A 56,479-nucleotide genomic window follows, 5' to 3' on the forward strand; every position below is an offset into this window, starting at 1 on the left:
GCGACCGGTTCCGCTTATTTGAAGTCCAAAGCCGATACGGGTCTCATACAAGAATGCTTGCGGACTATTCCCGGATTTGCGCGGCAAATAGGTGATCTTGGAAAATCGCAGATCCCACTGCTCATGCAATTCAGCGGTCTGGGTATAAGCCCACAGCTTCTCCAAGTCCGCGTGAATGTTCAGCTCTACATAGATTGGTTTTCGTTTCAGGTTTCGTTTCATGCACATCCCGCTCCCTTCCCCTACATTCTAGGACGGGACGCGGGAACCCGACAGTTCTAACTTTTGTAGAACCCGGCCTTTATCCGTGCACGCAAAAAGAGCGCTGCCCATAGGCAGCGCTCTTGAGCTGTAGAAGTTATTTAGGAGGAAGCAGGCCTCTGCGCCGGACCTTTTCCACCGCTTCCTTACGGCTTGTAACGCCAAGCTTTTTCAGCATTTTGTTCACTTGGTTCTTCAAGGTGCTTTCCGTCTTGTACAGCTTCTTCTCCATCTGCGGCTGTGTGTAGCCTTGTTCGATTAATTCGAACACTTCCCGCTCTGCAGCGGTGAGTTGCTTCAGCTGCTCTTCCCGCTTCAGTCTGGCATAATCCTTCAAAAGTGCGTCCATAGCCCGGGGATGCTGATAAGCATTCCTTATCGCATGAGGAAGCTCCTTGTAATTCGTCTTTTCCACATAATTCACGGCCCCCGCCGTAAAAGCCTGCATAATGATTGATTCATCCTTCATCGACGTCAGCATAATAATCCTCGCCGGATGAATATCGTTCAGCTCAATGGCCGTATAAATGCCTTCCTCATTGTAATCCGTCAGCTGAATATCCAGCAATACAACATCAAAATCCAGCTGCCTGGCTTTCTCAATGGCTTCACGGGAGGAAGTCGCTGAGCCTGCTACCTCAAGATCCGGTTCGCTGTTCAGATAAGTGGTCATCGCCCGGATCCAGTCGGGATCATCTTCGACGAGAAAGATTTTGATTGTTGTCATTCTGTGATCCTCCTGTTATCCGTGACGGACTTTTTTTGCTGCAAAATGAAAAATAACGGCAGTCCCTTCATTCACCCGGCTTATCACATCAACCGAGCCTCCGCTTTTCCTCATCACATTGTATACATAAGAAAGCCCCAGTCCAAAGTTGCTCGAGCGGTTCTTCGTGCTGAAGAACGGTTCAAATACCCTCTCCAGCTGATCATCAGGAATCCCTTTGCCGTTATCCTTCACGCATAGCTGTACCGATTTCTTCACCCGTTCCAGCCGGATGGACAACACTCCGCCTACTTCCATCGCTTCTACCGCATTTGTCAGCACATTGCCGATTGCTTCTGATAAGTGAACCGAATCCCCATAGATGACTGGCTCGCAGAAATAGTCCGTTTGTACCCGTATTTGTTTCTGTTCGAGCAAGCCTTGATGAAGGTGCAGACAGCCTTGTACCAGCTGATCCAGTCGTACTGGCTTCTCTACCAGAACAATATCCCGCATCTGGCTGTGAATCCGGTTCACCATGTCAAGCATATGCCCGGAGGCTGATGTTATGATGTCCAGATGGGATAGGGAGTCCGGGGACATGGCGGACAGCTCGCGCTTCAAATTATCCGAGCTGATGGCAATTTTGCCGATCTCATTCTTGATCGAATGGTTAAGCTGCACTGCTCCTGAGCTGACCGCCTTCATTGTCCCTTCGAGCGGATCCTTCTCAAAGCGCAGCTTCACGCCTAATACACCATATATAAACGTGCAAATAAGGGCAACTGATAAGGAATAAATAATAAACAGAGATACATAACGGAAGGCATCCATATCCGGAGCGACTATTGCAGCTACATTAATAAACAGCAGCGCAGCCAGAATGGTCGGAACAATAATGATCGTCGCGATGAGCCGGTTCCGGCGTTTGCGCCGATTCGTCTCCTTCCATACAGATGCAATTAGAAGGAGACAAGCCGCAAGATAGTAGGGAGCAGCCCAGCCTAACAAAAACCTGAAGTTGACCTGTATCTCGGGTTGCAGTGGCGTTGTCATCATCATCCAGACCGGAAACAGCAGCAGAGCCAGCTTCAGATAAAGCCTGGCCCGACTGCTTGGTACAAGCTCCGAGTAGACGAGACTGAACACCAGAATGCCGTAAGGCGTCAACGTATGATTCAGCAGCTGGTCCATGTTCGCCCATTCGTCATACCCGAATCGGATCAGTACATCCGTTAAGCCGCCAATCGCGGCTGCGATTAAGAAGAAGGCTGCCCAGCGGTTCATCTCACTGCGGGGATTGTTCGCCAGCAAGATTACCGCAGCCGTCAGCAGCGCGAAGAAGTAATAGATCATCCGTCAGGAAACGGATAAACCCAGATAGGCAAGCAGCAAGGCTGCCGTATTTACAAGCGCATCGGCATGAGTGCGTTCCATCGCATGCGAGGCATGAACGCCCGGTCCAATTAATGCTGCGCGAACATTGCTCCCACCCCGAAGCGCAGCGGATGCATCAGAACCATACTGAGGATAGATATCTACCGCATAAGGCAGCTGATGCTGCTTAGCCAGCTCAACCAGTCTCGACGTCATTTCATAATCGTAAGGACCGGATGAATCCTTCGCACAGATGGATACATCCCGCTCCGTCGTAGACAGATCATCCCCGATTGCTCCCATATCAACCGCAATAAGCTCCGTAATATCAGACGGCATGTAAGAATTGCCGTGACCAACCTCTTCATAGGTCGAGAAAATGAGCTTAAGCGTCCGCTCAGGCTTTTTGCCGGTCCGCTTCATCCATTCCAGAAGACCAAATAAAGCCGCGACACTGGCCTTATCATCCAGATGACGGGACTTCACCCATCCGTTCAGCAAAATCCGCACTCGCGGATCCCAGGAAACGATATCGCCAACCGCAATACCCAGCTTCTCGGTCTCTTCTTTACTGGAAGTGGCTTCATCAATCCGGATCTCCATGTTCGCTTCTTCCCGCTTCCATTCCCTTGCGTCCGGATAGACATGAACGGAGGTTTTCGTGGACAGTACCGTTCCTTCATATTGCCGGCCATCCCTCGTATGGATCAGGCAATACTCTCCTTCTACCGTGTGCATGTTATATCCGCCGATTGGTGTAATACGCAGCATACCATTTGGTTTAATCGAACGCACCATTGCTCCAAGCGTATCAACATGGGCGGTGTAAGCAAGTGTACCCTGTGATGGAGCGCTTCCTTCAATCGTAATAATGCCATTTCCTTTAGGCGTACGCTCCATCGTATACCCGAACTTCTCCGCCTCTTCTTCGAGCCGTTTCATGATGGTCATGCAATAGCCGCTGGGGCTTGGGATCTGTAGAAGCTCCTCCAGGAAATTCAATATATATTTCCGGTTTAATGTTTTATTCAAGGGGTTATCCATTTGAGTATCCTCCTTATTTCTTCGAATATGCCTTTTCATGAAAGGCTGTTATGTAACGGAACAGCTTCTTCCCGCTACGGTCTCCCAACCAGTCTGTCTCCTGATTCAGCTGTTTGTACATCGCGCGGTATGGCTCCGGCACCCAAATGTAAGGATGCTCATAATCGGTTATGGTGAACCCGTTGCGTTCCCAGAACCGGATGCGCTGTTCATTAGCCGGTGTATGCTCCGACTCCACTTCAATAAGAAGTCCGTCAAGCCTCTTCTCATTTTGCGCCCATTCCGTAATCCTCTGAATCAGCTGAGAACCAATTCCCTCATCTCTTCGGTCTTCCGATACGGCGATATAGTCAATAAGCAGAATACTTCCGCCGCCGGTAAGCCCGGATAAAGCCATCGCTTCTACAGCACCTTCATTAGAGAGAGTATGGAGAAAACAGGACATTTTCCGGAACATCCCGGCAATAATACCATCAGGCTTTCGGCCTTCCTTCGGAAAGGAATGCTCATACAGCTGTTTGGCAAGAGGCCATAGCCGGTCGTCCAGCTTATCTAAGGTTGTGAATAACATCTGTTAGAGACTCCTTTATCCGCTAATACTCTTATCTCCTAGTGTACCACTTCTGCTCGTTATTGACGTTATTTTCAAAATGTACGATAGTAAAGAAATACTTTATTCTCGGCTCTCGTGAGGAGATTCATTTGAAATGGCAAACGTTATGAAAACCTCGTTAATCCGGCTTGCCCTTGCAGCCATAGCCGGAATCTGTACAGGCACGGCTTCCGCCTTGTTCCTGACCAGTCTGGAATGGGCCACTAAAGCTTCCATAACTCACGCCTGGTTATTATGGCTGCTGCCTTTCGGCGGTGCACTTGTAAGCTGGATGTATATGCGGTACGGAAAAGATGCGGCAAAAGGCAATAATCTGCTGCTTGACCGAATCTACGGCAGCGATGCTGCCGTCCCGCTGCGAATGGCACCGCTTGTTCTGTTTGGTACAATCATCACTCATTTGTTCAGCGGCTCCGCCGGTCGGGAAGGTACAGCCGTTCAGATGGGCGGGAGTCTCGCCGAGCATCTAAGCTTGCGCTTTAAGCTTAGCGGTGCTGAACGCAAGATCCTCCTGCTATGCGGGATCAGCAGCGGATTTGGATCTGTCTTCGGGACACCTGCTGCGGGCGCCATCTTTGCCCTTGAGATCGCGGCGCTTGGCGCGGTCTCCCTTGAATCGATACTTCCGGTTTTCCTTGCAAGCTACGTTGGTCATTATACGACGTTAGCCTGGGGTGTGCATCATCTTCATTATTCAATGGGATCGGTTCCCCCGCCTAGCGGCATGCTGCTGCTCAAGATCGCTGGAGCAGCCCTATTGTTCGGACTGGCCGCGCTCTTGTTTGTTACTTTGACCCACCGGTTGAAGATATGGTTTACGCGGTTACTGCCGAATCCGATGGTCAAAAGCTTCGTCGGCGGCCTGATTATCATCGCTCTCGTCTATATCGCTGGCTCCCGGGATTACCTGGGTCTTGGACTGCCTCTGTTGCAGCATTCATTCTCAGAAGCCGTATCTCCATTAGCCTTTCTGTGGAAAACCATCTTTACCTCGTTCACGCTGGGTACTGGTTTCCAAGGCGGTGAAGTAACACCTCTATTCGTAATCGGCTCTACCCTTGGCAGTGCTTTGGCGCAGCTGTTAGCCGTATCCGTTCCTCTGTTTGCCGGAATTGGCCTAATCTCGATCTTTAGCGGGGCAACAAATACACCAGTGGCAAGCTTTATCCTTGGTATGGAGCTATTTGGCCTTCATGGCTACGCCTGGCTGTATATGCTGATTGGATGTTCGATTGCCTATCTGTGTTCTGGAGCATCAGGCATCTATTCCGCGCAGCGCTCCCGCCGTTATTTCAAAGAATTATGGGACTAATCACCCATAGGCATTTACCTTCATAGGATGGAGAAGCAGATGAAAGAAAGGGTGCATACGGTTCATACTAAGAGCAACCCTTCCATGCTGCAAAGGTTTATCCAGCAGCGCCCGCAATCGCTTCAGCAAGGCATGCAGCTTGCCCAATTCGGCTCAACAGGGACTCGGGATCCGCATGGAAGAACCAAAACAGCCGTAAACGTATAACGTTCACGGCTGACCGTATGTTCTTACTATTTGCCGAAGCGCTGGCGATAACCGCATTTGCGGCAAAGCTCCTCGACCGCTTCCCGTCTCGAGAAGCCTTCTACGAGATTAGTCGCGCGTTCTCCCTCGATGATGTCCGAGAAATGCCGATCATTAATATTGCCTAGATCAATGACCCCTTCTCCATCGAGACAGCATGGCACCACGGTACCATCAATAAGGATACCTGCCTGATTCCGAAGACCGTAGCAGAAGCCCTTGCCGTCGTCCTCTTTCGCCTTCAGATCCGGCCATTCGAATTCATAATCCTGATTCAAGTAGACACGATCGGCGATCTTGACCCCGCTGCCCGGCACAACCTTCTCTTCGATGAGATAATCGAGCCCGAATTCGTTCTCGATCATCGACAGAATCTCGCGGTTCCGCTGTCTTTCGGCATTTGTCATATTATCTTGCGTTAAATTCCACAAACGGAACGAGGCAATCATATTGGTCTGCTCCATTGCTTCGCGGACAAAGGATAAGACATTTCCGATATAGCCTTCTTTATCCGTGGAGCCTGCATGACCGTCAAAGCTGTGCAGCGAGAAATTCATCTGCCGGATTGCCGGCTTCGACAGCAGCTTATGCTTATTTTTTTGGAGCAGCGTTCCGTTCGTCGTAATATTGACCTTAAAGCCCTTCTCATGACTAATATCAAGAAGCTCGTCTATCTTCGGATGGAGCAGCGGTTCACCCTTCAGATGAAAATAAATATAGTCCGTAAAAGGCTTGATCTGCTCTAACCGTTCCGTAAAATCCTCTATGCTTATGAAACCTTTCGCGCGTTCCGTCGGTGGACAGAAGGAGCACGACAGGTTACAGATACTCGTAATTTCGATATAAAATTTCTTGAATTTCTTCATGCCTCAAAGCTCCATTCTCTCACGTTGCTAATCGTCTACCCCCCCATTATACCATTAAAGTCAATCAGGAGGTTGATTGGATTATGTTTATGCAAGGCCAAATGTCCATCCAACAGAAAGCGATGATGTTTATCGGGCGTCCGGTCGGCATCTCTCTTCGCAACGGTCAAGGCGTATCCGGTGTGATCTGTACCGTGCAAGGCGGCGAGGTTTACATTATGCAATATATGTACGCCTCGCAATTCGCTACCTTCCATTACAGCTTTAACGATATCAATGATATTTTGCCGTATCCGGCTTGCTGAACGGACAAGAATTGCTCCAAATAGAGACTAATTTGCCTTAAAACGAAAAAAGCTGTCAAGTGGTGACCACGAGGCCTTTTCCCAACAAAAAAACCGCGGTCTACGCGGTTTTTTCGTTGTCTGTTATCGTACGATAACTGCAGTAATTTTGTTAAGCGCAACGTAGATCGTAGCTTTAAATAATTTAAGCACTACGACGCCTTTTTTCACTTTAACAACCTTGCCTATGATCTCTTCACCTGAAACCGTCTTAATGACGACAACTTTGCCTTTCGCTTTAACTTCTTCAAGTACAGCTGGAAGTTCAATTGGAAATGGAATAAAAGCCGCCATGATGATCCCCCCTTTCCTATCTGCTACTCTATTAGTATGAGAATGATAGAATAGGGTGCGGGCTTATCCAAAAAAAACAGCGGCAGAGTCGACAATCGTCCCACGCTACCGCTGTTTATCTTGATTATTGTTGTTTAATAACGGATTTATTTATAGCTCCAATCATATCCGGTGAATATTGGCGGAACAGGCCGAGCCGCCATAGGGCTGCGCCTTTTAACTGATAACGCTTGGCAAGCCCAAGCTTGTCATCAATGGATTGAGGAGTTTCCGCTCTAAGGTCAATACCAAGCAGCAGCTTGGTCTTTGGAACGCCGGCTTTCAAAGCCTGCTGAATCGCTTCATTCACCCTGGCATTTGGTTCAGGCACTTGAGGTCCTGTACCTGATGGATTATATTTGTAAGCCATCAGAACAAGGTCGTCCGCTATTGACGCAAGCGTCTTGAAATCATAGCCTTTATACGCGCTGTTAGGAGCATGAACAACAAGGGATAAAGCTGTACCTTGCGGCAACGCGTCCTTAAGCTGCTTCGCATAAGTATTCAGCAGCTTCTGCTGCTCGACCTTATCCAATTGAAAACCTAGACCTTCGAAGTCCAGTACTACTCCGCCGAAGCCGTAATCCGCAATGGCCTTGGTAATGCCGCTAATCGAATTGGCGCGAAGAGTTTCGCTGCTCATCATTTTCGTCAGCTCATTTTGTCCGTCCAAGGAATAGACCATAAGGTATGGCTTTATCGACTTCGCAGCGGTATCGCTTACGAGCGATTGAGGCGTAACATCTCCGTTTGGCTCAGGCACACGGTATTCGGAGCCTTCCAGCGTGAAGTTGCCATCCCTGTCGATCCGGCTCCAGCCGAAAGCCACGGAGTTCGCGCTATCCACAAGATCCCGTTCAGCAAAGGATGATAAAGCATAAAACGTACGCAGATGAATTGCTTTTTGCGGTGATTTAATGGTCACCGTATTGGTTGCCTGACTCCAGCCGACCTGCGCGCCAAATTGCGTACTGAAGAAGCTTAATGGAATGAGTACGCGGTTGCTCCGCATCATTGGCGCTGCCGGCAATTTCACATTAACGCCATTCACAACGGCCGTCCCGCTGCCAATCCTCATCGACAACTTAACGGGCTTGCCTTGTTTGGTCCCCTCTGCCTTGACCGTTTGCGTCTTATCATCCCAGACTACCTTCTGCAGCCCAAGCGCTTCTCCTATTGTACGGAACGGTACGAAGGTAACGCCCTTCACAATGATAGGCGGGCTATCAAATGGCAGCTCAACATCATCTAATAGAATCGTTGTTTTGACAGGAACAGATGCCGTCGCACTGGCCGATACCGAAGCTGCCGCATCTGCCTGACCTTCGGAAACGCCGCTCGTTAACAGAGCTAATGCCAATACTGCGGCTGCTGATTTTATTCCCCATTGATTAATCACTTGCAAGCCTCCCATACTCTACCCTTATTCTACCAACAAGTGGAAGTAGCAAAGCACTGCCCTAGTATAACAATTTCTGCTAGAGAGCACAAATGATAGAATAGTCATGAAAGAATGATAGGATCGCAAAAAAAGCCGGACGGATTCCTCATAGAATCAGTCCGGCCTTTTGGATTATACCGTTAAATTCCGGTGCATGCCGTAATAGATACCTTCCCTCTCCATTAACTCATCATGGGAGCCTTGCTCCGCAATGATGCCCTTGTCTATGACGAGAATAGTGTCGGCATTCTGAATCGTAGAGAGCCGGTGTGCAATGATGAAGCTGGTGCGTCCCTCCATCATTTGAAGCATGGCCTCTTGAATCCGAAGCTCCGTCCGGGTATCTATGCTGCTGGTCGCTTCATCCAGAATAAGAATGGACGGCTCTGCCAGAATGGCTCTTGCAATCGCAAGCAGCTGGCGCTGACCTTGGCTAAGGTTGCCTCCATTTTCCGTCAGCGGCTGGTCATACTGCTGAGGCAGCCTCCTGATAAAGCCATCCGCTCCCGCCATGCGTGCCGCGTTCCGTATTTCCTCATCCGAGGCATCCGGCTTGCCGTACTTCAAATTGTCCTTTACCGTCCCGGAAAATAAATACGTATCCTGCAGCACGATCCCAAATGCCCGGCGGAGACTGTCTCGTGTATAATCACGAATATCAATTCCGTCGATCAATATTCGTCCGCCCGTTACATCATAAAACCGGCTGAGCATATTGATAACGGTCGTTTTCCCGGCCCCTGTAGGTCCAACCAAGGCCGTGCTGCTGCCGGCTTCCGCCTTGAAGCTGATTCCTTTCAGAATCTGAACATCGCTCCGGTAGCCAAACTTCACGTTCTCGAAGACAACCTCGCCTTTGGGATTGCTTAGCTTAATGGCAGCAGGCTTGTCTTCCGTCTCTTCTTGTTCGTCCAATACTTCGAATACCCGCTCGGCCCCTGCGATACCTGACTGGAGAATGTTGTAGGTGTTCGCCAGATCCATCATTGGGCGGACAAATTGACGGGAATAGCTCAGGAAGCTGGCAATGACGCCAACGGTAATCATCCCTTTTACCGCCAGAATGCCTCCCGTAATCGCAACCGCCGCAAAGCCGACGTTATTGATGACGCTAAGGAGAGGCATCATAAAGCCGGACCAGATTTGCGCATTGGTGCTTACCTTGCGCAGCTCATCATTATCCTTGCGGAAATCCGCGATCGTGGTCTCCTCATAGTTAAATGCTTTGACAACCTGGAAGCCGGTAATCGTCTCCTCAATCTGACCGTTTAATCGGCCAAGCTGAGCTTGTTGATTTTTAAATAACGCACTTGTACGCTTGGTAATCGTCTTCGCCAGCAGGTACACAAGAGGCACCGTAATAAGGCTGGCAAGTGTCAGCAATGGACTAAGCACAATCATCATAATCAGGGAGCCTAGCAGGGCAATGGAGCCGCTCATCAGCTGTGCGGCGGTCTGGGAGACGGAAGTACTCACATTATCGATATCATTGGACAGCCGGCTCATCAGCTCCCCGTGCCTCCGCGTGTCGAAATAAACCAGCGGCAGACGCTGCAGCTTCTCGAATAACGTGCGCCGCAGCCGGCTCACGATCCGCTGGGAGATGCCTGCCATCATCCATCCCTGCAGGAAAGATAGTGATGCGTCCGCCATATAGGCCGCTACCAGTGCAATCAGCACCATGTGCAGCAGATTGAAATCAACTGCGTCCTGGCCGCCAACCATTGCATTAACGGCTACGCCGATTAAATAAGGTCCTGACAGCATGATAGCGGAATCGATAAGGATGAAACCAAACACCATCGCGAGCTGCTTGCGTTCTCCGCTCAGGTAGCCCCACAGCCGGAATAAGGTCGCCCGGAAATTTTTCGGCTTCTGCTTCTGTCCTCCGCGGCCTCCAAAGCCGGGACCGCCTGGACCGCCTGGACGTCCGGCCATCGGAACATTTACTTCCTGACGGGCTTCGCTGCTATTATTCGTACCCGATCCGTTAGGCTGAGGCATGATTGTCAACCTCCTTGCCGATCTGCGAGCGGTAAATTTCCTGATAAACCCGGCAATCCTTCAGCAGACTGTCATGGCTTCCCATGCCTACAATTTCTCCGTCATCCATCACAATAATCGTGTTTGCATCCTTCACAGACGAGATCCGCTGGGCAATTAACAGACAGGTCACATCCTTTGCGTAGTCATTAATAGCACGTTTGATGGAAGCCTCGGTCGCACTGTCTAGCGCACTGGTGCAATCATCGAGAATTAGAATATCAGGCTTTCGAATGAGTGCTCTCGCAATCGAGATCCTCTGCTTCTGGCCGCCCGAGAAGTTGACCCCGCCTTGGCCAATCAACGTGTTATACCGCTCCGGCAGTTCAGAAATAAACGCATGAGCCGAAGCCATTCTGGCGGCTTTAACGACCTCGTCCATCTCCGCATCCTGTTTGCCGATTCGGATATTGTCGATCACCGGACCGGTGAACAGAACCGATTTTTGCGGAACAATTGCAATCCTTTCTCTTAACTGATGGGCATCCAAATCACGGATGTTCATGCCATTGATTCTTATGGCGCCGCCGGTTACATCATAGAAACGCGGGATCAGGTTAACCAGGGTGCTTTTCCCTGAACCGGTAGAACCGATAATAGCCAGCGTCTCGCCGGGCTTGCAGCTGAAGCTGATCGACTTGAGGACGGGCTCGCCATCGGGACCCTCGTAAGAGAAGGTAACGTCGTCAAACTCGATTGTGCCTTTCCCCTCCAGCTCTTTAACCGGGGCTTGCGATGCGTGTTCCGTCATCGGATTCGTCTCCGCAAGGACCTGAATGATCCGACCCGTTGAAGCCTTCGCCCGAACAAACATGTTGAAGATCATCGTCATCGTAGTTAGAGAGAACAGGATTTGGGTCATATAGTTTACGAAGGCAATGATATGACCCACCTGCGTATGGCCGTTGTTCACCCGGATCCCTCCGAGCCAAATAACCGCCACGATCCCGATATTCATCGTAAGCGTAACGCCTGGGCTGAACACCGCCATCAACCGCTGGGCTGAGATCGAACGGGCCTCGTACTGCTTGTTAATCCCGTTGAATTTATCAACCTCCAGATCGAACCGGTTAAATGCCTTGACAACTCTGACCCCCGACAAGTATTCGCGCATTACGCCGTTTAACCGGTCAAGCGCATTTTGCACCTTCAAGAACAAGGGCAGACCAACCTTCATATTCAGGACAATCATTAACCCAACAATCGGAATGACAATCATAAGGACGATAGATAAGTAAGGATTTAGGCGGAAGGCCATAACAAAGCCCCCGACACAAAGCATAGGCGCTTTGACGAAAATCCTCATCATGCCGTTGACGAAGTTTTGCACTTGAGTGACATCATTCGTCAAACGGGTAACGAGCGACGCGCGGTCATAGCGGTCAACGCTTTCAAAGCTTAATCCTTGAATTTTCTCGAACAAATCCTGACGAAGTTCCGCGCCAAACCGTTGGGACACCATGCTGGAGACGATATTGCGGCCCGATGCCGCAAGAGCGCCTCCGAGTGTAATCAGCAGCATCCAGCCTCCGAAATGGAGCACCTTGTCCATCTGTTTGGCCGCAACCCCTTCGTCCACAATATGCGACATCATGGTCGGCTGCAGCAAATCAGCCAAGGCTTCAATACTGACCAGCAGAACGGAAAAGGTGAACAACAGGCCATATTTTCTGACGTATTTCATCATGTGCTGCACGTGTAGATCCCCCTTCATTGAACGAACACTCGCTTATTTCAATTGGCTTTGCCACAAAACAAGCGACTTCTGATCGCTCTCCGCACCTAATTCCTTCAGAAGAGCCCCTTCTTTCGTTAAAGCTACCGTCTCCCCATTCCAGCGTTCCACAACAATCTTGGAGAGATGCTGGCGGCGCAGCAATGTCATAAAGATCCATTTCAGCTCATCTGTTGAAGGGAGCTTTCTTGAATCCGGCTGCGCCATGGAGTGGATCCGTTTCCCGTTGTTCTCGATCCAGTACAGCCATTGATCCCCCCGGATCACGAGAAAATGCCCCGGCTTTCTGGCAAAGGCACAATCTTGACCTTCCGGCCAATCCATCAGAAGGCCAAAGGGATTCGCCGGGTCAACGGCAGATAACAGCGTTAGTGTTTCACTCGCACCTGACCCTGCTTGGAGAGGTTTGCGGATCATATCTGCCATGTCCGGTGTCGTAAACTGCATCGTAATCGCACCTTCAATGAACAGCCCGCGCGTCAAGGTGCCCCATTCCTCCAGCTTGCGGAGAACCGGCAGCAGGCGATCCCAGCTGTATGGCGTAACCGAAGCGGCAAGCTCCTTGGTGATAATCCCGTACGTATCCAGCAGATGACGGATCCAATGCATTTCGGGAGGATCTGCAATCGGTTGAGCTTGTTCCGGCAGATCCTCTGCCAAGCTTCCGGTCCAATACCATCTGCCAAGTCCCGAGCCCGTCTTCGCCCAATCCTTGCCCTTCTTAAGCGTTAATAACCGAAGAGGTGCGAACTGGTCGTTGGATGCATGTCCTTCCCACGCAAGATCAAGCAATGCCGATAAAACTTCCGTTGGAAGCTTCCCGGTCTCTCTTGCCAGCCGGGTTAAGAAGCTTGCCCCGCTTCGTTTAAGCAGTTCAAGCAACTCGGGATGGGAAGCGGCTTGCTCTTTACTCCCAGCCAGATAAGGCTCATAGATGGAACGGCTGCCGGTGAGGAAGAAAGCCACTTTTCCTTCCTTTTCCCCCTGCAGTTTCTTACCGATCCATAAAACTTCGCCAGTGGCACACAGCAGATCAAGCTCTTCTTTCCGGTAGTCCGCCATTCGTGAAGGGAATACAACCGATTCCCAATGGGATAACGGGAGAAAAATCCCTTGAAGCCGCTCAATGACCAGCTTCAAGCCTTCACTGCCGCGAAGCTGCGCGCCTTGCAGCGCATGCTGCCGGAGGGCGATCTGTGCGCACCACCGGATCGGTGATGCCGGCTGCACCTGCCTCCTGGCTTCACCAATCGACAGCCGGATCATACGCTCCGCCGCGCGCCGGCTTGACCAGATCCGTTCGTCAGGCGAAGCCGCAAATGGCGCCTGATCCAGGCTGCCTTCCTCCCTGAGCTTGTCAACGAGCCTTTTTGCCTCGATCAAAGACAGCTTCGGGTATCTTTCGCATAACTCAAGCTCCGTGAAGGCGATACGGTTATCGGCAAAACGGCGGATTATAAAGGCAGCCGCTTCATTCGAAGTCGGGAAGGCTTCATAAATGTCGAGCTCGTCCCGGCAAATCCACCGGAATTCCTCCTCCGGTGTATCTTCCGATGGCTGATATTCGGCCAGCTCACCGGTCCGAACCAGCTGTTCCACCCATTGCAAGACTTGTGTGCCGGCCAGTTGAATCAGTTCATCTGCTGCCAGATCACCTCGGCGTTTCAACAGCCGAACAACATCTCCGGCTTCACGCAGCTCAGACTCCGGCTCCGACAGTCTTTGCCGTTCGGCCTCCAGAACTTGCTCGGGTATAGCACTGCGAATAGCCTGCTCGCCGAACAAGCGGCCAGCCAATTCCTTGCTGACGTTCATCAGCTGCATCTGAATGGCAGGATCAAGTCCATCGCCTTCATAGATCCGCATATTAACGTAGTCGGCCAGAAACTGGGTTGCCATTGGGGACGGGTACTCCGTCTCCTTGACCATCACCTCAATTTTGCCTTCCTGAATAGCGGTCAACATGGTGCGAAGATCGTCCAGAGACAAATATTCATGAAGACAGGCCTTCATCGCTTCCGTCAAATAAGGAAAATGCTCGGCGTATGGCAATGCTGAGCGGAGCAGCTCCTCGCTTCTAAGCCGTTTCTGCCACAGCGGCGTACGGCCGAAGCTGCGGGACAGCAGAAGCGAGGTCTCGGCAATATGCCGGAAGGCAATCGCAAGCAGCGGCGAGCCTGTAATGGCTTCGGTCAGCAGCGATTCTACGTTGGCAGGCGTGACCTGCCAGATCGTCTGCAGCCAGGACGAATCCCACTCCGGCAGCACGAATTCAATGCCATTGTCCTTGGCGTTGCCGTACAGCCGATAAGGCAGGAGCAGCTCAAACTGCCGTTCAATCGCCAGCAGCCAAGTCCGGTTAAGACGTCTGCCAAACGGATTATGCACGATGACATGCGTCTGATTCATCAGATCGCGGTAAGCTTCGATGACGATGCGCTTATCTGTCGGCAGCGCGCAAAACGATTGCTGAGAATGGATCAGCGATAACAGCTGCTGGGCCGTGTAATCATCCATCTGGTAATGCGCAGTCAGCCAGCTGATCAGCTGTACCTCATCCTCGCTTTGCAGCCGCTCTTCGACTTCCGCTATAAAAGCTCCGACCTTTATGCCAAGCGAATAGGTTCTTCCGAGTCCTTCAGCACGCCAAAACGGTATCTCGCTAAAGCGATTGCCCGCCTCGGACACATAGACCCGGTCTTTATCAATCCGGCGGATCATCCAGCCGTTCATGCCAAGCTGGAATACATCGCCTACCCGGCTCTCTTGAACAAATTCCTCATCAAGCTCACCAAGGTGAATACGGCTGTCGACATGATGCACCGGGTAGGCCGAGCTTGAAGGAATGGTTCCCGCGCCGGTCAGCGCGCCAATCATCGTATTCCTGCGCTTCACGAGCTGATCCGTGTCGCGGTTCCAGTCCAGCAGCGGCCGCATAAACGGGTAAAAGCCGGCCAGTACCTGCAGCATGCCGCGAAGCTTGCCTATCGGGAAGCTTCGGTAGCTGTCACTTCGGGCGATCAGCCGGTGCAGATCGCCCACCGCCATGTCCTCCGCAGCAACGATGGAGATCGTCTGCTGCGACAGGACGTCAAGCCGATCCCGCGGGATCCGGATCGGCTCAATATCCCGCTCGGCGATCAACCTGCCGAGCACCGCCATCTCCGGCAGCACGCCCCGCTGCCGGGCAACCATCGCGCCGCGGCTGGCGCTGCCGACGGCGTGTCCAGCACGGCCGATCCGTTGAATGCCGGATGCGGCCTCAATTGGTGAATCGAGCTGAATAACCAGCTCGATATGTCCCACGTCGATGCCAAGCTCGAGCGATGAAGTGGCCACAATGCAGCGCAGCTCGCCGGCTTTCAGCATCCGCTCTACCTCGAGCCTTCGCTCCTTGGCGATACTGCCGTGATGGGCTCTTGCCATTTCGTAGCCGGCATGATCATTCAGCCGCAGACATAAACGCTCGCATAACCGACGGCTGTTCACAAAAATGATCACCGAACGGCAATCCGACATCAACGCAAATAGCCTGTCCAGAATCGGGAGCCATACCGCGTCACGGGTCTGCATCGGCTGCGATTGATCAGGCATCGTTAACGATACTTTAAGCTGTTTGCTCATATGGCTTTCCACAATCGTTACCGGACGAGGCAAATAGCCCAGCGGATGACGGAACGCTTCACTCTCCGTTTCTTGACGATGCGCAACCGTCTCGTCGGAAAGAGCTTCCTGCCAGCCGCCAAGAAACCGGGCAACCCGCTGCAATGGCTTTTGAGTAGCAGACACGCCTATCCGTTGAATCCGCCTGCCGCACCACTCTTCTAACCTTTCCAGCGATAAAGAAAGATGGGAGCCCCGCTTATCGGCAGCCAAATCATGAATCTCGTCAATGATGGCATAAGAAACTGTCCTTAGCATCTCTCTGCCCTTCTCGGAGGTCAACAGGATATACAGAGATTCCGGTGTTGTCACCAAAATATCCGGAGGTTTACGATACATGGCGGATCGAACCGAGCTGGTCGTATCCCCTGTCCGGACTCCGCTCCGGAGACCCGGCCAGCTGTTATCCGATGAAGCCGCAAGCTTATCGATCTGCTCGATAAAAGCAACCAGATGATCATGGATATCATTATTGAGCGCCTTCAGCGGCGTAATATAAATCAGCCTGACACCAGCCTGTCGCTGCTGCTGTTTCATGCGTGCAATACCGTCAAGGCAAGGAAGCACCGCCGCCAATGTTTTACCCGACCCAGTCGGAGCGGCAATCAGCGTATTATCGCCTGCTGTAATCGCTTTCCATGCTTGACGCTGCACGTCGGTCGGCTCCCCGAAAGAAGCCTCGAACCATTCCGCCAGGGATGGATGAAAAGAGGATAATGTCGAGCTTTGCAAGGCTCTCAGCTCCATCTGTTTAAAGTTCAATCCATTTCTTTTACCACTATATTATATCAGCACAACCATGCAAGCGCCAAAACGAAAAAACAGCGCACAGAAAACCCCTCACCGGGATTTGCTTATGCGCTAACTTGCTTTAGCTAGATACAAAATGTATCATTTCATTATACCATACTTTCCTACGACGGGATGTGCTGGAATGTCTGTCCTTTTACGATTGCCGCTGCGGGGCATGCTGCTATGGCTGTTATTTTTCAGCCTGACCGACGCGGTCTTTACCGATATCGGGATTAGATTAGAACTAATAACCGAGCTGAATCCATTTGTTTCATGGCTATATAACTGGCATTCCATTGCTTATTACGGCGTAAAGCTGATGTTTCCTATTCTTTTTCTTCTGATCTATCCGCAGCTGAGAACCCGCTTATGGATCCACTATTCGGCCGCTATTCTGTTCCTGATCTACCTAGTCGTCAATTTGTATCACTTACTGTGGGTGGCTCTAGCCCTCATGTAACCGATCAAGGATGAAACGAACGCCAGAAGTCGCCCTTCTCATCAATGATATTCATAATCTGCGAGAAAGGGATCTTGAAATCAGGAAAACCGGCTGCATAAGGCGCGATCTCGTATGGTTCAAAATAGACGTGCAGCGCATCCTGTGTCACGTAAAATGGCTGGTCCGGCTTAATCCCCTTGTACGTATCCGGGAATACATAATCATATTGCGGATCCGTCTTAATCTGCTCTCCTACAATATCACTAATTACTTTCACATAATTACTGCCTGGTTTAAACAGATCGTTCAACGTATACATGTCGCCATTCGTAACATTGATATGCGCATAAACCTGGGTCGGCATGCCATGTGCAGCCCCGGCCGGATAATTATAACCATCCATCTCGATTTGCAGAAGGTTCTTCTTGAACATAGTTACATTAAAATCTCCGCTATACGTATAGCCTAACTGCTCATCGCCAGAGACCGGCTTCACTTGTGACATCACTTTTAACGTTTCGTTCAACCGTTCCTGCGCAGAATGGTCTGCGATTCCTTCAACAGCAGGATAATAAACAACATAGTCCTTGTTCGGCTTATACTTATGCTCCCTCACCAAATAAGGCAAGCGGAGCGGAATAACATTATTTGGCTCCCAAACTATACGGCCGTTTCGATTCGCGTATTTGATCCGCTGATCAATATTAACCTGAATCAAATCATCTTCCAGCTTTAAAGTTCCGCTTCCTTCGAACCGCGGGTAACCTGGAGCCGGATTCCCGCTTGTATTAATGAAGAAAGTTGTCTTACCGTTGCTTGCGGAAGCAAGACCTTTCCTGTATTGCTGCACGTCGGTGTAAATAAATTCCGTCAAGCGTTTGCCATCCGAATCAAAAATGGCATACATCGAACCAAGAAAAGTCTGATCCGGATCAATCGCCTTGCCGACTGCATAACGCTGCTGGCCAATAGCCGTTATATCATTATAGATCGTCTGGATGACCAGATTACCTTTCGTGTCAATCAGGCCGTATTCCGAGCCAAAGTCCTCCGCATTATTCACAATTGCCCGACCATTCTGGAATGGAAAAGCCATCGAATAGGTCGGTTGGATTTTCACCGTGCCCTTCTCGTTAATATAGCCGTATTTCCCATTAACCGTTTGTTGGAAAGGTAATAATCCATCCCCAAGCACCCCGACAAAAGGATAATGAAATTCGGCCTCCTTCGAGCCGTCATGACGAATTAACGCATACTCATTCTCTTTGACCTTCACAATGGCATGTCGGTTCGAGAAATCGCTGGCATCTTCATAACGCAGCGGAATGACTTCTTTGCCGGAGCGGTCCACATAACCATACAACGTTTTTCCGTCGGCCGTCTGATTATTCACCATAGCTCTGCCGTCATGCATATCCGCCATGTAGGAGTACCCTTGGCTCATGACAATATCACCCGAATCATTAAGCAGCCGGTATTTGCCTTTCTCGTCAATAACGACGGCTCTTCCTTCCGAGAAAGGAGCAATGTAGCTGTATTTCGGTCTGACGAAATAAGCTCCGGTCGTGTTGATTAATCCATTCCCGTTATCCTCGCTTACAATGGCAAGCCCGTTGGTCTGGAAATCGTTTGCATAATCAAAACGGGCTGGGATCACCATTGTGCCTATACCGTTAATGTATCCCCACCTGGTCCCGTTCGTTGTCTTCTCGGATCCTGGATACAAAGAAATCGCCCGCGTTTCGAGAGTCCGATCATCAGGGACAATGTTACGGAATCCCTTTGGGCTCCATTCATAGACGGAACGTCTCGTCTGTTCCTCGCCAGTCCGCCAATTAATAATTAGATTATTAACCATGCGGGTTGTGACAGGAGCAGCTGTCAGTTCTGCTACACCATAACCTTCGCCTTTTGCCGCTGCAGCGATCATCCAGCCAATATGCCGGTATTGCAAAATATGGACATAAAGCTCATCTTCCCAGCGATACACGACCGTCAGCTCCGGAACGCCGTCCCCGCTTAAATCCTGCGGATAAATCGCATATTCATTGGGAGGATTCTCCATCATGACCAGCTCCGCACCCGGAGGCAGCGAAGATTGCGCCAATCGAATAATCTGATCGTTGATCCAGTCCATTCGCCAAAGTCCCCTTTCCCAGCACGTTACATCAACTCACTATTCGTATGCGGGAAATAACGAGGAATATGACATTAGATTAGCAAGGCTTGGACTGCTTGCGATAGATCTATTGGTTATTTTTTCTTCCTGAATATCCAATACGTAAGGAGCGCAATAACAAAGTAGATGATGATGACCACACTTAAAGTAATCGTCCGCTCTGTCATACTCCCATCGGCAAACAGCACAGGTCCTAAACCAAAAAACGTCACTAGCAGGAACACTGCTAACAAGAGTATACCTGGAAGTATTCGTATGCCCCCCACCTCCTATTTGTCCAACAAATATTCACAAAAAACAATCCGGTTCCCGAACGGATCACCGATCCTGCACTCAAGACTATTCCACGATGTCTCTTCGAGTCCGGGTCTTGCATATTTATATTTTTTATCCAACAATTCCTTATGTAATTCTTTTATACCTGACATTTCAATCCGGACAGCACCGCCAGGACTGCAGTCTCCATGATGTTCGCTCAGATGAAGCCTAATATTCCCTATGGAAATCTGCATGTATACCGGCGTATCCGGTTCAAACCGGTGTTCCCAGTCCACCGTGAATCCAAGAAAATCCAAATAAAATTCTCTAGCTTTCGCTTCATCAAAAATCCGAAGAATCGGCACCAGCTGCTCAAGCTTCATCATCATCAGTCTCCCTTGTGACTTTATCCGGTAATAGTCTCTATCAAATTCTCAATGGGTCCAATGCATTGCTGGACTTCGTCAATATGATAAAAGGTCGTCGTGGCTGAGGCAACATTGTTAATATTTCTGAAGCTGGACGCAATATAAAACTTCATGATGCCTCCCCTATCCGTTAGGATGAAAATGGCTGCTGACGCAGCCTTAATACTGTTCACAGGTAGTAATATCACTTACACACCATTAGCAGGTTTCCATCCGGATCCTTGAAATTAAACCAATGACCATTCTCAATTCCTGTCGTTAATTCAACATTCTTCTGCCGCATAAATTGATAAGCCTGTTCGATATCTATAGTATGGAATTGGAATGCGGGCACCGTGTACACATTCTCAGGCGAATAAATTTTGCTGTCCAATATAATATCAGGTCCATCCATAGGAAGGACATAAATATGTCCAAAAAAGATCTCGCCATCTGTTGGCAGCCCTAGAATATCACAATACCAGTCACGAGCCTTTTCAATATGGCTTACCGGTATAAAGACCCCATTGATTTTATTGGAAATAGGATTCATATACATCCTGCTTTCTTATAAAGGAATAATTGCTTACACCTTTTGACGCATTGCACCTAGAACGATATTGTAGCCATCGAGATCATGAATATGGGCGTTCTTAAATTCCCATCCTCCATGTTCCCCAATAAATGGTTCGAGCCCAATTAGTCCACCGCTGCTGCGGACTTCTTCCATATATTCGTCAAGTTCTTCCCAACCGATATGAATAAAAGAATCCCATCCGTATTCCGGGCCTTCCCAATCCGTTGGATAGCTTGTTCGCTTAGCAGAAACGACATTAGGTTTGACGTCCTTACTTGAAACAGCTTGCTGGAGGATAAAGCAAACCTCATCACGTTCCGCATGTCCCCAATCATCAATCGTAAATCCAAGACAATCACGGTAATAAACTTGTGACTTCTGTAAATCTGAAACGAGCCGTACCTGGATCGGTTTGCCCAGTTTAACTTTGGATATTCCTTTTTCTTCATTTAGTTGCTCACTCATGAGAGATTCCCCCAATTCCAAATGTAGGATTATTGAGTTTTAGGATAAATCACATTTACTTTTAAGCTCATCCTCTGATCTCCTCCGAACTTGAGATAAGTTGCACAGAGTAACTTCGACAAGTCCGAAACTTTTACCTTTATTATCCAAAGCTTATCACAGACACAAAATGAGAACAAGTGTTTGCCTTTTGGCAGAATTGTGGTATGATTTTCTAAATCAGTTATAGAGGAGATAGTGAGATGATCCAGAATAAAATCCTTCATGATTTCGGTGTTCCTGGCTAAGATCATTGGAAAGCATTGAGGTCGGCGTATTCCTATCGCGGAGAACAAATGGTCAATAAGCGAAATCATTGCTCATCTCTTTAATTGGGATCGATATCTCATATCTGAAATACTGCCTGTTGTTCAAATGGGCAACGAAATGACATTCCCCGATTTTGATACTTACAATAAACGAGCATCAAATTACATACCTGCTAGACACAATATATAAACAAACAGCTGCCTTCTCAGGCAGCCCGTTTGTCATTCACCCATAATGTGTCTCATATTCAATCTTCGTGAGACCATAAATATATTCATCATGATGTTTGCCGTTTGTGAAGATCATGTCCCGAATCCTTCCTTCTTGAACAAATCCAAGATGCTCCTGCAAGGCAATTGATCCGTCATTAAAAGCATAGACATGAGCATTCACTTTCTGATACCGCAACTCTTTAAAGTAATATCTCAGGATAATTGTAACTGCATCGGTAGCATATCCCCGGCGCCAATGATCCCGGAATATGGATATACCGTATTTGAATGTTCCGCTTCTAGGGTTGCAATGAATGGTGCATATGCTTCCAATTAACGTGCCGTCTAACGTCTCGATTGCCAGGAAAGCATTATCTCCATCATAGGTATTAGCAGATTGGTGCTCTGCCCATTGTCTCGTACCTTCCTCTAATCTTGGAAAATGGATCTCATCACATAACCTGGCATTATCCGAATCCAAGTCATTGTTATGAAACTTGTCCCAATCTGATAGCAGAACCGGTCGTAATCTGACCTTCTTGCCTGCCCATATATAAGCTATGTTCATTTTAACCCCCCGTATGAAATGACTTGAAAATCATAGAAGCTCCGATTCTACTATTTTCAACAGTTTGGTTCGGAGCCCTTCGCCTTCCATTTTATAAAGCATAGATACTCAGCTCCTCCACTACTTCAAATATTGATTTAATTCCCATATATGATTACTCTCAACTCGTCAGCATCAGCTTTCGGTATTTTGTATCCAAGTCCACTCTTGGCTGTATCGACCAGCAAGCCAGTACTATCCGGTTTATTGTCTATATTGAGGACGTATTGTATTTGGGTATCGTCTTCAAAGGACACAAACATCCGAAAAATAACGCCATAATCAAGCTCGCCTTTTATTTTGACTGCTTTATTCATTGCACCTTCAAAGCTGCTCAATTCGCCTGCACTAGTTATCCGCTTATGCTCGAATGGAGGATTTTCAAAATTGTTGCATAATTCGGCGCACTCCAGACTAATCGAGACTATTTTATTCTCATTTCGGTTAACAGAATTACAACTAACCATCCCTGCTGCTAACAAGATGATCATAAAAAATTTCCAGGCTCTATTCATCTCCTGTCACCTCTAAATCCTTCTCTACTCTCTTGAAGCCATTCACTCATTTAATGGCTTTGACCGATAGCCATTGCGGAATCGCAGCGGATGGATTTTGCCGCCAATCGGTGTAGCTGTCCACTTCTTCAGTTGTCAAATGCTCACCTTCGTCCGTCGAATCATCCACCCAGAACCAACCGTCCTCCGCATACAGCTCTTCAATGTGTTTTACGCTAAGATTAGAAGATAGCATCGCATTCAAGATATCCTGCAATCGCCAATTGTATGTCGGTACCTCTCCGAAAGGCCCTGTTAAATCATATGGTTTGTTTATGGTAAGGGCTTCTTTTGCCTTTATGCCAAATGGGCGCATGAACGGATGAATATCATACATCATGTACATCCCGTTCGGCTTCAGAACTCTCCTCACATTGTTATACATAGACGCCAGATCATGAATCCAAACATGAACACCATTAGAGGTGTAGACAAAGTCATATTCTTCACTTTGCACTTGTGACAATGTCATCGTATCCTCGCATTGGAAATCAATATCCCAGCCATATTTCTTTGCAATCATGGAAGCGTTATCCAATTGTCGCTCCGAAATATCGCAGGAGGTCACTTCAGCACCCAACAGATGAAACGCAAATACAGCATGGTTATCTCCGCTCGTGGGAACCAATATACGCTTTCCTGTAAAATCCGGGAAGGACTTTCTAATCATCTCATAAGTCGTAGGATGAAAAACGGAAGCCGGCGCTGCAATAATCCTCGCTATTGCTTCCTCTGTTCGATATTTCAGATACCAGGTATCCGACCACTCGTTCCAGCTGTCTTTGACTACATTTGCGCTGCTCATATTATTGGTCTCCTTCTCACCCGGATATTGTTACCTATTCCATTGCAGACACTTGATAAACATCGCCATTTTTCAACACCGGAGAACTTATGAAATGAATGATTTGTCGCGCTACGCGCGCAGGCTCAACCAGATTCCCTTCCGCTTTTTGTGCTGCAAAAAATGCTGACAATGCCATATCCGACTCACGGGCCGTCCGCTGCATCGGAGTATCCACCATTCCCGGATCAATGGCGAACAATTGAACGGCATTAGGTTCCTGCCCCTGTTCCATGCCCACAGATCGGGAGAACATATTTAATGCTGCTTTAGCGGAGCAATACAAGCTCATGCTTGGAGCAGGATACTTGGCTGATCCGGAAGAAATGTTCACGACCCTCCTTGCATGCCAATTAGAGGTTAAACGTATAAAAGCTGAGGTTAGAAGCATTGGAGCTGCTATGTTTAGCTGCACATTATTTAAAATTTCTTCATCTGTGCAGTCTTGGATTTCTTTAAGCGGGGTTACGGATGCTGCATTATTGATGAGGGTTATAGAATCCAAGCTGCCTGAATCTATATTAGCAATAATAGGCTGAAGAACTGGGGTTAGCTGTTTTATCCGGACAAGATCGACAGGATAAAAGGTAAACTTCCCTTCTGCGGATTGCCTACCTATATCTTCGTTATTTGTTCGGGATAGACCGATCACTTCATTACCTTCCCTCAATAGCTGTTTGGCCATTTCCGCGCCTAGTCCACTGGAAACACCCGTAATGATGTAAACATGATTTGCCAAGATGATCATCCTCCCCTCATTAATTTCAACATTTTTCCAATATAAACAAGATTAACATATCTCTTCTATCCATGTTTCAAATACTTACATCATTGCATGATTTTCCAAATAGCAAGTAATATGCTTTGTGAGAGTATGAGTGTTAGGCACGAGACCGCCTGAAGGAGTATGCTGCACAGCTGTATACAAGGAAGCCCGCAGCTTCAGCATCTTTTCATCCCGGCGCTTTGCTATTGATTAATATTAGCGAGATAATGTCACGATGAACTAGAAAAAACCTCCTGTTTCATGCTATAGTGCTTAAAGTTATTGATTTGAAGAAAGCGAGGAACGAAACATGATCGATCGCACAATTCTAGTGAAATTTGGCGAGCAAACGACAACTGCGCAGCTTCAGGAAATCGTTGACCGTTTTAAGGCATTAAAGCAGCATTTGACTGGTGTCGTTGAAGTGAACGCAGGTATTAACTTCTCGGACAATAACAAGGGCTACCAGCTCGTGCTTCGCGTCAGATTCGAAGACAAAGCAGCACTTGATGCATATGGTCCAAACCCGCATCATCAAGCCGTTGCGGCACTTATCCGCGAGTATGGCCGGGAAGACAGCATTGCAGCCAATATTGAAGTATAAACCCAAAAAAAGCGATTCGCTTAGCGATCGCTTTTTTATTTGCCTCTCTATTTTGAACTAACCTCAATCCCATATCTTCGGTCGTTTTACTCCCGCTGACCTTAAATAATCTAATAACTGACCTGAATGGACAGCTTCATGGTATGCAATTCTCATTAACATATCACCTAATGACCGTATGTACCCGACATCACATCTATCAATCTGTATCTCTGTTAAATCCTCATCTGCAAAAGATTTCACTGTACTCATAAATGCATCCCGATATGATTCTGAAAAGTGCAGCTCCTCTTTGAGCGTTGTAAAAGCACGCGTCTCATAGGGGGATTCGTAACTGGTCAGACTGCCTTTATTCAACAAAGCAAGATGGTAGTAGTGTTCACTGTCCAAGACATGGCGGATCATCTCTTGTATGCTCATGGCCTCTGGATCCGGTTTCCAGTCAAAATATTCCTCGGGGATGCTGTCCCAAATAATCAGACTTCTGCGACGAACCTCATTCAAGTTCTGAATTATAGCGTCTAAGGCTTTCATAACGACTTCCTTTCAAGCTCTATTTACCGTCAATTATACCAGAACTTACGTTCGCTATAAAACCCCCTCGCACAAAAAAAAGATTTCTTATGATCTTTCCTACTGATCCTTAGTCATACCAGGATTTCTAAAAGAACCAAATATTCCTATAAAAAGCCCGATTAAACCAAATGTAAACCCAAATCCTCTAGCTCCCTCAAAAGCTAATAAAATAATGACTCCAAACAGAGTTAAATGAATGCCTAATAAATGGACTTGCAAGATACTGGGCTTAATAAAGTCCAAGAATATTCCGGCGTAGAAGATAAGAGTAAGGATAATAATGAATACGGTTAGCATCATTAAACCAAAATCAAGCATTTCTCTCCTCCTTACGGCGTATAAAGGGCAGATACATAATCGTGAATGTTACAAGAGCAATGATTTCTTCCACTATCAAATAATAAGGATACGGCCCTAATAAATCCAATAAAGATGCGCCTTCCGGCTTATGCCTGAGGAACATGTAATTGGCACCCAGCCAGTAATCTGTACCACCGACGACTACGAGAAGAATGTTCAGAAATAGCATGGTCATCCAAATGGATTTCCAGGTCGGACGGAAGCTTTCGATCCATGTCATGTAGAGTGGGGCAAGTATAATCGCGATATGAACGATGAAGAAGTGGAAAAAACGAAAATGCGGAAACGGATAATCCAGATCCGGCGTAAACATCGCTTGCATCGCACCGCCAATGCCCGCGAAAAATACGATCTGATACAGCAACTTGCTCCGCGTAAAAAGCATGATTACGGCTAGCAGCTGCGAAATGCTGCAGAGCTCGAGCGGAAGCGTATATTTAACATCCCATAGTCCTTGAACGGCATACCAGTAATAGAGGACAATCTGAGGTGCAAGCAGGCCCAGGAGAATACTGTACCGTATAATCGTTTTTACAAGAGTATGGTCGCGTATGCCGGCTCGAAAGCAATATAGCAGAAGCGCCAGCATAACCAAGAGAACCAGCATAACGACATGCGAGGCGGAGTAGGGTATAAAATGGTCTGCGGCATAACGGGAAAAAAACGAAGGCAAATCATTCCCACCCTTCTTGGACGTCGTCGTTAAATGAAACGATAATTCGATAATAACATCTTCTATAGGTATAAATATACAAAAAGCCCATTTCTGGGCTTTTGCATATTTATAGATTCAGCTTTTGCTCATGCTCTCCCAATTATCTGTGTTCAAGCTCCAGCTCAAGGAACCATTCATAACGGCCATGTCCGGCAATAACCGCTATCTCCCCCTCGCTCCATGCCGTCGAAGCATCATCGAGGAACCCCGTTGCGGGTTCCAGCGCGACATGATATTGATTCAAATAACCGCCGTAATTCGCCCATACCGCCAAATATGGAACCTGCTCCTTCGGAAAGGTCATCGTAAGCTTCTCCTTGCTGACGGGATCATATAACGAGACCTTGCCTTCCGGCAGTCCTCCGTCAAAATAAAACTTCTCCGCCGTTCCCGCGCTTTCCGCCTCTACGATGTTGAGGCGAATGTCCGGCAACGGCTGGGGCCACGGAAGAAGAGTTCCTTTATCGCCTAGTCTGCGGTTATGCGAATAGGATACGGCGATTCGTTCCAGCCTTGCGGGAACGATAATCTCCATTCCGGCTTTCGCCTGAAATAAAGGATGCGCCGCCCATAGAAACGGAAGCGGATCAGGAGCTAAATTGTGAGCGATATAATCAATTCTTAACCGGCCATCATTTGTGAAGGAATAAGTCTTCTCCAGCCGGTAAGGCATTCTGCGGCCGTTCACGACGCAATGCAAGCGATCGTCCCGCAGCTCGCACTGCCATGGCAGCGACCAAACTTCGCCGTGATCGGGAAGGTCAATGCCCGTCCACGGCGATTGCTCCAGTCGGCAAGCGTCGACCGTCGGAAACATCTCGTCCCAGCCGCTTCCGTCGCTTTCCGCGAATGAACTGGCGTACCCTTTGTTGCCAAGCGGGATAGCTGTGCGGGACAGCCATTCTCTCCCCGAGATAACATCCTTCAGTGAAACAACCTTGCTGCCCAGCGAAGGAATAAGCGTCAGCTCCAGCCTTGAACTCCTGCCTCTAAAGGCATCATAACCTTCTGCCTTCACGTTCTCCCAATAAACACGGTTCATCCTCTTTGGCGCCCCCAGTTCTTTTCGTGATATTCGTCTATAAGAGCGTGCAGCACACTGACCCGTCCGCGCTGCACGCAGCCTTATGAGGATTGTTTCACAACGGAATTAAGCAGACTGCGGTGAACGGCGGCACCCTGATGGGCCGGTTCAAGCTTTAACACTTCGCGGAAGTGTTCTTCGGCTGCAGCAGTTCTACCGAGTCCCAGCTGGCCAAGTCCGATCATATAGTGGCAATGAATGCGATTCTTTTTGTCCAGATCCTCGTCAAAGACCAGGAAGTCCGGGAGCGACACGGCGAAATAATCAATCTTCTGCGGCTGGAACAGATGCTGCTCGCCGTAGTCGATCAGCTTGTTGAAGCGGCTGCGCGCTTCCCGCTCGCGGCCTAGCTCGCGCAACGCGATGCCTTGATAATAAATCATGTGAGGCGGCTGATCGTTGTAGAACATGGCGCTTGCCGGTTCATCCAGCCCTTCGGAAGCCAGCGACCAGTATGCTTGTGCCTGCTCAGAGCGCCTAAGGTTCTGATATGCGATTCCCAGATAGTAGTTGATATTGTTCTCTTGCGCACCCTCGAGCTTGCCCTCGTTAATGGACAACGGATATTGTTTGGCCGCTTCCAGCTGCTCTGCCGCTTCAACAGCTTGCCCCTGCTCCAGAAGCCGCTTGCCCAGTTCTACGCGGGCCAATACGTATTGAGCAGGCACCTTGCCTTCTCCGCCTTCCCACGGGTGGAAATGACGCGCGAAGATGAGCTTCAGCGCTTCTTCATGAAGGCCAAGCGAGTTGTGAAGCGTTACATATTCCAGGTATAAGTCGTCGCGCAGCTCGACCAGCTCTTTATGCCGCTCCATGATCTCCAGACGTTGTTCCGCCGTGTAGGCCAGCTTCTTGTACAGCTGGTCCAGCTCGTAGAAGATGCGGGCATCGTCCGGCGCCAAGCTCTGAGCTTTCTCAAGCGAAGCCAAGGCGGCTTCCGGCTTGTTTTGTTTATTGTAGTAAGCAAGCGCCAGATTGCGGTGTACGGTCGCGAAATCGCCGTCGATCGCGGCCGAAGCCTCCCAATTCGCCGCGGCTTCTGCGTGGCGCTTCTTGTCATACAGCAGGTTGCCTAGGTAATAGAATGCTCTAGCGTCATCCTCGCGCGACCGGACGGCATGGGATAAGGCCAAATAATCCGCGATCGTATTCGGGAAGCAGTAAACGGGACTTGCCTTCTGGCCAAGGGAGTAGTAGTGATTGCCGGTTATGCCTTGTCCGGTCATATGATGGTAATATCCTTGATAGTAATGCACCATCGGATAGACATGCCCTGCCGTCCGTTCCTCGATTCTGCCCAGCACCTCGAGCGCTTCCTCGTAGAATCCCGCGTCCGCATATTCTTGTGCCAGCGAGATGTAATTGTGAGCGTCGTCACGCATCAGGCCAACGAAAGCTTCCAGCGTTGCAGAGGCTTGCTCTTCCTTCCCGTCAAGCTGTTGGATGCGAACCCCTTCGCTCCGCGAGCCGAAATCCATTGGATCGAACTCCAATGTTTCGCGTGCCAGCTGCCCGGCCTCTTCGATGCGGCCCATTCTGCGCAATAGCGCGGTTTTTAATAAACGGGCCTTGCGGTTACGGTACTGGGAATGCAAGGAATGATCAACAAGCTCCAGTGCTTCCTCGTACTTTCCGCTGCCTGCGGCCAGCTGGGCAAGAGCAAAATAACCCGCGGCTTGCCAAGCTCCTGACCAGACGGATTTGTAGAAAGCGGCGAACGCTTCCTCGTCGCGCCCTTGCCATTTGAGCACCTTTCCCAGATGGAAGAACGGTTCTGCGTCGTACGGCCGGGCGTTATGGCGCGTCAACGTCTCGATCGCACGGCGGAAATACGTTTCGCTTTCCGCGAACTGGCCGCGCCGCAACAGCAACAAACCGTAAGTGTTGTTAAGGCGAATATCTCCCGGATCGCGTTTGAGACCTTCCAAGTAATAAGGATCGGGCTCATAGGTAGCGTGCCGATACTGCTCCAAGTGCTGACCGGCGAGGAATAGCGCCTCCGTGCTGCGAAGCTCCTCGGGCTCGCCAATCGCTTTCGCCGGATCGGGCAGCTCCTCCAGCTGCTTCCGCTGCGGACGATACTTAACCAGCTCCTTGCCGTTCTCCGCCAATACCAAGAGCAATAAGTCTTCCTCTTTCTCCCCCTCTTCCAGCACCGCCGCTTCCGAGAAAACCTGGGAAGGCGATAAAGGACGCGTTAGATCGATATAAGTGCGGCTCGCGCCCTTCAATACGATCCTGGCTTGCTCGAAGACGGATGTCGCATAAACGTTTATCCTTGCCTGCGCGCCTTCGATTTCCAAATTGACCGCGGCATCAATAGTGGCGTTTTTCACCATGCCGACATCCTTGTAAGGCATGAAATATTGCTTGAAGCTCTTCTCCTCGTATGGTTGCAGCCATGTAAAGTCCGGCTGATTATCCGTATAAACGCCGGTCATCAGCTCGATGTACGGTCCATCCTCGTCCGTCAGGTTCCGGTCCCATGCCTGGCCGAATTCGCCATGCCCCCAGGTCCATTGTTTTTTGCCGGGAGACACGTGTTTATTTGCGATATGAAGAATGCCCGCCTTTACGTTGTGGTCATAACCGCCAACGAAATCGTAATCCGACCGGTACGCCATATACGAGGTTGGCACCGGTATGTTGCGGTAACGGGAAATGTCGACTCCTTCGGAGTAGTCCATTTTGTAATAGGTCCCGGTCGCGATCGGGAATTTGGATACATCCCGCTTGCCATGGTCAAAGACGGCATGAACATCCGGCGGGAATACGGACTGTGTATGGTCGTTAACCGCCACGGCCGGATTGGCCCACCACAGGAACGTTTGCGGCTCGGAAGTCCGGTTGAACAGCTGCGCGCTAATTTCCAGGTAAGCCTTCCCCGGGTAAAGGGTGAAGCCTGTCGTTACTTTGGTTCCGTACATTCTGTCAATCTCTCCAACCCATACGGTCTTGCTGCCGTCCGCGTTCTCCCGAATATCGCATTCGACCGGTCCGTAGGTGTTTGGACGGTGATGCTGCGGCCAGTTGAACTCGATGCCCCCGGAGATCCACGGTCCGGCAAGTCCGACCAAAGCCGGCTTGATGACCCGGTTATAATAGACAAAATCATAATCGTTGGTTTTGTCCACGGCCCGGTAGATTCGGCCTCCAAGCTCGGGCATAAGTTGAATTTGCACGTATTCATTCTCCAAGAAGACGATCCGGTACGGCTTCATCACCTTCTCGTCGTAAATCTTGTCAATGACGGGATGCGGATAGACGCGTCCCGAGCTGCCTTGATAGACGCGCTTCTCCAGAAACATCGGATTGCGGTCCGGTTGCCCGACTTCATAGGTGGGCAGCTCCACTGTCTGCTCCCATACTTTCACTTCAGTCTGTGTAGTCATTACATTCATCCTCCCAGCGATAACATTCTCATGGGTTAATCGTACGGAAATTCATCGAGGATCGCCATTGACAATCAAAGGATAATGATGGACAATATGATGATTAATTTGAAGGCATGGAAACACATTTTACAGCTTGATTGGAGGATGACTCGAAGTATGGATAGACTATTAAAGGAAGACGGCTTCCCCTCTCAGAAGCTAATTGTTCTTCCCGATCATATATTGGCCGAGTATGCCGCCCATCCTCTTATTCGCCCTCTTCATATTACGGATATCGGATGCTTTCCTCATGCGCGGCATCATTATCGGCATCGCCCGGAAGGAAGCGAAGCCTATATCGTCATGTATTGCACGGACGGGAGCGGATGGGTCACGCTGGATGGCGAGCGGCGCCATGAAGTTCGCAAGGGCGAGCTTACCGTAATCCCTGCCGGCACGCCTCATGAATATGGTTCGTCGGAAGAGGAGCCCTGGACGATTTATTGGCTGCACCTGAAAGGCGAACTTGCGTCATCCTTCTTCGGCGAGTATGGGAAAGCAGCTCCCGTGCCGATCCCGGTGGAGCGTTCTTTGGCCATTATCGGGCTGTTCGACGAATGCTACGAGCTGCTGCTGAAAGGCTATACGCTCGATCATGTCGCATACGTGTCGCAGCTCGCCTGCCATCTGGCGGGGATGATCCGGCTTGTTCATGCGCGGCGCCAAGCCTTCCCAAGCCCGCGCAGGCAGCTCGATATCGAGAAAGCTGTCGAGTACATGACGGAGCATCTGGAGGACAATGTGTCGCTGGCGGAGCTGGCGGCGCAAGCAGCGCTGTCCGTGCCCCATTTTACCCAATTGTTCAAAAAAAAGACCGGCTATTCGCCGATCGACTATTACTTGAGGCTGAAGATTCAGCTGGCCAGCCAATACCTGGATCTGACCGACCTTAGCGTCAAGGCGGTTGGCGTACGCGTCGGCTTCCAGGACCCTTACTACTTCTCTCGCTTGTTCAAAAAAATAATGGGGAAGTCTCCTTCCGAGTACCGAAGCACTCATAAAGGATAACTTCCCCATCATACTAGAACTGGTTATTTCTGTTCCCGGATATGGTACATGAGGCTGTCAAAGTCGCCTCTCAGCGGCAGCTCAATGCCGATTCGCATAAGCGCCCTTCCGCTGTGCGCACCCTCAATGCCGTCAATGGTATAGTTCTTGTCCGGATTCAAACCTTGCAGGAGCAGGCGAGGGAGCCGGTCTCCAAACTTCTGAGAGTGCAGGAAGGCAAGCAGAACGCTTTCTTCTTCCCCGCTTCCGCCTGCGCCGACGTATTGCACAGCCTCCACGCCCTTATGCTTCAACATGCTCAAGCGATATTGCCGGCCTTCTTGCACCAGCGGACGCACAGTTTTGTATTGCGCCACCAAAGCTGCCGCTTCCGTAAGCTGCTCTTCGCTCCAATGGTTCAGGTTGGCTCCAATGCCCAGCGTGCCCGTCATGGCACTGTGGAAGCGATAAGGGATCGAAGTGACGCGTTTGTTCATCCCGCTTATCTCTTCCGTCACCCAGCAGGTCATGAACTTCGGTGCGTAGACATACGAGAAGCCTTCCTGAATGCTTAGCCGGTCGAACGCATCGGTATTGTCGCTTGGCCACGCCTGGTCAGCGTAACGCAGCATGCCAAAGTCGATGCGGGAACCGCCGCCTGCGCAAGTCTCGAATGCGACATGAGGGAATCTCTCGCGCAGCTCCGACCAGATCTCGTACAGGCTGCGCACATGGCGAACCCACAGCTCCTTCTGCCGGTTGAGCGGATGATTCGACATCCCCGGCTCGGTAATCGTCCGGTTCATATCCCACTTGACGAAGGAAATATCATGGCGCTCAAGCAGATCCGTCATAAAGCCTATAATGTAGCTCTTCACTTCAGGCATGGAAATATTAAGGACAAGCTGGTTGCGCAGCTCTGTCCGCGATCGTGTCGGGAAATGGTACACCCAATCGGGATGCTGCCGGTACAGTTCGCTGTCCGGGTTAACGGCTTCCGGTTCTACCCAGATACCAAACTCCATGCCTAGTCCCCGCACCTTGTCGATCAGCTCGCCAAGTCCACTTGGGAATTTCTCCGGATTAACGGTCCAATCTCCTAGCCCCGCGCGGTCATGGTTGCGTTGACCGAACCAGCCGTCATCGATAACGAACAACTCCACCCCAAGCTTGGCCGCACGCTCGGCAAGAGCTGTCTGGTCCTGAACGTTGACATCGAAGTACGTCGCTTCCCATGAATTGTACAATACCTTGCGCAGTGCCCGGCCGGGTGCCAGAGCTTCATACTGATTCCGGTGCAGCAGGCGGCTCATCGAGCCGAACCCGCCGGAGACGTATCCCCCGACAAATGTTGGAGTCTCAAAGCTTTCGCCCGGTGCAAGCGTCCATTCGCTGTCAAAGTCGTTGATACCGCCCGTTACCCGCACAAGATCAAACGCCGTCTTCTCCGCAACGATCTTCCAGTTGCCGCTCCAGGCGAGCGCGCCAAACCATACCTCACCGGATTCCTCCGTTGCTCTTCCGTTGTCGATCGCGAACCAAGGATTTGCGTGTCCGTCGGTAAAGCCCCGCCGGGACTCCAATACCTTCTTGCCTTCCGACAGCGCCGTCTCCCTCAATTGAAATTCACCGGCCCACTTGCCCGTTACATGCGTAAGGCGGTAGTCCTCAAGCAAAGGCATTGTCCAGGCGGCCGATTGGGCGCTCTCCAGCACAACATCGTGGCTGCCGGTATTGACGATGACAACGGATCGTTCAATTAAATCCATCCCCGCCACAACCGCGTAGGTCAAACGCGCTTCAATCGGGTATGTCTCGTCCTTCAGCATAATCGTCAGCGTCTCTTTGTTTCCTGCATTCTCAATCCGATATCCGTCATACCTAAGGCGCAAGTCGCGCACGCCATCGTGCAAGCGAACCTTCAGCGTTGGCTCCATATACGACAATCCGCCCCAGAAGGCATATTCCTCGGCTTCGCGGTCAAGGGCGGCATCGAAAGAGCTGTGCGAGCGGGAGCCCATGAGAGGCGCGCAATCGGCAGCATGAACGGGAGCTCCCCAGTACAGATGCTGAAGGATGCCTTTGTCGTTCAGGCCAAACACGTAAGAGCTGCTCTTCGTCGAGATCGAAAACAACTGCAAATTTGAATCAAATTGTATAGTCAAGTGAATCACCTCAGGTATTTGATGCGCTAATCGTACGGAAAATCGCGGCGCGATTCCATTAACGATATGCGGATAATGATGGACGATATGATGATTCAATAAAACAAGCAATGAAAACGATAGAAATCCAATCGCTGTGCCAATGGCCTCTCCTTTGCAATGCGTTATAATGGACTCGAAGAAGATGTACGATGATCTGATTTTATATCCAATTGAAGGCCATCGTCCAGAGAATAGCCGTAATCCCTGTAATCCTGCGGAGTGACGCCTACCAGCTTTTTAAACAAATAAGTAAAATACGCGGTTGTCTGAATGCCCACCTGATCTGCAACCTCGTACACTTTAATATGGGGATCCTGAAGCAGCTTCTTGGCACGTCCGATCCGGGTGTCCTGGACGAACTCGGAGATCGTCCGGCCCATCTCTCTCTTGAACAATACGCTGAGGTAGCTGGCGTTCAAGTTGAACTGCTCTGCCAATTGCTTTACCGTCCAGTGTTCGTGGATCCGCTCCTCGATAAACAGGGATACCTTCCGCATCAGATTATGCTGCTGATTCAAGTGCGCCTTCTGCTCGGTCGCCGTATACCGCTGCACGTAGCCGGCCAGCAGCTCCGCCATCTGTGAGGCACTGCCGCAATCAAGCATTTGCCGCCACATCAGTATGTTCGCCTCGCCATCCGGCTCGTTCCTCCACTTCAAATGGCGGATCAGCTCGCCAAGGATGCTCATCGCGAAGGCATGTACATAAGAAAATGAAGCATTTCCTGTCGCTAACAGCGCCTCTTTGATTCGATTCATGTATTCAGCTACTTGCTCCGCATCGCCCGAGTCCAATCCCTTAAGCAAGCCCGGGACAAATTCGTCATGCATGCGGTATGCCGCGAAATCTCCCGGCTCTACGTCGTTGCAGCGCACGATCTGCCCATTGCCTATAAGCCTTGCCTTGGTCATGCTGAATCGGATTTCCCTGTACAGCAGCGGCGCATCTTCCCATCTGAAGCCTTCACGGCTGCAGCCGATTGTAACGGTAGCCCCGTATTGATCACTCATAATGGATTGAATGAATTGGAACTGCTTCTCTACTTTGGCCCGCGCTGCCGGCAATGGATTGACATGGAGCGCAACGAATTCATCCGATGTTGTTTGCGCAATCCAGATATCTTCGTCGTAGGAGAAGGCAATCTCTAATGTTTTCTTAAGGCTGCTGCCAAGCAACATTCGATGCTTTGCCTCCATGCCGGAAGAGGGATAACGGTCCAAGCCTAATACGATAATCTGGTATCCAAGATTTAGAACGGGCAGCGTCAGCAGGCCATCCCATGAGGCAATAAGCTCTTCCACGGGAAGGGATTCCGCAATCAATTCGTCAACGAACCTTTCTTTGACGAGCTTTATGCTGCCGGACACTCTTCTCTCCAGCTTCCGGGTTTGCTCGACGACTTCCCTCCTCATCTCAATCGCTGCCCGGAAGCTCTGCAGTCGCAACGCAACCTCTTCCGTCTTGAGAGGCTTCAGCACATAAGCTTGTGCGCCGACATGGATGGCGTCCTGGACGAATTCGAATTCATTGTAGCCGCTTATCATCAGAATCTGTAAATGAGGGTGTATTCGCTTCGCTTCTGCCGCAAGCTCGATACCCGACATGCCGGGCATGGACACGTCGGAGATAAGCACGTCGAAGTGATAGCTTTGCAGAAATTCTACAGCCTCCTCCCCTGATTCCGCTGTTGATGGGGACTCGAAGCCAAGCTCCTCCCATTCCATGAATCGGACGAGTCCCAGTACATGCGATATTTCGTCATCCACAATAAGCACGTTCAGCATCACTATCGCCCCTTCCTTATAGCTGGCTGGACCTGGCAAGCCGGAAAATCTATGGTCACCAGCGTCCACGCCCCCAATGCGCTTTCTAAGGTGTAACAGGCATCGGTGCCAAAATAAAGCGCCAGACGCTCCTTTATATTGGCGGAGCCACAGCCGTTGCCTTTGCCCGCATACCTACCTTCCGCGAGCTGCGTGATCGTAACCTCCGGTATACCCTGCCCATTGTCGTACACCGACATCATGACCCGGTCGTCCAGTCTGGCCATGGAAATGCGGATGAAGGCGTCCGGCCTTCGAACAATGGCTCCATGCTGATAGCAGTTCTCCACAATCGGCTGCAGCACGGTCTTGATCGTATATAGATCAAGCACGGAATCGTCAATGTCCCATTCTACCCGGACCTTGCCAGGGTAACGGAATTGACAGATATCCAGATAGGCCTTCGCATGCTCTACCTCTTCCCTGATCCGGATAACGCTGATCTGATTGTTCAGCGTCAGCCTGTAGAAGGTCGTCAGCGAGTCGATAATCTGAATCTGCTCCTGATCCCGGGCAATCATCGCGCGCCAGCGAAGCAGCCCGAGCGAATTATAGATGAAATGTGGATTTATCTGGGCCTGCAGTGCTTTGAAAGCCTGCTCCTTCTCCTGCAGTCCGGCATGCGTAATATCCTCCACAAGCTTGCCCAGCCGCTCGGACATCAGATTAAACATATTTTCCAGCTCGCCTAACTCGTCCCTTTCGCTGTACCGAATCGCCGCTTCGAACTCGCCGCGCGACAGGTCACCCATCCGGTTGCCAAGCTTGCGAAGGCGCCGGACGATGTTTTGCACGACAGTCATCATCAGCGAAATGGACAGCAGCAGGAAGAAAATTGTAATGCCCACGATCAATAGCAGTGTTTTGCGGTCTTCGACACTTAGCTGCTTCATGGCCGTGAACGATACGACGTTCCACCCGGAAGAAAGAGGCTTAACGATCAGCAGTTCTTTGCTATGCGTGAGATCCAGCCAATCAGCCGTATTGGCGGCAGGCTCCTCTGCGAAATCCTCCTGCCACTCGTTCAGCGCGAGCTTCTTCCCGATCTGCTTCCTATCGGTCGAGGCTAGAATGCTGCGGTCATGATCAACGATGAACAGGCTCCCCCGATCGTTAAACGGATGGTTGACCAGTTCTCCGAATACGGCGTCATAATTCAGCAATATATATACAAGACCCAGCGGATTCCCCGTCGTGTCCATTATTTTGTGCGTTATGACAACGCGATCGGGGTTGCCAGGCACGCTGCTCCATTTGAGCGGCTCCGCGGCAGCCATCGTATTCCGATACCAAATGCTTTCCTCTTGACCTGCTATGATTCTCGATTCCGGACGCCATAAGAGCTGACCATCCTGCACAAGCGTATCGTTTGTATGATAGATACGAAAATCTATAATGCCGGGCAAATATTTGCCCGTGATTAGGAAGGTGCGATCTATGTAATTGACGGTATCCACCACTTTGGCCATATCATCGTATTGTCTGGAGAGACGGGCCGCCAGCTCGCCATCGGTCGCCGTTCGGACGGCTAGAAGATCATAATTCCGTTTACTGAAATCAGCGATCTGCGCCGTTTGACGGGCAGACTCATCCACGGCGGACAAGTAGCTGTTGTGGAAGCCCCGAACGACCAGATAGACGGCCCCGCTCCCCAGCAGCAGCGTCGGCAGCAGCAGGATAAGCACGTATAGGGCCAAAATTTTGCCGCGGAGGCTCATGCCGCGTGTAAATCTGATCATCCATCGAGAGAGAGGGACGCGCAAGAAATCACCCTCCTTTTCCGCTATTTTTGAATGCTGCGCAGTCCAATAGCAGCTGCTTGCCAACTAAAAAACAGCCGACGGAAGGGAAGCCGGCATCTCCGGCTTCCCTTCCGTCACGGCTTAACTGCACCGTCTATATGAATTACTCTCCGAATTGCTTGGACAGGAGCTGATGCCATTCATCCTTCAGCTCACTCCAATGCGCTCGCTTCTCAAGCGCCGACTGGAATTCGCTCCAAGCGGCTTCGAAGGCGTTGTCGTCCTTGGCCATCATCAGTTTGGCCTTGTATTCTTTCCTTACGTTTTCGAGCTCCGGCAAATACTTCTCCCACAGGCTGCCCGGTTCGGACTTAACCATGTCATATGGCTCCGCGACCCGAATGGCACCCATTTTACCGATAGCCGTAGTGAAGTCGATCGTCTTTTGCCGTCCCGCTATATTGTCGGTACCCTCGTAATTCCACCAAGGATACCACTCGTTGCTGTACGAGGAAGCTGCGTAAAGCTCAGGCGTCGTGCTTGCTTTCTTCGATGCGTCACCGGAATCGTGAAGCTGCTGGTAGTTATCGTCGATATAATGCCATTTGCCCAGCGGCTGATCAACCCAGTCCCAATAGGTTCCCGGAGGACCGCCATCGATGACCTGCTGCATTTCCGGCTTAGGCTGAAGCGAATAATCGAAGAAGGCCAGTATGGCGTCCAGATTTTTAGATTTTTTGCTGATGTATACGTCATCGCCCGGATACGGATTGACGATTTGGTTAATGCCGATTTTGTCTACACCAGAAACTTTAGGATAAGGGATGGTTTGATAATACCAGGCCGGCGCTGTCGGCCCATTGAGAACTTCCCAAATCTGAGCATCCATGTTGAAGAAGCCGCCGGCATTCATCGCGGTACGTCCGGACTGATTTTTTTCCTTGTAGCGTTCTTTTTTATCTGTAATAGCTTCCTTGTCGATCAAGCCTTCGCGATACATTTTGTTCATCCATTTGTAAGCTGCTTTGTATTGCGGATTGTCATAGATGAACTGGTAGTCTTCGCCCTTCTTCTCCACCGGAATAACGCCGCCTGCCGTACCGGTAGACACGCCAAATGTGCTTAGAATAACATTCTCGTCGTTAGCATCCGACAGGAAGCCGAGCGGGATAAGCTTGTTGCCGGAAGCGTCCGTTTGCTGGCTGGCTGCCTGCAAATATGTTTCCACGCCTTCAATAGTAGCCAAATCTTCTTTCTTCATGCCTGCTTTCTCCAGCACGTCTTCGCGCACGAACCATCCAAGCGATGCCCAGCCCGGCCACGGGTCTTGAGGATTCTGGTCAAACCAGGTTGGAATGGACCATATGTGACCGTCCTTATCCTTCATGGCCTCCAGGTATTCTTTCGGAATGGACGCAAGTCCCGGATATTTGTCCGGCATATTGAAGTATTGCTCAAGCGGCTGAATGGTGCCGGACCGGATCATCGAGGTATTGATAACGTCGCTCCTTCCGAAGATTGCGGCATCTTCAAAGCCGCCCGTATTCAGCTTCAAATTAAGAGCAGTCGAAGCGTCGCCTTGCGTGGATTCGATCTGCACGTCAACGAAAGGCTCGTTCTCTCTCCAATATTTCTGTATCAGGCTATCGTTGTTGACGGTCATTGTCCATCCAAGCCAAAGATTAAATTTTCCTCCTTGCTGCTTGCCGCCCTCCGCCGTCTGTCCGGACTGTTCCGGTTCTTGCGATGGCGAATTGGAAGAGTTCGAGTTGCCGCCTCCGCCCGAGCAGGCGGTTAGTGCCAGCATAAGCGCGGCGAGCGCGCCGGCTGTTGTCTGCTTCGCGTTAAATGTTCGACTTTTCATTTTCGTTGCCCCTCTCTGTCTAGCTTGTTTTGGTATATTTGGTTGTTCCTTATACCCTGCAATAACTCTCGATCAGAAACGAATTAACCTTTAACCGAACCAATCATTACGCCTTTGACAAAATACTTCTGAAGGAACGGATACACGCACAGAATCGGGATGGCGCTTACCATAACGGTTGCCATCTTGACGGACATCAACGTCACCTCGGACAGGTTGCTGCCCCGCGCGAGTGCCTCCACGTTGTTATTGGAGCCCATCACCACCGAGATATCCTGGGCAGACAGCAGCTGCTGCAGGAACGTTTGGACCGGAATCAGATCTTGATCCGAGACGAAGAAGGCACCGGCGAACCAGTCGTTCCAATGCATAACGCCCGTGAAGAGACCAAGCGCTGCCAGCATCGGCTTGGACAGCGGAATGATGATCGAGAACAGCACTCTTGGCGGCTTGGCGCCATCCATTTCCGCCGATTCGATCAACGCTTCGGGAATGCCATGGATAAACTTCAGCATGACGAACATGTTCCAGGCCGAGAATGCGCTCGGCAAAATGTATACCCAGAACGTGTTGATCAGCGACAGGTTATACAGCTGGATATAGAACGGAATAAGACCGCCGCTGAACAGCATTGTAATCAGGATGAGCGTCAGCAGCGTCTTTCTCGCCGGCATCTGCCTGTAGGACAAGGCGAACGCCGCAAGCAGAGTCACCAGAAGACCGCTGAACGTGCCGACGATCGTACGAAGAATCGTAATCAGGTAGGAATGTTGAATGACCGAGTTGCCAAGCACGATCTGAAAGTTGGACAACGTGAATTTTCTCGGCCACAAGTATACGCCTCCCTTGGCCGCATCGCTTCCCACATTCAGGGAAATCGCCAGCATGTACATGAACGGATACAGGACGGACAGGCAGAGCACCAGCAGTATCAGGGTAATAAGCGCCTGTCCGATCTTTTCGCTTGTTGAACGTTTCATCGGTTACCAGAGCCCCTCCCCGTTGATTTTTCTGGCCATTTGGTTGGTGACGAGAACCAGAAGCAGACTGATGACCGAAGATAACAGTCCTACCGCAGTCGCCATTCCGAAGTAGCCTTGCTGCAAGCCGCTTCGAAGGATATAGGTGTCCAGAACATCCGCAACCGGTTGGTTGGCCGGATTCATGAGCGGATAAATCTGATCCATGCCGACCGCTATGAGACTTGGCATGCTCAGGATCAGAACGATGGAGATCGTCGGAAGAATACCCGGGAACGTAATATGCCGAATTTGCGCCAGGCGGCCCGCTCCTTCTACCTTGGCTGCCTCGTAGAGCTGCGGATCGATAGTCGTAATGGCTGCCAGATACAAAATCGTGTTCCAGCCGACCTCCTTCCATAACCCGCTGACCACAACCATTGGCCGGAACCACTCGGTCGACCCCAGGAAGAATACCGGATCGCCGCCAAGCGATACGATCAGCTGATTGACCAGACCGTTGTCCAGAGTCAGCAGCGACTGCAGAATGTAAGCGACTACAATCCAGGAGAAAAAGTGGGGCAGATAGCTGACCGACTGGACGAATCGCTTAAACCCTCCCCGGCTCACCTCGTTAATCATCAGAGCAAGAATGATTGGGGCGGGAAAGCCAAACACGAACTTCAGGAACGCGATGTAAAGCGTGTTTCTCACCACGAGCCAGAATTGACTGTCCTGAAGGAACGCAAAATTTTCGAAGCCGGTCCAGGGGCTGTTCCAAATGGTGTATCCAATATGGAAGTTCTTGAACGCGACCTGAATGCCGGCCATGGGCACGTAGCTGAATAACAGAAGCAGCACGACGGCCGGCATGATCATGAGATATTGCCATTTGTACTTGCGTATGGCAGCAAACATCGTATCACCTCTTTCTATCTTGATTTTACGTGACAACGAAATCCCGAACTACGCAACAACGATTGGTTTTCTATCGCTATGTTTGTCAATTTGGGCAGGCAGCCCCGAAGAGAAAGGACACACGCATGCGGCTATTGCCATGGCATGTGTCCCTTACGATGCAAAGCTTATTCAAAAGTATCGTATAAGCTCGTAACCGATAGCTGTTCGCGGAATGCCTCGAGGCTAAGCGGTTCGGACAAGCCGTTCTTCGGCACGTTTACAACAGCAGGCTGATCGGCCGAAAGAGCAAATACATTATCGCTCCATCTGGCGTCGGCGCGGCTCAGCTCCAGCAGAACGAAAGGCGCAAAAGACCGGCTCTCCAGCGTAACAACGAACCGGTCATCTTCTTCAGTCACGGCTGCGCTGATCTCCGGATTCAGCAGCTCGAAATGCTTTGGCTTCACAAACAATGCCGTACCGGCGCTGACCGTCTTCCCGAAGGAGACAAATTCAAAGGTCAAATAGCTTTGGCTGAGCTGTTCTTTGGTCGTCAGCGTCCCCGAGAAGTCCAACGAGACAATCTCTTCCGAGGAGAATGCGCCTAGGGATACTTCGGCTTCGCCGGTCTGGATCACCTCCGAACTGCGGTCGAGCAGCCGCCAGCGCAGCTGTCCGCGGACGACCCTCCGCGTTTCATTGGTCACATGCAGCGCTACCGTTGTTCCTTCTTCTAGAGCGGATGCCAGGACCGGCGCGAAGAACCGTTTGGCGGCATGATGCGTCGCCTTCCATCTGCCGAAGTAGTCAAGGCTTGACCAGGATGCACCCGGCCAGATGTCATTGAGCTGCCAGTAGACCGCGCCCATGCATCTGCCGCGATTGCGTCTCCAATGCTCTATGCCGACCCGCATGCCTTCGGCCTGAATGAGCTGGGAGACGTACAGCAGCGTTTCGAAGTTTCTTGGATACTTAAAATATTCGCTGATGTAGTACATGATTTTCTCGTTGCCGGTACCGTTCTTTTGATGAGCCTCCATTACCCGCGAGAAGATGTTCCGGTCTTCGGGCAGCGTAAATGTCTCGACCGTCTTGATGGACGGGAACGACTGCAGACCAAACTCGGACATGAAACGGGGATGCAGTGTCCGGTATTCCGTTATCGGCTTCCGTCCGTGCCAGACATCCCAATAATGCATGTCGCCGATATTTTCGTTGTTCGGATCCTCAATGCCGCCCTTGGAGGATGGTGACGACACCAGATAGGACGTGTTTGGATCGAGCGAGCGCGACAACACCGGCAGGAATTGTTCGAACTGCTTCAGGTAATCATCGCGCTGTTTCTCGCCGTAACGCTCCGTCCACCCCCAATACGCCCAGGCGTATTCCAGCTCGTTGTTCCCGCTCCAGATGCCAAGCGAGGCGTGGTGGCGAATCCGCTTCATATTGTCGATTGTCTCCAGCCGGATATTTTCCTTGAATTCATCATTGAAGTCGTAAGCGCCGCAAGCATACAGGTGGTCCTGCCACACGATCAGACCGTGGCGGTCGCACAGGTCATAGAAGTAATCGTCAGCATAATATCCTCCGCCCCAGACGCGGATGCAGTTGTAGTTGGCTTCGACGCAGCTTCGGATCAGCTGTTCAGTCCGCTCGTTGCTGCGCCGTCCGAAGATGTTGTCTTCCGGAATGAAGTTAGCCCCCATCGCGAAGATTTCATGCCCGTTTACCTCAAACGCAAACGATTCGCCCCACTCATCCGGCTGGCGGACAACGCGAAGCGTCCGAAGTCCGATGTTCAGCGAACGCTCGTCAAGAACCTGTTCTCCGTTAAGCAGTTGAACCAGCACCGCGTACAAGGGCTGACTTCCAAGATTGTTCGGCCACCATAACTCAGGATTCGGAATATCAATCACAAGCTTGGCGGTGTCGCTGACCTGGCGAACTGATGCTTTCAGTGTCCGTCCGTCCGGCGTCCCGATTGCAGCCTGAAGAGCAAGCGGCACATCGGAAGTCCAGCGCTGTAAGTCTGCCGCGATCTCTACCGTGACAAGGTTATCGCCATGCTTCTGCGTGATGTAGATATCGTCAATTCGGCCGATATTAAACCCGCGCAGCGAAATATCCCGCCAGATTCCCATATCCGGCAGCTGCGGACCCCAGTCCCAGCCAAACATGCTATGCGCCTTGCGCAAATGCGAGATGCCCGGCACTGCGTCGGCGCAGCTCGTCAAATGATGCTCCTTATCCTTTGCGATCACGAAGTTCGTTGCCGACCGGATGATGACATGGATCTCATTGCGGCCTGCAGACAACAGCCTCTTCACGTCGGCTTCGTATGTCCGGTGCATATTATCCGTATTTAATACCGCTTGTCCGTTTACGTACACTTCGCATAACGTATCCAGTCCCTCGCAGCGAAGCAGTACGCGGTCCATCAGCAGCAAGTCCTCGTCGACGAGGACACTGCGGCGGTATTCATAGTCGAATTTGGTCAGCTCCAAAATATCGAATTCGTTATCGCGGAAATAAGGATCTTCCATCTTGCCGGCGGACATCAAATCATGGAATACCGAGCCCGGAACAATCGCTTCGTTCCATTCCGCCTCATCCGTTCTTTTCATCATCCAATTGCCGTTTAGCGTCACTGAGCGCATGCTTATCAACCTGCTTTCAAATATATATATTGTGCTGGAATGATGCATTACCCTCCGAGTTACGGTATGAATAAGGCATGATTCGGTCCTATAGTAGCATTTGAAGCGGAATTGGGTCTTGCTTTGCAAAACCTATTTTTGTGCTATATTAACATCAGGAATTCTTCTCAAGCAGACAAGGAGGCACACGTCATGACCGTTCCCATGCTCTATGCGAAAGCTCTGATCGATCCGCTGGTGCAATCCAATTTCCACATCGTGCCTTCGGTAAAACATGCTTACCCGCTGCACGGACACGATTTTTATGAAATCTTCATCGTGGTATCCGGCCAATGCACGCATTTGGTCAACGGAGATGCCCAAGGCCTGAAGGAAGGCGACATGGTATTCATTCGTCCTAACGACACGCATGGCTACGACTTGCTGGAAGGAGTAGACTGCCAATTTTTGAACGTGAATTTCTATAAGGAGGTTGTGGAGGGCGCCTTCGATTACATCGGCCACGCGGCATTCGCTCAGGCACTCCGAGGTCCGCAGCTTCCTCCCGTCCACCGCTTGAACGGAGCAGACATGGAGGCATTGATGAGGAAAAGCGAGCAAATCCAGCTGTTCACGTCTACGGATAAACAAAAGGCCAGAACTATGGCCCGCAGCTTCTTAATCGATGCCTTGACCCACTTCTTCCTCCATTTCCGGAATGACAGCACGAAAGTGATGCCGCAATGGTTCGATCATCTGCTCGCGCAGCTGCAGAAAAAAGAAAACTTCAGCGCCGGGCTGCCCCGTTTGCGCGAATTGACGGATCGAAGCGACGGTCATCTTAACCGCGTATTTAAGCAATATCTTCGCATGACACCAACGAGTTACATAAACCATCTGCGGCTTAGCTATGCCAAAAATTTGCTGCTCACGACGCAGCTTCCCATCGTCGACATCGCCTTTGATGCCGGGTTCGACAACTTGAGTCACTTCTACCATTTGTTCAAGGACGCCTATGGCATTGCTCCGGGCAAAATCCGCCATTGGCAGTAAGCGGAAAAAGCTGCCGATCGCATCGGCAGCTTTTTTTATTTTGTTTCTCTATTCATTTATAGGGCGCAATTGCTAATAGCAGCCTCTAGGGAACTGTTGATTTATCTCTATCCTTATTTCAGCGCATGAATAATTCCGTAAACAACGCCTTGGTGATAAAACATATGCAATGAAGTCGCATAAATAAGCTCGCCAATATTTTGAGCTTTCAGGAAATTCTCGTTGACGGGCTCATCAAGGCGATTTTCGAATGTTTCATGAATCGCTTGGCGGAGTTCATTTAATTGAGCGATCAGTACTTCCCACTGAGGCAGTTTCTCATCTTCTTGCCAATCCGCAGGTTTCGTTCCGTATGCGAAAAGGTTATCATAGCTTTCCGGGAAGATCGGAGCTTGCTCCGCAAGACCAAACACATGGAATTGCGTAACCGCAAGCACGTGCCCCAAATGCCAATGAATATGGTTTTTGAATCCATCCGGGATCACGTTGCGTTTTTCCGGCGGACAATTATTGAATACTTCAATTAATTGATCAAGGTGTTTATTAAGTACATGAAATACATATTCCGCTCTCATTTTATTCGCTCCTTTTTAAGGTTGGCATTTAGTTAAATAGTGATGCAAACTGTCCGTATCCTCTTTTCTCAAGATCGGCTTTCGGAATAAAATCCATCGCTGAAGAGTTGATGCAGAATCGCAATCCCGTTGGCGCGGGTCCGTCTTTGTACACATGGCCCAGGAAGGAATCCGCAGCACGGCTTTTGACGACAACCTCGGAAAATAATCCATTATGCTCCGTCAACACAATGTTGTGTGAATCCAGTGGTTTGGTAAAGCTAGGCCAGCCTGTGTTGGGATTGAATTTATCTTGTGAGCTGAATAGCGGCTCTCCCGATACGATGTCCACGTAAATGCCTTCTTCGTTGTAATCCCAGTAGGGGTTATGAAATGGCGTTTCATCCTGGCCATTCTGCGTGACGTTAAATTGAAGCTCCGTCAGCGTCTTCAGCTTTTCATCTTTGTTAATGTCTTTCATGTATGTTTGCTTTGGGCTTACTTTCACTTCGCGGTCTTTGCCCCAAATATTGTTCAAGAACTCATCGCGCGTGGAAAACAGCTGGCTCATCTTGTTGCCAAACTGATGCTTTTCAAAATAATCCTGATGTTCTGACTCGGCTTTGTAGAAGAGTGTGGCTGCAGTAATCTTCGTTAGGATTGGTTTATCGAACCGTTTGGAAGCTTCTAATTCCCTTTCAGATGATTCAGCTGCCAACTTCTGTTCATTATTCTTGTAGAAGATTGCGGATTGATACTGACTGCCGCGATCTCCGAATTGACCTTCCGCATCCGTAGGATCAACGTTTCGCCAAAATACCTGAAGCAGTTCTTCATACGAAATTGCATTTGGATTGTAGTGAACTTCGATCGATTCAAGATGTCCAGTCGTTCCGGAACCAACTTCATAATAAGTCGGATTTTCGGCATGTCCACCCGTATAGCCGGAAATAACACTCGAAACGCCGTCTACTTTCTCAAAAATCTCTTCCATATCCCAGAAGCAGCCGCCGGCAAAAATGGCAGTATCGGAAGGCGAGTATTCATCAATCGTATTCTGAATATCCTGTGCTTCGGCTACCGTTGCCGTCGCTTTATTAAAGGAACCGTTCCAGAAATACACGACGACAACGAGTACGGCAATGGGGATTAGATAAAACCTGCGTTTTTTCAAGTTCATCTCCTGGCACCTCCTCTTCAAGTTGTAATCAAATTCTATCAAGTGGCAGTCGAATAAGAACCTGTGGAAAGTCATGCATTTGCAAAAAGAAAAGGCATCACTTTTGACCGCAGAGCATGAGAAATTTCATGCCCTATGCCAAAAGTAATGCCTGGTGCTAGGAATGGAGATGACGAACCGCATATATTGCAGCCTGAGTTCTGTCGCGCAGCCCAAGCTTGGATATCAGATTAGAAACATGATTTTTCACGGTCCCTTCCGTTAGAAAGAGCATGCCCGCGATTTCTTTATTGTTCAAACCTTGACCTAGCAAAGCCAGCACTTCCTTCTCCCGTTCGGTCAAAAACCCATACAGTTCAGGCTCTTGTCCGCTTATTGGATGTGTCTTATCCGGATTCTGGTCAGCTATTTTCGTAAACTCTTTCAGCAGCATGGACGTAATATCATGTTGCAGTACGGTGCCTCCGTTGTAGACGGTTCGTATGGCGCCTATAATCGCCTCTGAAGGCATATCTTTCAATAAATAACCATGAACCCCATTCTCCAGCACTTTTATAATCAATTCCGAATCATCAAAGGTCGTCAGGATTAATACTTTCGTCTCTGGAAAATGCTTAAGTATTAATGCGGAACCTTCAACGCCGTCCATACCTGGCATTCGAATATCCATGAGCACCACGTCCGGGCGCATTTCAAGCACTTTGGCATAGGCATCTTGTCCATCCACCGCCGTTCCAATCACTTCCATACCGGATTCTAATCCGATAATGGTCGCGAGCCCCTCCCTCATGAGCCGTTGATCGTCAACAATAAGGATCCTCATTCTTTTTCACGCTCCACATCTGTCAAAGGATAGGGGAAGTGCGCTTCCACGGCAAAGTCTTTTGCGTGTGCCATTTGAAAATGCACCTTTCCGTTCCACTCCTTCACACGTTCTTGCAAATTGATTAATCCAAACCCTGGTTTTAATTCACGAGGCACTTCTCCGTCATTACGGACGACCAGAGAAAATCCGGATTCGGAATAGGATAATAAGATTTCAGCATTTTTTGCATTTCCATGCTTCTGCGCATTCGTAAGCGATTCCTGCACGATTCGATACGCGGTTAATTGAAGATCGCTAGGCAGCGCAACGGGTGTCCCATTGGTTTGAAAAATGGTTTGCACTTTTGCGAATTTCGTAAACTCCTGCGCCAGCCTGTCCAGACTTACGTTCAATGAAGTCGATTGAATCGGTTCATCGCGAATGGCCCTTACAGACAGACGAACTTCTTGCAGAGAAGATCGGACTAAACCCTCGCAATCCCTATAAGCTTGCTCGCTTCTCAGGGGATCAACTGCACTTAACTTTCGTGCCGCTTGCATTTGGACGAGTACTGCCGTCAGTTTATGACCCACCGTATCATGAATTTCTCGAGCAATTCGCACTCTCTCCCGAGTTGCTGCCCACTCTTCGGCCTTAAGTGCAAATTGCTGCAACTGCTCATGAAATTGCTGCAATTGCGTATACAGCTGCAATGCATCCCTGCGAGCGCGCTGGTAAAAATTAATTAGCGCGTTCACGATGCAAGCGAAAATAATAAAGGAGCACGTTGTGAAGTAACTGTTTTCGTCCAAGCTTTTATATAAATACCAGTCAATGCTTCCCATCGTAACAACATAGAGCAAAAGCAGCAGTAAGCAAGCAACAATGAGAATACGGGTATCCTTTATAAACATCAGTATGGCTAAAGCGGTTATTCCAATAAACAGATGGTTTGGGAAATTTCCAGCGATAAAGATGTATCCGTAAGAAGCAGACACCAGGAAATCCAATATGAGAAGGTAAATCAGCCAACTCTGATTTTTGTTCGTATTGGAGTAAAACAAATAGACCAAAAGAAAAACAATTACCGAAAAAACGATGAAGCTAAGTCTCCAAAATAACGCGATGGAATGTTCGAAATAAAAAACACCCGATATGGTGAGATCAAAAACGAGCTTTATCCCAAAAAACCATTTCCAAAATTTCGGGCTTCGTCCGAATATGTCCAAGTCATGACCCAATGTTCCATACCCCTTCTTATAATCAACTCTGTTTCAACTGACGTAATGAACTGATTATATAACAAACGAAATAAATATGAGACAATTTTCGCATAGCTTGAATTTCCGATTATAGAGAGCGGTATCGCTTTTTTCAAAATCAACCTGTTTCACGTAATAGATATGTACGGGTACATGGCAAATTCAACGTCGAAGACCCGTAGGATAATCTGCACGACAGGCTACCTATTACGGTAGCCTTTTACGTTGCGCCATCGTTCCTCTAGGGAGTTTATTCACAACTAGTATATAATGTTATGCCCTGTCCGCCCGATATGCCTGCTTTACCCGCTCGATCTGGGCGAGATGGCTGCGTATATGCTGGACGCGCAATTCCAGCAGCTCTTTAAACGTGTACCGCACTCCATCGGGATATTCCCCGATCCGCTCAAGCTGCTCGGGAGTCAGATTTTCCAGAAGCGGCAGCATGCTGGCCCGAAGCAGTTGAAACAGGAGCAGATGCTTCTCGCGGTCCAACCGTTCATATCCCAAGTTATCCGTCCAGGCTTCCTGATCAAATGACAGCAGAAGCGGTTTTTCCTCCGCCAAGACTTTCCTCAATCGATGTGTCGACAGAATCTCGTCATCCGTCACATGGATCACAATCTGATGGATGCTCCATTTGTCCGGTGCAGGTTGGAAACTTAGCTCTTCCTCAGACAATCCTTCGACGGCTTCTCGCAGCAGCGCATAGTCTTGGCTGTACTCCTCGATTAACTTTTCCATCCAATCCTCTCCTTCATCATGATTCGTGTGACAGGGAGTAGTCGATAATATTATTCTTTGTTATAAAACAAATACCTTTTTGGTTTTATACATTCATAAATAATCGAGTTTATTAACAAATTGTTAAGTTTATAAAAATAAGTAAGTGTAGTTGCAACCTTTTTTAGGAAAGCCCGTCTATGAGGGAGGAACGTTCCAAATTACATGATGAGGTGATCCTATGACAAAGAAATTCAAACTCGTTACATTGGCAGCTACAGCAGTGCTTACCCTATCCATCGCTGGACAAGGCTTTGCGGCAACAAACTCCTTTACGGATATCGCAAATGTGAGCGCTAAGGATAAAATTATCTCTTTGCAGAATAAAGGGTTAGTGCAAGGTGTTACCAAAGACCGCTACTTCCCGGACGCTACGTTAACTGCAGCACAAGGTATCCAACTGATCGTAAATGCACTTGATCTGAACATTGATACGCTTCGCTTTATTAAAGAGCCTCATGCTACTGATTATTTCCCAAAAGCGGACGATGAGGCTTGGTATGCGGATGCGCTTATCATTGCGGCAAACAATGACATTGGCTTGCCAAATGATCTGGATCCTAACAAAACGTGGACAAAAGAAGAGTTTACACACCAGCTTATTCTTGCGATTGAAAAGCACAGCAATCTGCCGATGATTAAGCTTATGCCTATGGAGTTTAACGATCAAGACGAGCTGTCCGTTTCCTATGAAGGTTCTGTCCAAAGAGCGCTGGTACTTAAAATCGCCGAGCTTGATCAGGATGGAAACTTTAATCCTACGGATGAAATTACGCGTGCGGATGCAGCTGTACTTATCTACAACGCACTCGCTTATATCGATGCGGCTCCAGCACCATCTGCTGAGTAAACGCAGTAAAGGTACAATCATCAGGATGAGGAGCCTGACAAGGCTCTAATTTTGTAAGCAAATTAATCAAAATGGCAGCCGTTCATCATTATGCCCGCTGCCATTTTGATAGTATTTAATTAAAGTCTACCCGTTGAACCATACCTCTCAATAATCCCCCATTTGAGAATTATCTCTCGACCTATGTCAGTAGGCAGCTTACCCTCAGTGTCTACAATCACATTCTCCAAGTTCTTTTGGGAGAGTTCCTCAGCTAGTTGCGTTGAACGTTGCAGATGCCAATTTAGGGAATCCAGGGTCTTCTCCCTGCCGCGTATCCGATCATGGTTGACTTCAAGTGATGCAACAAGTCGTACTACGAATATATCCGCTCCTGGTATTGATAATCGCATTTTGTCCAGATGTTCTCTGCTTTCCATGACACTTGGTATGATTAGACACTTTGCTCCAATTGAACGATAGTTATTCCAAACAGCCGCCAGATTTTTAAACCCAAGCTCCATGTTAAACGGATCTTCACTTGGCGCAGGGAAACCGCGCCTTACGTGATCAAGGTCGACTACCGCATGAGGAAGAGCATAGTCATGCTCCAACATTTCCGATATGGCATCTGCGGCACTCGACTTTCCAATACCAACAGGTCCAATGATATTCAGCACGGGAACTTGCATGTTCATAGAATCCACTCCAGCCTTTAATATGATCTCTCACAATATTTCAATATATCCTTCTGTTCCATGCACACGAATTCGTTGCCCGTCTTTTATCAATTTGGTGGCATTCTCCACTCCAACAACTGCCGGCAAGCCGTATTCACGTGCGATAACCGCACCATGGGTCATCAGTCCGCCAACTTCGGTGACTAAACCTTTTATGGATACAAACAATGGTGTCCAGCCAGGATCAGTAAAGGAGGTGACTAGTATATCTCCATTCTCAAGAACAGCATCTTCCATGTTTAAAATAACGCGTGCACGTCCCTCAATGACTCCTGAAGAAACAGGCAGACCTACTAGAGCATCAGCCGGGAGATTTTCTCGTTTGTACTTACCTGTAATAATTTCGCCATCGGACGTGATAACACGTGGAGGGGTCAGTTTTTCATAAAATTTGTACTCGTCTTTTCTGCTGTTTATGATCTCGTAATCCAATTTAAATGTGCGTACGACTTCGTGAAGCTCTTCAAACGTGAGATAAAAAATGTCTTCTTGCTCATGAATAACGCCAGCTTGTATGAGCTGCCGGGCTTCTTTCAGTAATGCCTGCTTGTATACGAAGTAACGGCTAACCATGCCGTATTTGGGATATTCCCGATAACCGATAAAGTTCCGGATGATATCGATCATTCGTTTGGTCTCTTGGGCTTTGTGCTCACCATCCGGCAATTGCCTCAACCGATCTAACAGTTCTTGCTCTTTATCCCAAGCTTCTTGGAGTCCTTGCTCAAATTTCCGTTTTCCGGCATTAGGCTCAAAGTTTTTGATGTTGCCAAGAATCATCGGAACTAGTGTAATTGGCTTTTCACTCCAGCGTGGTCTAGATACATCGATTTCTCCGGCACAACGCATTCCGTATTTATTAAGAAATGCATAAATAGCGTCTTGAGCTTCCTGTCCGCCATCTAACTTAACGAGATCATCCATAAAGTTATCTTCTTTGGCATGCCGTAAATATTCAATGACTTCCGAATTTGGTCGTAGCACATCCGCGACTTCCATTAGCTCCAGACCCATTTGCGAAGTAATATTATTCGGTACAGATTGAGAAAGCGTATCGGCTACGTTTTTCTCACCTAACCACTCGTTTATTTTCTCATTGATCCATGATGTAGCATTCATAGCAGCCATAAAGACAGCCGTACTTTTGGGGTCAAATAAGATCTTCTTTAATTGCTGAATATCTTCCAGAATAAAATCCAACAAATCCGATCCCGATTTCGCTTGGATGTTTTGTTTCAACTCTTCTATCGATGCTTGATTACGCTTAATCAAATCAGAAACGATTGTCAGATCATTCTCGAATTGTGCCGGCATCTCTGTATGACTTCTGCCCAGAATCGGTGCTGTTTGATCATTTGGCAACAATTTTATAAAATCTTGCTCTATTATGGTCATAAGTGCCCCTTTGATGAGCGGATCGGATTCCATGGTATTTAATAAAGCTTCCCGGCCGGCAGGGGTAGCCAGCCTGGGTGCAATATCAACAAACAACCTCCCACCGGCTTTACGCATAGGCGCAGGAGTAATTAACAAATAAAAGGACAATCCCAACGGCTTCATGGGGTCCGTCATCATTTGTTGATGACCAACAGAAAGATACACGTGATTTTCTTGATCATTCACATCAGGGATCGGGTATAAGGTAGTGATCGGCCGACTCTGGACAATATAGAAGGTATCATCAGCCAAACACCATTCGATATCTTGGGGGCGGCCAAAATGTTCTTCGATCTGTCTTCCGATGCGTGCCAGCTGTAAAATTTGTTGCTCAGTGAGTGTTTGAGACATCTGCTGATCAGGCTCGATCTGCTTTGTCTCCGTTCCGCCTCCTTTCCGTCCATAGATAGCCAATTTCTTGGCTGCTATTCTCTTATCGACGATTTCACCATCGCGAACCTTATAACTATCAGCCGATACCAAACCGGAAACCAGCGCTTCTCCAAGTCCAAAACTGGCATCGATCGATAGCAGCTTACGGTTGGAAGTAATTGGATCAGCGGTAAATAAAATACCCGAAGCCTGTGGAAATATCATCCTTTGAACGATTACGGATAAGTAAATTTGATTGTGGTCAAATCCATTTTGCATACGGTAGATTACCGCGCGATCTGTAAATAGGGATGCCCAACATTTGCTGATATGCTGCAAGATGGCTTCTTTGCCGATGATATTTAAATAAGTGTCTTGTTGACCGGCAAAAGAGGCATGAGGCAAATCTTCAGCAGTTGCACTAGAACGCACGGCATAAGCATGCTCCTCTCCAAACCGGGAGAGATAGCGAGTAACGGCTTGCACTACATCGGAAGGAATTTCTGCCTCCATAATAATTTGTCTAATCTCACTGCTGATTTCAGCAATTTGAGCTCGTTCTTCTGCTTTCAGCATGGTTAGTCGATCCAGCAAAACATAATACGTTTCGTTTTGTTCGATGGCTTTTTGAAATCCTACTGTTGTAATACAAAAACCTTCGGGTACATGTATTCCCTTAATTTTTGATAATTCCCCTAAATTTAAACCTTTACCGCCAACGAGCAAAAGCTGCGTTTTATCCATTTCCTGAAAACCGAGCACTAATGAGTCCATTCAACATCTCTCCTAACCATAGAATTGTGAAAAAACATTTGACAAGAGTTCAAGAGGCATGCTACAATTAAATTGTAAGATGAACTAACTATGACTTCATTTGATGTGACAGTCGTGATCTGATTATATCATCATGCCTATTGATGTGCAATATAAAAGAACCTGGTGAAAATACCCAGGTTCTTTTATGATTTTACAACTCCGTCATGTGTGATCTGGTTCGTAAATCTCCAAGATATATGCTTATTACTTATTTGTGAAGCCGCCTTCTGAGACTATTCGCTGTCCTGTAATCCAGCCTGCTTCGTCACTTACTAAGAAGCTAATCAGTTTTGCAGCATCCTCCGGCTGTCCGATTCTCCCCATTGGGAACATCGGCAGCAAATAGGACTTAACCTCGTCATCCATCCAACCGCTGTCCGTAGGGCCTGGATCAACGGCATTAACGGTTATTCCCAAAGGAGCGAGCCCAACCGAAAGTGGTTCAATTAATGCGGTTTGCGCCCCTTTGGTAGCTAAATATGCAAGATTGTTTGCATCGTTGCCCTTCGATACCATAAAAATAATCCGTCCAGGTATTTTTCCTACATGCGTTTGTTCAAACCTTTGGGCAAATTTCATCGTTAGTAAGCTTGCACCCCTGATATTTACGAAGTAATGGCGGTCTATGACCTCAGCATCGAATGTGCGGTAATTTGACTCTGCCCAGTATGTGGCGTTATTTATGAGAATACTAGGAGTACCTAATGTTTTGTCAGCGTAATCCAGAATTTCGTCAGCAACATTTGGATCAGCTAAGTCAACTTCCATATGGCCAGCCTTTACACCTAAATCGACTAACTCTTTGCATAGCTGTTTCTCCCAACCACTATCCTCTCCATAAATTTGAGTTCTATCAAAAGAACCCCAATGTGTAAAGAGAATGTCAGCCCCCTCTAAAGCTAATGCTCTGCAAATGGCAGTTCCTATACCACGCTCACGACTAGCACCAGTAACGATGGCAACGCGTCCTTTTAGTCTAAGCCCCATAAACGATTAACCTCCTTCTTATCTGTACCGTGTTCATCTTCCTTTACCACAAATTATTATAATTTAAAGATTCGCGAAGTAAATTCGCTGTCCTGCAAATTTTAAATGCAAATTCATTAGCTTATTCAGCAATCGCCTAATCTCTATTTGGTATGTAATGGCACCAATCCAGCCTAGAAGTTTTCTTATACATGCTAAGCTGCAGATACTTGTCAGTTTAAACGAAGATAATGGGTAGTATCATTTCCGAGATCAAAATTAACCGAAAACCCCATCGATTGATAAAACAGATCAGCAACCGGATTATCAGTCTTTAATTCAAGAATTCGATAGCGATTTCTTGCCTCTGCAATGACTGACTCCATTAGCATCCGCCCTACCCCAAAACGGCGTACATGGGGTGCTACATACATTCTACGAACTCTGCCAATCTCTTTAATAACGGAATAAGGATCTTGATTCAATGCGCAAACTCCTACGATATCACTACGATTAATAGCGAGAAAGAGCGCTTCCCCTTCCTTATCGAATTTGTTTGTTCCAGCATCGTATTCCGTCACCAGCCGGTTGAGATGCCGGAATCCCTCGCTTTTACTTTCTTCAACCAGCAGCGTTAACATTTGTGTATCCAAATCATTCACTTTTGTTATTGTAAACTCATTCACTAATCTCATATCCCCCTCATAACCCGTTATACTAACTAATCGTATCGGCGGCTCAGTTTGGACGATTAGACAAAAAAATAACCCGATCATAACTGATCGAGTCTGTTTGTTCATATTATGGTGCCGGCGAAAGGATTTGAACCCTCGACCTACTGATTACAAGTCAGTTGCTCTACCAACTGAGCTACACCGGCATATATTGATTTGCGCCTTGAAAACTGGATGCGAAAGTTTGTTTTTCCTTAAGTTTTTCCCGTTTTTTCATCGGGGTCCCCTCAAAGTACTCGGAATAATCCTCGTAGCGTTTGCTTCACTTTGTGGGGTAATTGAGTGTATGCTTCCGAAGTAAGTTTACTTCGTAAACTTTTTAGGATAAGCCCTCGACCGATTAGTATTCGTCAGCTCCACACATTGCTGTGCTTCCACCCCGAACCTATCAACCTCGTCGTCTTCAAGGGGTCTTACTAATTGGGAAATCTCATCTTGAGGGGGGCTTCACGCTTAGATGCTTTCAGCGCTTATCCCGTCCGTACTTGGCTACCCAGCGGTGCTCCTGGCGGAACAACTGGTACACCAGCGGTACGTCCATCCCGGTCCTCTCGTACTAAGGACAGCTCCTCTCAAATTTCCTGCGCCCGCGACAGATAGGGACCGAACTGTCTCACGACGTTCTGAACCCAGCTCGCGTACCGCTTTAATGGGCGAACAG

General features: G+C 49.0%; 49 protein-coding genes, 1 tRNA gene and 1 rRNA gene (1 of these 51 only partly in view). 8 read left to right on the forward strand and 43 right to left on the reverse strand.

The features are described from left to right. The 5 genes from BM200_RS07490 to BM200_RS07510 all read right to left on the reverse strand — a co-directional run. A protein-coding gene (locus tag BM200_RS07490; RefSeq protein ID WP_342716296.1) for a DoxX-like family protein crosses the window boundary here: on the reverse strand, positions 1 to 222 show its beginning. It extends 708 nt beyond the left edge of the window; the window shows 222 of its 930 coding nt (coding positions 1-222); its start codon is at positions 220 to 222; the stop codon falls past the left edge of the window. Between the two features lie 136 nt (positions 223 to 358). Next, a complete protein-coding gene (locus BM200_RS07495) occupies positions 359 to 988 on the reverse strand; it encodes a response regulator (protein ID WP_091183252.1) in 630 nt (209 codons plus the stop codon). 15 nt (positions 989 to 1,003) lie between these two features. Beyond that, positions 1,004 to 2,323, reverse strand: coding sequence for a sensor histidine kinase (locus BM200_RS07500; protein WP_091183255.1), 1,320 nt, complete (start codon positions 2,321 to 2,323; stop codon positions 1,004 to 1,006). A 3-nt stretch (positions 2,324 to 2,326) separates the two neighbouring features. Beyond that, the gene (locus BM200_RS07505) at positions 2,327 to 3,388 is read right to left on the reverse strand and encodes a M42 family metallopeptidase (protein WP_091183256.1); all 1,062 of its coding nucleotides are present in this window, start codon (positions 3,386 to 3,388) and stop codon (positions 2,327 to 2,329) included. A 13-nt stretch (positions 3,389 to 3,401) separates the two neighbouring features. Then, positions 3,402 to 3,959 (reverse strand): GNAT family N-acetyltransferase, encoded by a 558-nt coding sequence (locus tag BM200_RS07510; RefSeq protein WP_091183259.1) that lies wholly within the window; start codon positions 3,957 to 3,959, stop codon positions 3,402 to 3,404. A 136-nt stretch (positions 3,960 to 4,095) separates the two neighbouring features. On the opposite strand from BM200_RS07510, the gene BM200_RS07515 reads away from it, so the two are divergent. Further along, entirely contained in the window at positions 4,096 to 5,313 is a 1,218-nt protein-coding gene (locus BM200_RS07515) for a chloride channel protein (RefSeq protein ID WP_091183261.1), read from the forward strand. 39 nt (positions 5,314 to 5,352) lie between these two features. After that, complete coding sequence (locus tag BM200_RS29935; RefSeq protein ID WP_175532777.1) at positions 5,353 to 5,520, forward strand: hypothetical protein; 168 nt, start codon at positions 5,353 to 5,355, stop codon at positions 5,518 to 5,520. A gap of 26 nt (positions 5,521 to 5,546) precedes the next feature. Here BM200_RS29935 and BM200_RS07520 read toward each other — a convergent pair whose 3' ends face one another. Then, positions 5,547 to 6,425, reverse strand: a complete 879-nt coding sequence (locus tag BM200_RS07520; RefSeq protein ID WP_091183264.1) for a radical SAM/SPASM domain-containing protein — start codon at positions 6,423 to 6,425, stop codon at positions 5,547 to 5,549. A 101-nt stretch (positions 6,426 to 6,526) separates the two neighbouring features. On the opposite strand from BM200_RS07520, the gene BM200_RS07525 reads away from it, so the two are divergent. After that, entirely contained in the window at positions 6,527 to 6,730 is a 204-nt protein-coding gene (locus BM200_RS07525) for a hypothetical protein (protein ID WP_091183600.1), read from the forward strand. 123 nt (positions 6,731 to 6,853) lie between these two features. On the opposite strand, the gene BM200_RS07530 is transcribed toward BM200_RS07525, so the two are convergent. The 5 genes from BM200_RS07530 to BM200_RS07550 form a co-directional block, all read right to left on the reverse strand. Then, a complete protein-coding gene (locus BM200_RS07530; RefSeq protein WP_091183266.1) occupies positions 6,854 to 7,063 on the reverse strand; it encodes a hypothetical protein in 210 nt (69 codons plus the stop codon). A gap of 124 nt (positions 7,064 to 7,187) precedes the next feature. Then, a complete protein-coding gene (locus BM200_RS07535) occupies positions 7,188 to 8,501 on the reverse strand; it encodes a stalk domain-containing protein (RefSeq protein ID WP_245772919.1) in 1,314 nt (437 codons plus the stop codon). A 174-nt stretch (positions 8,502 to 8,675) separates the two neighbouring features. Beyond that, positions 8,676 to 10,547 carry an ABC transporter ATP-binding protein gene (locus tag BM200_RS07540; protein ID WP_091183270.1) on the reverse strand — a complete coding sequence of 624 codons (1,872 nt, stop codon included), beginning with the start codon at positions 10,545 to 10,547 and terminating at the stop codon, positions 8,676 to 8,678. Then, on the reverse strand, positions 10,534 to 12,282 hold the full coding sequence (locus tag BM200_RS07545; protein ID WP_091183272.1) for an ABC transporter ATP-binding protein: 1,749 nt from the start codon (positions 12,280 to 12,282) through the stop codon (positions 10,534 to 10,536). The genes BM200_RS07540 and BM200_RS07545 overlap by 14 nt, the downstream gene beginning before the upstream one ends. Before the next feature lie 33 nt (positions 12,283 to 12,315). Next, on the reverse strand, positions 12,316 to 16,716 hold the full coding sequence (locus BM200_RS07550) for a DEAD/DEAH box helicase (RefSeq protein ID WP_091183274.1): 4,401 nt from the start codon (positions 16,714 to 16,716) through the stop codon (positions 12,316 to 12,318). A gap of 202 nt (positions 16,717 to 16,918) precedes the next feature. On the opposite strand from BM200_RS07550, the gene BM200_RS07555 reads away from it, so the two are divergent. Then, the gene (locus BM200_RS07555; protein ID WP_091183276.1) at positions 16,919 to 17,236 is read left to right on the forward strand and encodes a DUF5658 family protein; all 318 of its coding nucleotides are present in this window, start codon (positions 16,919 to 16,921) and stop codon (positions 17,234 to 17,236) included. Between the two features lie 4 nt (positions 17,237 to 17,240). Here the strand turns inward: BM200_RS07555 and BM200_RS07560 are convergent, their stop codons facing one another. The 9 genes from BM200_RS07560 to BM200_RS07600 form a co-directional block, all read right to left on the reverse strand. Continuing rightward, positions 17,241 to 19,355, reverse strand: coding sequence for a WG repeat-containing protein (locus BM200_RS07560; protein ID WP_091183279.1), 2,115 nt, complete (start codon positions 19,353 to 19,355; stop codon positions 17,241 to 17,243). Between the two features lie 116 nt (positions 19,356 to 19,471). After that, entirely contained in the window at positions 19,472 to 19,663 is a 192-nt protein-coding gene (locus tag BM200_RS30800; protein ID WP_425434529.1) for a DUF6954 family protein, read from the reverse strand. Positions 19,664 to 19,666: 3 nt separating this feature from the next. After that, entirely contained in the window at positions 19,667 to 20,038 is a 372-nt protein-coding gene (locus tag BM200_RS07565) for a glyoxalase superfamily protein (RefSeq protein ID WP_091183601.1), read from the reverse strand. A 229-nt stretch (positions 20,039 to 20,267) separates the two neighbouring features. After that, positions 20,268 to 20,615: a VOC family protein gene (locus BM200_RS07570; RefSeq protein WP_091183281.1), complete on the reverse strand. Its 348-nt coding sequence runs from the start codon at positions 20,613 to 20,615 to the stop codon at positions 20,268 to 20,270. 33 nt (positions 20,616 to 20,648) lie between these two features. Continuing rightward, positions 20,649 to 21,104 carry a VOC family protein gene (locus BM200_RS07575; protein ID WP_091183284.1) on the reverse strand — a complete coding sequence of 152 codons (456 nt, stop codon included), beginning with the start codon at positions 21,102 to 21,104 and terminating at the stop codon, positions 20,649 to 20,651. A 534-nt stretch (positions 21,105 to 21,638) separates the two neighbouring features. Continuing rightward, a complete protein-coding gene (locus BM200_RS07585) occupies positions 21,639 to 22,193 on the reverse strand; it encodes a GNAT family N-acetyltransferase (protein WP_091183289.1) in 555 nt (184 codons plus the stop codon). Positions 22,194 to 22,330: 137 nt separating this feature from the next. Then, a complete protein-coding gene (locus BM200_RS07590; protein WP_091183291.1) occupies positions 22,331 to 22,747 on the reverse strand; it encodes a hypothetical protein in 417 nt (138 codons plus the stop codon). Positions 22,748 to 22,793: 46 nt separating this feature from the next. After that, positions 22,794 to 23,591 (reverse strand): class I SAM-dependent methyltransferase, encoded by a 798-nt coding sequence (locus tag BM200_RS07595; protein WP_091183294.1) that lies wholly within the window; start codon positions 23,589 to 23,591, stop codon positions 22,794 to 22,796. A gap of 34 nt (positions 23,592 to 23,625) precedes the next feature. After that, positions 23,626 to 24,369: an SDR family NAD(P)-dependent oxidoreductase gene (locus BM200_RS07600; RefSeq protein WP_175532778.1), complete on the reverse strand. Its 744-nt coding sequence runs from the start codon at positions 24,367 to 24,369 to the stop codon at positions 23,626 to 23,628. Positions 24,370 to 24,706: 337 nt separating this feature from the next. On the opposite strand from BM200_RS07600, the gene BM200_RS07605 reads away from it, so the two are divergent. After that, a complete protein-coding gene (locus tag BM200_RS07605) occupies positions 24,707 to 25,000 on the forward strand; it encodes a Dabb family protein (protein WP_091183298.1) in 294 nt (97 codons plus the stop codon). A gap of 63 nt (positions 25,001 to 25,063) precedes the next feature. Here BM200_RS07605 and BM200_RS07610 read toward each other — a convergent pair whose 3' ends face one another. The 5 genes from BM200_RS07610 to BM200_RS07630 all read right to left on the reverse strand — a co-directional run bounded on the left by BM200_RS07610 (position 25,064) and on the right by BM200_RS07630 (position 31,127). Further along, the gene (locus BM200_RS07610) at positions 25,064 to 25,534 is read right to left on the reverse strand and encodes a DinB family protein (RefSeq protein ID WP_091183301.1); all 471 of its coding nucleotides are present in this window, start codon (positions 25,532 to 25,534) and stop codon (positions 25,064 to 25,066) included. Between the two features lie 99 nt (positions 25,535 to 25,633). Then, positions 25,634 to 25,894: a hypothetical protein gene (locus tag BM200_RS07615; protein WP_091183304.1), complete on the reverse strand. Its 261-nt coding sequence runs from the start codon at positions 25,892 to 25,894 to the stop codon at positions 25,634 to 25,636. Next, positions 25,887 to 26,609 (reverse strand): YwaF family protein, encoded by a 723-nt coding sequence (locus BM200_RS07620; RefSeq protein ID WP_091183307.1) that lies wholly within the window; start codon positions 26,607 to 26,609, stop codon positions 25,887 to 25,889. The genes BM200_RS07615 and BM200_RS07620 overlap by 8 nt, the downstream gene beginning before the upstream one ends. Before the next feature lie 142 nt (positions 26,610 to 26,751). Continuing rightward, on the reverse strand, positions 26,752 to 27,693 hold the full coding sequence (locus tag BM200_RS07625; RefSeq protein ID WP_091183311.1) for an aldose epimerase family protein: 942 nt from the start codon (positions 27,691 to 27,693) through the stop codon (positions 26,752 to 26,754). Between the two features lie 83 nt (positions 27,694 to 27,776). Further along, positions 27,777 to 31,127, reverse strand: coding sequence for a DUF5107 domain-containing protein (locus BM200_RS07630; protein ID WP_091183313.1), 3,351 nt, complete (start codon positions 31,125 to 31,127; stop codon positions 27,777 to 27,779). Between the two features lie 159 nt (positions 31,128 to 31,286). Here BM200_RS07630 and BM200_RS07635 point away from each other — a divergent pair, with 159 nt between their 5' ends. After that, positions 31,287 to 32,177 (forward strand): AraC family transcriptional regulator, encoded by an 891-nt coding sequence (locus BM200_RS07635; RefSeq protein WP_091183315.1) that lies wholly within the window; start codon positions 31,287 to 31,289, stop codon positions 32,175 to 32,177. Positions 32,178 to 32,200: 23 nt separating this feature from the next. On the opposite strand, the gene BM200_RS07640 is transcribed toward BM200_RS07635, so the two are convergent. The 7 genes from BM200_RS07640 to BM200_RS07670 all read right to left on the reverse strand — a co-directional run bounded on the left by BM200_RS07640 (position 32,201) and on the right by BM200_RS07670 (position 44,308). Continuing rightward, positions 32,201 to 34,321, reverse strand: coding sequence for an alpha-galactosidase (locus BM200_RS07640; protein ID WP_091183317.1), 2,121 nt, complete (start codon positions 34,319 to 34,321; stop codon positions 32,201 to 32,203). 164 nt (positions 34,322 to 34,485) lie between these two features. Next, positions 34,486 to 36,147: a response regulator gene (locus BM200_RS07645; RefSeq protein ID WP_091183319.1), complete on the reverse strand. Its 1,662-nt coding sequence runs from the start codon at positions 36,145 to 36,147 to the stop codon at positions 34,486 to 34,488. Between the two features lie 2 nt (positions 36,148 to 36,149). Continuing rightward, the gene (locus tag BM200_RS07650) at positions 36,150 to 37,949 is read right to left on the reverse strand and encodes a sensor histidine kinase (protein WP_091183325.1); all 1,800 of its coding nucleotides are present in this window, start codon (positions 37,947 to 37,949) and stop codon (positions 36,150 to 36,152) included. A 142-nt stretch (positions 37,950 to 38,091) separates the two neighbouring features. After that, positions 38,092 to 39,792, reverse strand: a complete 1,701-nt coding sequence (locus tag BM200_RS07655; RefSeq protein ID WP_091183327.1) for a type 2 periplasmic-binding domain-containing protein — start codon at positions 39,790 to 39,792, stop codon at positions 38,092 to 38,094. A gap of 83 nt (positions 39,793 to 39,875) precedes the next feature. Continuing rightward, complete coding sequence (locus tag BM200_RS07660) at positions 39,876 to 40,772, reverse strand: carbohydrate ABC transporter permease (protein WP_091183329.1); 897 nt, start codon at positions 40,770 to 40,772, stop codon at positions 39,876 to 39,878. Between the two features lie 3 nt (positions 40,773 to 40,775). After that, entirely contained in the window at positions 40,776 to 41,669 is an 894-nt protein-coding gene (locus tag BM200_RS07665) for an ABC transporter permease (RefSeq protein ID WP_091183332.1), read from the reverse strand. A 167-nt stretch (positions 41,670 to 41,836) separates the two neighbouring features. Then, positions 41,837 to 44,308 (reverse strand): beta-mannosidase, encoded by a 2,472-nt coding sequence (locus tag BM200_RS07670; protein WP_091183334.1) that lies wholly within the window; start codon positions 44,306 to 44,308, stop codon positions 41,837 to 41,839. A 192-nt stretch (positions 44,309 to 44,500) separates the two neighbouring features. Between BM200_RS07670 and BM200_RS07675 the strand changes: the two genes are divergently transcribed. Further along, entirely contained in the window at positions 44,501 to 45,340 is an 840-nt protein-coding gene (locus tag BM200_RS07675; RefSeq protein WP_091183336.1) for a helix-turn-helix domain-containing protein, read from the forward strand. A 113-nt stretch (positions 45,341 to 45,453) separates the two neighbouring features. Here BM200_RS07675 and BM200_RS07680 read toward each other — a convergent pair whose 3' ends face one another. From BM200_RS07680 to BM200_RS07700, 5 genes are all read right to left on the reverse strand, one after another. Beyond that, positions 45,454 to 45,915 carry a DinB family protein gene (locus BM200_RS07680; RefSeq protein ID WP_091183339.1) on the reverse strand — a complete coding sequence of 154 codons (462 nt, stop codon included), beginning with the start codon at positions 45,913 to 45,915 and terminating at the stop codon, positions 45,454 to 45,456. A 28-nt stretch (positions 45,916 to 45,943) separates the two neighbouring features. Then, on the reverse strand, positions 45,944 to 47,074 hold the full coding sequence (msrA, locus tag BM200_RS07685; RefSeq protein WP_175532779.1) for a peptide-methionine (S)-S-oxide reductase MsrA: 1,131 nt from the start codon (positions 47,072 to 47,074) through the stop codon (positions 45,944 to 45,946). A gap of 157 nt (positions 47,075 to 47,231) precedes the next feature. Further along, on the reverse strand, positions 47,232 to 47,897 hold the full coding sequence (locus BM200_RS07690; protein WP_091183340.1) for a response regulator: 666 nt from the start codon (positions 47,895 to 47,897) through the stop codon (positions 47,232 to 47,234). Continuing rightward, entirely contained in the window at positions 47,894 to 49,120 is a 1,227-nt protein-coding gene (locus BM200_RS07695) for a sensor histidine kinase (RefSeq protein WP_091183343.1), read from the reverse strand. The genes BM200_RS07690 and BM200_RS07695 overlap by 4 nt, the downstream gene beginning before the upstream one ends. A gap of 294 nt (positions 49,121 to 49,414) precedes the next feature. Further along, positions 49,415 to 49,885, reverse strand: coding sequence for a DinB family protein (locus BM200_RS07700; protein ID WP_091183344.1), 471 nt, complete (start codon positions 49,883 to 49,885; stop codon positions 49,415 to 49,417). Between the two features lie 220 nt (positions 49,886 to 50,105). Between BM200_RS07700 and BM200_RS07705 the strand changes: the two genes are divergently transcribed. Continuing rightward, positions 50,106 to 50,774, forward strand: coding sequence for an S-layer homology domain-containing protein (locus BM200_RS07705; RefSeq protein ID WP_091183347.1), 669 nt, complete (start codon positions 50,106 to 50,108; stop codon positions 50,772 to 50,774). 119 nt (positions 50,775 to 50,893) lie between these two features. Here BM200_RS07705 and BM200_RS07710 read toward each other — a convergent pair whose 3' ends face one another. The 6 genes from BM200_RS07710 to BM200_RS07735 form a co-directional block, all read right to left on the reverse strand. Beyond that, on the reverse strand, positions 50,894 to 51,451 hold the full coding sequence (locus BM200_RS07710) for a hypothetical protein (RefSeq protein ID WP_091183349.1): 558 nt from the start codon (positions 51,449 to 51,451) through the stop codon (positions 50,894 to 50,896). Between the two features lie 30 nt (positions 51,452 to 51,481). After that, on the reverse strand, positions 51,482 to 54,076 hold the full coding sequence (gene ppsA / locus BM200_RS07715) for a phosphoenolpyruvate synthase (protein WP_091183350.1): 2,595 nt from the start codon (positions 54,074 to 54,076) through the stop codon (positions 51,482 to 51,484). Positions 54,077 to 54,322: 246 nt separating this feature from the next. Then, positions 54,323 to 55,105, reverse strand: coding sequence for an SDR family oxidoreductase (locus BM200_RS07720; RefSeq protein ID WP_091183353.1), 783 nt, complete (start codon positions 55,103 to 55,105; stop codon positions 54,323 to 54,325). 212 nt (positions 55,106 to 55,317) lie between these two features. After that, entirely contained in the window at positions 55,318 to 55,770 is a 453-nt protein-coding gene (locus tag BM200_RS07725) for a GNAT family N-acetyltransferase (protein ID WP_245772921.1), read from the reverse strand. A 118-nt stretch (positions 55,771 to 55,888) separates the two neighbouring features. Next, positions 55,889 to 55,964: transfer RNA gene (locus BM200_RS07730), tRNA-Thr, on the reverse strand. A 174-nt stretch (positions 55,965 to 56,138) separates the two neighbouring features. Continuing rightward, positions 56,139 to 56,479 (reverse strand): 23S ribosomal RNA (locus BM200_RS07735); the annotation flags it as partial.

Origin of the sequence: Paenibacillus catalpae, assembly GCF_900112695.1 — a bacterium.
Classification (GTDB): domain Bacteria; phylum Bacillota; class Bacilli; order Paenibacillales; family Paenibacillaceae; genus Pristimantibacillus; species Pristimantibacillus catalpae.

Excerpts from the sequence above, each read along its gene's own strand:
- BM200_RS07530 (WP_091183266.1), bottom strand. The coding sequence starts at position 7,063 with ATGGCGGCTTTTATTCCATTTCCAATTGAACTTCCAGCTGTACTTGAA.
- BM200_RS07540 (WP_091183270.1), bottom strand. The coding sequence starts at position 10,547 with ATGCCTCAGCCTAACGGATCGGGTACGAATAATAGCAGCGAAGCCCGT.
- BM200_RS07655 (WP_091183327.1), bottom strand. The coding sequence starts at position 39,792 with ATGAAAAGTCGAACATTTAACGCGAAGCAGACAACAGCCGGCGCGCTC.
- BM200_RS07505 (WP_091183256.1), bottom strand. The coding sequence starts at position 3,388 with ATGGATAACCCCTTGAATAAAACATTAAACCGGAAATATATATTGAAT.
- BM200_RS07675 (WP_091183336.1), top strand. The coding sequence starts at position 44,501 with ATGACCGTTCCCATGCTCTATGCGAAAGCTCTGATCGATCCGCTGGTG.
- BM200_RS29935 (WP_175532777.1), top strand. The coding sequence starts at position 5,353 with ATGAAAGAAAGGGTGCATACGGTTCATACTAAGAGCAACCCTTCCATG.
- BM200_RS07585 (WP_091183289.1), bottom strand. The coding sequence starts at position 22,193 with ATGAACATAGCTTATATATGGGCAGGCAAGAAGGTCAGATTACGACCG.
- BM200_RS07660 (WP_091183329.1), bottom strand. The coding sequence starts at position 40,772 with ATGAAACGTTCAACAAGCGAAAAGATCGGACAGGCGCTTATTACCCTG.
- BM200_RS07575 (WP_091183284.1), bottom strand. The coding sequence starts at position 21,104 with ATGAGTGAGCAACTAAATGAAGAAAAAGGAATATCCAAAGTTAAACTG.
- BM200_RS07605 (WP_091183298.1), top strand. The coding sequence starts at position 24,707 with ATGATCGATCGCACAATTCTAGTGAAATTTGGCGAGCAAACGACAACT.
- BM200_RS07555 (WP_091183276.1), top strand. The coding sequence starts at position 16,919 with ATGTCTGTCCTTTTACGATTGCCGCTGCGGGGCATGCTGCTATGGCTG.
- BM200_RS07665 (WP_091183332.1), bottom strand. The coding sequence starts at position 41,669 with ATGTTTGCTGCCATACGCAAGTACAAATGGCAATATCTCATGATCATG.
- BM200_RS07705 (WP_091183347.1), top strand. The coding sequence starts at position 50,106 with ATGACAAAGAAATTCAAACTCGTTACATTGGCAGCTACAGCAGTGCTT.
- BM200_RS07560 (WP_091183279.1), bottom strand. The coding sequence starts at position 19,355 with ATGGACTGGATCAACGATCAGATTATTCGATTGGCGCAATCTTCGCTG.
- BM200_RS07595 (WP_091183294.1), bottom strand. The coding sequence starts at position 23,591 with ATGAGCAGCGCAAATGTAGTCAAAGACAGCTGGAACGAGTGGTCGGAT.
- BM200_RS07565 (WP_091183601.1), bottom strand. The coding sequence starts at position 20,038 with ATGAAGCTTGAGCAGCTGGTGCCGATTCTTCGGATTTTTGATGAAGCG.
- msrA (WP_175532779.1), bottom strand. The coding sequence starts at position 47,074 with ATGAACTTGAAAAAACGCAGGTTTTATCTAATCCCCATTGCCGTACTC.
- BM200_RS07630 (WP_091183313.1), bottom strand. The coding sequence starts at position 31,127 with ATGACTACACAGACTGAAGTGAAAGTATGGGAGCAGACAGTGGAGCTG.
- BM200_RS07520 (WP_091183264.1), bottom strand. The coding sequence starts at position 6,425 with ATGAAGAAATTCAAGAAATTTTATATCGAAATTACGAGTATCTGTAAC.
- BM200_RS07590 (WP_091183291.1), bottom strand. The coding sequence starts at position 22,747 with ATGAATAGAGCCTGGAAATTTTTTATGATCATCTTGTTAGCAGCAGGG.
- BM200_RS07610 (WP_091183301.1), bottom strand. The coding sequence starts at position 25,534 with ATGAAAGCCTTAGACGCTATAATTCAGAACTTGAATGAGGTTCGTCGC.
- BM200_RS07645 (WP_091183319.1), bottom strand. The coding sequence starts at position 36,147 with ATGCTGAACGTGCTTATTGTGGATGACGAAATATCGCATGTACTGGGA.
- BM200_RS07495 (WP_091183252.1), bottom strand. The coding sequence starts at position 988 with ATGACAACAATCAAAATCTTTCTCGTCGAAGATGATCCCGACTGGATC.
- BM200_RS07670 (WP_091183334.1), bottom strand. The coding sequence starts at position 44,308 with ATGCGCTCAGTGACGCTAAACGGCAATTGGATGATGAAAAGAACGGAT.
- BM200_RS07710 (WP_091183349.1), bottom strand. The coding sequence starts at position 51,451 with ATGAACATGCAAGTTCCCGTGCTGAATATCATTGGACCTGTTGGTATT.
- BM200_RS07525 (WP_091183600.1), top strand. The coding sequence starts at position 6,527 with ATGTCCATCCAACAGAAAGCGATGATGTTTATCGGGCGTCCGGTCGGC.
- BM200_RS07720 (WP_091183353.1), bottom strand. The coding sequence starts at position 55,105 with ATGGGGCTTAGACTAAAAGGACGCGTTGCCATCGTTACTGGTGCTAGT.
- BM200_RS07500 (WP_091183255.1), bottom strand. The coding sequence starts at position 2,323 with ATGATCTATTACTTCTTCGCGCTGCTGACGGCTGCGGTAATCTTGCTG.
- BM200_RS07700 (WP_091183344.1), bottom strand. The coding sequence starts at position 49,885 with ATGGAAAAGTTAATCGAGGAGTACAGCCAAGACTATGCGCTGCTGCGA.
- BM200_RS07635 (WP_091183315.1), top strand. The coding sequence starts at position 31,287 with ATGGATAGACTATTAAAGGAAGACGGCTTCCCCTCTCAGAAGCTAATT.
- BM200_RS07680 (WP_091183339.1), bottom strand. The coding sequence starts at position 45,915 with ATGAGAGCGGAATATGTATTTCATGTACTTAATAAACACCTTGATCAA.
- BM200_RS07690 (WP_091183340.1), bottom strand. The coding sequence starts at position 47,897 with ATGAGGATCCTTATTGTTGACGATCAACGGCTCATGAGGGAGGGGCTC.
- BM200_RS07625 (WP_091183311.1), bottom strand. The coding sequence starts at position 27,693 with ATGAACCGTGTTTATTGGGAGAACGTGAAGGCAGAAGGTTATGATGCC.
- BM200_RS07515 (WP_091183261.1), top strand. The coding sequence starts at position 4,096 with ATGGCAAACGTTATGAAAACCTCGTTAATCCGGCTTGCCCTTGCAGCC.
- BM200_RS07615 (WP_091183304.1), bottom strand. The coding sequence starts at position 25,894 with ATGCTTGATTTTGGTTTAATGATGCTAACCGTATTCATTATTATCCTT.
- BM200_RS07510 (WP_091183259.1), bottom strand. The coding sequence starts at position 3,959 with ATGTTATTCACAACCTTAGATAAGCTGGACGACCGGCTATGGCCTCTT.
- ppsA (WP_091183350.1), bottom strand. The coding sequence starts at position 54,076 with ATGGACTCATTAGTGCTCGGTTTTCAGGAAATGGATAAAACGCAGCTT.
- BM200_RS07570 (WP_091183281.1), bottom strand. The coding sequence starts at position 20,615 with ATGAATCCTATTTCCAATAAAATCAATGGGGTCTTTATACCGGTAAGC.